Origin of the sequence: Streptomyces sp. 8N616, from assembly GCF_052246385.1 — a bacterium.
GTDB lineage: Bacteria > Actinomycetota > Actinomycetes > Streptomycetales > Streptomycetaceae > Streptomyces.
The window spans coordinates 57,370-99,410 of sequence record NZ_JBQQBY010000032.1 but is presented as its reverse complement, the minus strand read 5'-3'; the positions used below and the strand labels follow the sequence as shown (position 1 = coordinate 99,410).

31 protein-coding genes, 1 tRNA gene and 3 pseudogenes (1 of these 35 running past the window's edge) are annotated in these 42,041 nt (G+C 67.8%); 14 read left to right on the top strand and 21 right to left on the bottom strand.

Translation table 11 applies throughout. The features are described 5' to 3' along the window. Positions 1–82: 82 nt before the first annotated feature. From ACTWQC_RS26505 to ACTWQC_RS26490, 4 genes are all read right to left on the bottom strand, one after another. Positions 83–214, bottom strand: coding sequence for a SapB/AmfS family lanthipeptide (locus ACTWQC_RS26505; RefSeq protein ID WP_443318312.1), 132 nt, complete (start codon positions 212–214; stop codon positions 83–85). A 63-nt stretch (positions 215–277) separates the two neighbouring features. Then, positions 278–2,875 (bottom strand): class III lanthionine synthetase LanKC, encoded by a 2,598-nt coding sequence (gene lanKC / locus ACTWQC_RS26500; RefSeq protein WP_443318311.1) that lies wholly within the window; start codon positions 2,873–2,875, stop codon positions 278–280. Between the two features lie 261 nt (positions 2,876–3,136). Then, positions 3,137–3,313 carry a hypothetical protein gene (locus ACTWQC_RS26495; protein ID WP_443318310.1) on the bottom strand — a complete coding sequence of 59 codons (177 nt, stop codon included), beginning with the start codon at positions 3,311–3,313 and terminating at the stop codon, positions 3,137–3,139. 452 nt (positions 3,314–3,765) lie between these two features. Beyond that, the gene (locus ACTWQC_RS26490; RefSeq protein WP_443318309.1) at positions 3,766–4,155 is read right to left on the bottom strand and encodes a group I truncated hemoglobin; all 390 of its coding nucleotides are present in this window, start codon (positions 4,153–4,155) and stop codon (positions 3,766–3,768) included. A gap of 457 nt (positions 4,156–4,612) precedes the next feature. Here ACTWQC_RS26490 and ACTWQC_RS26485 point away from each other — a divergent pair, with 457 nt between their 5' ends. Further along, a complete protein-coding gene (locus tag ACTWQC_RS26485) occupies positions 4,613–4,987 on the top strand; it encodes a hypothetical protein (RefSeq protein WP_443318308.1) in 375 nt (124 codons plus the stop codon). 630 nt (positions 4,988–5,617) lie between these two features. On the opposite strand, the gene ACTWQC_RS26480 is transcribed toward ACTWQC_RS26485, so the two are convergent. From ACTWQC_RS26480 to ACTWQC_RS26460, 5 genes and pseudogenes are all read right to left on the bottom strand, one after another. Beyond that, positions 5,618–6,169 (bottom strand): tellurite resistance TerB family protein, encoded by a 552-nt coding sequence (locus ACTWQC_RS26480; protein WP_443318307.1) that lies wholly within the window; start codon positions 6,167–6,169, stop codon positions 5,618–5,620. Between the two features lie 213 nt (positions 6,170–6,382). Further along, positions 6,383–6,673 (bottom strand): annotated as a pseudogene (locus ACTWQC_RS26475) (NUDIX hydrolase); the annotation flags it as partial. Between the two features lie 2 nt (positions 6,674–6,675). After that, the gene (locus ACTWQC_RS26470) at positions 6,676–7,905 is read right to left on the bottom strand and encodes a helix-turn-helix domain-containing protein (protein WP_443318317.1); all 1,230 of its coding nucleotides are present in this window, start codon (positions 7,903–7,905) and stop codon (positions 6,676–6,678) included. A gap of 308 nt (positions 7,906–8,213) precedes the next feature. Next, positions 8,214–9,482: an ATP-binding protein gene (locus tag ACTWQC_RS26465; protein WP_443318306.1), complete on the bottom strand. Its 1,269-nt coding sequence runs from the start codon at positions 9,480–9,482 to the stop codon at positions 8,214–8,216. Positions 9,483–9,764: 282 nt separating this feature from the next. After that, positions 9,765–9,910 (bottom strand): annotated as a pseudogene (locus tag ACTWQC_RS26460) (transcriptional regulator); the annotation flags it as partial. A gap of 706 nt (positions 9,911–10,616) precedes the next feature. Between ACTWQC_RS26460 and ACTWQC_RS26455 the strand changes: the two are divergent. The 6 genes from ACTWQC_RS26455 to ACTWQC_RS26430 all read left to right on the top strand — a co-directional run bounded on the left by ACTWQC_RS26455 (position 10,617) and on the right by ACTWQC_RS26430 (position 17,329). Beyond that, complete coding sequence (locus ACTWQC_RS26455) at positions 10,617–11,258, top strand: Crp/Fnr family transcriptional regulator (protein WP_443318305.1); 642 nt, start codon at positions 10,617–10,619, stop codon at positions 11,256–11,258. Positions 11,259–11,339: 81 nt separating this feature from the next. After that, positions 11,340–12,104 (top strand): hypothetical protein, encoded by a 765-nt coding sequence (locus ACTWQC_RS26450; RefSeq protein ID WP_443318304.1) that lies wholly within the window; start codon positions 11,340–11,342, stop codon positions 12,102–12,104. Beyond that, complete coding sequence (locus ACTWQC_RS26445) at positions 12,097–14,361, top strand: hypothetical protein (RefSeq protein ID WP_443318303.1); 2,265 nt, start codon at positions 12,097–12,099, stop codon at positions 14,359–14,361. Before ACTWQC_RS26450 ends, ACTWQC_RS26445 begins: the two co-directional genes overlap by 8 nt. Continuing rightward, entirely contained in the window at positions 14,358–15,431 is a 1,074-nt protein-coding gene (locus tag ACTWQC_RS26440) for a hypothetical protein (RefSeq protein WP_443318302.1), read from the top strand. Before ACTWQC_RS26445 ends, ACTWQC_RS26440 begins: the two co-directional genes overlap by 4 nt. After that, entirely contained in the window at positions 15,424–16,728 is a 1,305-nt protein-coding gene (locus ACTWQC_RS26435; protein WP_443318301.1) for a DUF4407 domain-containing protein, read from the top strand. The genes ACTWQC_RS26440 and ACTWQC_RS26435 overlap by 8 nt, the downstream gene beginning before the upstream one ends. Positions 16,729–16,813: 85 nt before the next feature. Further along, complete coding sequence (locus ACTWQC_RS26430; RefSeq protein WP_443318300.1) at positions 16,814–17,329, top strand: Pycsar system effector family protein; 516 nt, start codon at positions 16,814–16,816, stop codon at positions 17,327–17,329. A 643-nt stretch (positions 17,330–17,972) separates the two neighbouring features. On the opposite strand, the gene ACTWQC_RS26425 is transcribed toward ACTWQC_RS26430, so the two are convergent. The 5 genes from ACTWQC_RS26425 to ACTWQC_RS26405 all read right to left on the bottom strand — a co-directional run bounded on the left by ACTWQC_RS26425 (position 17,973) and on the right by ACTWQC_RS26405 (position 22,783). Then, complete coding sequence (locus ACTWQC_RS26425; protein ID WP_443318299.1) at positions 17,973–18,842, bottom strand: hypothetical protein; 870 nt, start codon at positions 18,840–18,842, stop codon at positions 17,973–17,975. 340 nt (positions 18,843–19,182) lie between these two features. After that, positions 19,183–19,854 (bottom strand): nucleotidyl transferase AbiEii/AbiGii toxin family protein, encoded by a 672-nt coding sequence (locus tag ACTWQC_RS26420; RefSeq protein ID WP_443318298.1) that lies wholly within the window; start codon positions 19,852–19,854, stop codon positions 19,183–19,185. Continuing rightward, positions 19,851–20,198 (bottom strand): transcriptional regulator, encoded by a 348-nt coding sequence (locus ACTWQC_RS26415; RefSeq protein ID WP_443318297.1) that lies wholly within the window; start codon positions 20,196–20,198, stop codon positions 19,851–19,853. Before ACTWQC_RS26415 ends, ACTWQC_RS26420 begins: the two co-directional genes overlap by 4 nt. Positions 20,199–21,587: 1,389 nt before the next feature. Then, the gene (locus tag ACTWQC_RS26410) at positions 21,588–21,734 is read right to left on the bottom strand and encodes a hypothetical protein (protein ID WP_443318296.1); all 147 of its coding nucleotides are present in this window, start codon (positions 21,732–21,734) and stop codon (positions 21,588–21,590) included. 368 nt (positions 21,735–22,102) lie between these two features. Beyond that, positions 22,103–22,783, bottom strand: coding sequence for a DUF4234 domain-containing protein (locus tag ACTWQC_RS26405; protein WP_443318295.1), 681 nt, complete (start codon positions 22,781–22,783; stop codon positions 22,103–22,105). A gap of 392 nt (positions 22,784–23,175) precedes the next feature. On the opposite strand from ACTWQC_RS26405, the gene ACTWQC_RS26400 reads away from it, so the two are divergent. Both ACTWQC_RS26400 and ACTWQC_RS26395 read left to right on the top strand, forming a co-directional pair. Next, a complete protein-coding gene (locus ACTWQC_RS26400) occupies positions 23,176–23,523 on the top strand; it encodes a trypco2 family protein (protein ID WP_443318294.1) in 348 nt (115 codons plus the stop codon). Then, the gene (locus ACTWQC_RS26395; protein WP_443318293.1) at positions 23,520–26,678 is read left to right on the top strand and encodes a tetratricopeptide repeat protein; all 3,159 of its coding nucleotides are present in this window, start codon (positions 23,520–23,522) and stop codon (positions 26,676–26,678) included. Before ACTWQC_RS26400 ends, ACTWQC_RS26395 begins: the two co-directional genes overlap by 4 nt. A 335-nt stretch (positions 26,679–27,013) precedes the next feature. On the opposite strand, the gene ACTWQC_RS26390 is transcribed toward ACTWQC_RS26395, so the two are convergent. Next, positions 27,014–28,057 (bottom strand): DUF1152 domain-containing protein, encoded by a 1,044-nt coding sequence (locus ACTWQC_RS26390; protein WP_443318316.1) that lies wholly within the window; start codon positions 28,055–28,057, stop codon positions 27,014–27,016. A gap of 123 nt (positions 28,058–28,180) precedes the next feature. On the opposite strand from ACTWQC_RS26390, the pseudogene ACTWQC_RS26385 reads away from it, so the two are divergent. Next, positions 28,181–29,295, top strand: a pseudogene (locus tag ACTWQC_RS26385) (tyrosine-type recombinase/integrase); the annotation flags it as partial. 94 nt (positions 29,296–29,389) lie between these two features. Here the strand turns inward: ACTWQC_RS26385 and ACTWQC_RS26380 are convergent. Then, a tRNA-Gly gene (locus ACTWQC_RS26380) sits at positions 29,390–29,463 on the bottom strand. 268 nt (positions 29,464–29,731) lie between these two features. Between ACTWQC_RS26380 and ACTWQC_RS26375 the strand changes: the two genes are divergently transcribed. From ACTWQC_RS26375 to ACTWQC_RS26365, 3 genes are all read left to right on the top strand, one after another. Beyond that, positions 29,732–29,902 carry a hypothetical protein gene (locus tag ACTWQC_RS26375; RefSeq protein ID WP_443318292.1) on the top strand — a complete coding sequence of 57 codons (171 nt, stop codon included), beginning with the start codon at positions 29,732–29,734 and terminating at the stop codon, positions 29,900–29,902. A 248-nt stretch (positions 29,903–30,150) separates the two neighbouring features. Next, positions 30,151–30,726, top strand: a complete 576-nt coding sequence (gene dcd, locus ACTWQC_RS26370) for a dCTP deaminase (RefSeq protein WP_443318291.1) — start codon at positions 30,151–30,153, stop codon at positions 30,724–30,726. 31 nt (positions 30,727–30,757) lie between these two features. Next, the gene (locus ACTWQC_RS26365) at positions 30,758–31,255 is read left to right on the top strand and encodes a phosphoribosyltransferase (protein WP_443318290.1); all 498 of its coding nucleotides are present in this window, start codon (positions 30,758–30,760) and stop codon (positions 31,253–31,255) included. Between the two features lie 127 nt (positions 31,256–31,382). Here the strand turns inward: ACTWQC_RS26365 and ACTWQC_RS26360 are convergent, their stop codons facing one another. The 5 genes from ACTWQC_RS26360 to ACTWQC_RS26340 form a co-directional block, all read right to left on the bottom strand. Further along, positions 31,383–32,324 (bottom strand): Yip1 family protein, encoded by a 942-nt coding sequence (locus ACTWQC_RS26360; RefSeq protein ID WP_443318289.1) that lies wholly within the window; start codon positions 32,322–32,324, stop codon positions 31,383–31,385. 335 nt (positions 32,325–32,659) lie between these two features. Then, entirely contained in the window at positions 32,660–34,120 is a 1,461-nt protein-coding gene (locus ACTWQC_RS26355; protein WP_443318288.1) for an FG-GAP and VCBS repeat-containing protein, read from the bottom strand. Between the two features lie 179 nt (positions 34,121–34,299). Continuing rightward, positions 34,300–35,790, bottom strand: a complete 1,491-nt coding sequence (locus ACTWQC_RS26350) for an FG-GAP repeat protein (RefSeq protein WP_443318287.1) — start codon at positions 35,788–35,790, stop codon at positions 34,300–34,302. 169 nt (positions 35,791–35,959) lie between these two features. Next, positions 35,960–36,928, bottom strand: a complete 969-nt coding sequence (locus tag ACTWQC_RS26345) for a hypothetical protein (RefSeq protein WP_443318286.1) — start codon at positions 36,926–36,928, stop codon at positions 35,960–35,962. Positions 36,929–37,559: 631 nt separating this feature from the next. Beyond that, on the bottom strand, positions 37,560–39,083 hold the full coding sequence (locus ACTWQC_RS26340) for an FG-GAP repeat protein (RefSeq protein ID WP_443318285.1): 1,524 nt from the start codon (positions 39,081–39,083) through the stop codon (positions 37,560–37,562). A gap of 385 nt (positions 39,084–39,468) precedes the next feature. Between ACTWQC_RS26340 and ACTWQC_RS26335 the strand changes: the two genes are divergently transcribed. Beyond that, positions 39,469–42,041 carry the 5' portion of a SpoIIE family protein phosphatase gene (locus ACTWQC_RS26335; RefSeq protein ID WP_443318284.1) on the top strand. The gene runs 172 nt beyond the window's last position, so the window shows 2,573 of its 2,745 coding nt (coding positions 1–2,573); the start codon lies at positions 39,469–39,471; its stop codon lies beyond the right edge, outside the window.

Genomic DNA, 42,041 nt, shown 5'->3' with positions numbered 1-42,041 from the left:
ACACAGCGGCCCGGGAAAAGGCCGTCCCCCAGGGCCTCCGGCGCCGGTTCACCACAGGCCGAAGTCCTGTGGCACCCATGGGTCAGTTACAGGTGGTGACACTCAGGCTGCTGTCACCGCAGAGCAGCAGGCTCGCGCGGCTGCCGCCTGTCGCGAGCTCGCCGGTGGCCTCGGACTTGGGGGTTTCCATCGTCTGCAGGTCGAGAAGTGTCATGGTGGTGTTCCTCTCCATTGGGGACGGATCTTGCCCAGGTCCCCCCGAGTAAGGGGACCGGCTTCAGGGCCGCCGTGGCGGCGGGAGGAAGGGCAGGTGCACGGGCTGGTCGTGCAGCGCGCTGCCCAGTGCGAGCAGGCAGCCGGCTGTGCCGGTGCTGAGGTCCATGGACAGGCGCATCATCTGCTCGCCGGCGAAGGCGAGATGCCCCTGGTAGGGGATCGCGCCCCACGAGAGTGAGTCGATCTGGCGGCGCAGATCGGCGGCGTGGGTGCCCGGGCCTCCGGTCGTGGTGCGGCTCAAGTGCAGCACCATGCCCGCGGCACCGCGGAACAGGCCGGGCTGGGCATAGAACCTGGCCTGCGCCGCCTGAACGATTTCGCCCCTGGCCTTCTCGAACTCTTCGTCGGTGCGGTGGACGAGGTAGTCGTCGAGCACCATGCCGATGCCGACGCTGCCGGCGCCCAGATAGGGCATGGTCCGCCAGCCCTCGTCGACCTGGAGGGCTCCGCCCACGCCTCGTACACAACGGGCGAGGTCGCCGCGGAGCGCGTCTGCGGCCAGGTCCAGCAGGACGTGGTCGCCGGTCGCCTCGTACAGGCGCAGGTGGAGCAGCGCCGTTCCGGTGGCTCCGTGGAGGAGTCCGGCCCGCGGGGTCCCGGCGCTGACTTGCCCGGATGAGGGAGCGCCGGCCTTGTCGGCGGCGAGTCGGGCGCACTGGAGCGCCTTGTCGCGCAGGGCACTCTCGCCCGTGGAGGTGGCCAGGGAATCGAGCGCCAGGCCGATTCCGGCCAGTCCGCTGTGCAGGTCGGGGGCCATGTCCTCCCAGCTCTGGGAGGTGATCGTGTCGACGAGGTCCAGGGCGCGTTCGCGGTGCCCGAGCCGGTCCAGGACCCAGGCGATGCCGGACAGGCCGTCATAGAAACCAAGTGGGCTGCCGGAAGCGGGGGTCTTCGCGGCCCTCAGTAGCCATTCTTCCGCTTCCCGAGCCGGTTCGGCGCCGGTCTCGGCCAGGGCGTAGAGGACGCCGGCCGCTCCGTAGGCGAAGCATGCGCCGCCGACCGGCATGAACTGGGCTATGTCTCCGGGGAAGATACGATCCTCCCGTTCCGGAGAGGCGGAGGCCAGGATCGCCCGGACCATGGAGTCGCGGCTGCGTGGCCAGTCGGCGAGCTCCACGGGTAAGTAGGGGTCCGCTGCGCCGCGACTCCTGCCCTCTGGCAGGTCCGCGCCACGATGGCCGCGAAGGATCTCGGCGACCGCTTCCTGGAGGAAATCGCGCGGCACCGGAAACTGCTCGGCGGCGATCTCCGCCACATGCGCGGCTTTTGCCCGGTCCACGGCGAACAGACTGGTGAGGGGCAGGAACAAGGCAAGGCGCAGGCACGCCAGGGCGTACCGGTCGACGTCGAAGCCTTTGCGGTCGGCAGGTGCGACGAACCCCGGATTGGCGATCACCTGCCGCCGGTTCACGTCATCGACCGCGGCGGCCTCGAAGTCCAGCAGCACCACCGAGCGTTCGTCCTCGGACAGCATGATGTTGAAAAGGTGCAGGTCGTTGAAGGCCACGCCCCGCGCGTGGATCGCCGATACGGCGTCCTCCACCAGGCGGTGCACCCGCATAGCCCACTGGGTGTACTCGGCGAGCCGCTCCGGGCTGGGATCCGCTTCGATCAGCGGGTGCCGGTGTGCGAAGAAGCTGTTGAGCGGGCGGCCCTCGATGAACTCCATGACGAGGAAGGAGTGGTCGCCCAGGGTGAACCAGTCGCGCACCTCGGGGGTGCAGCCAAGCCCGGACAGCCGCCGCAGTGCATCCCTCTCGCGCTCCAGCCGGGTCACCGCGTCGGCCTCGTCCGCGGCCAGGCCGGCGTGTGGCCGGGCCTCCTTCAGGACCACTTGCTCATCGGTGCGCAGGTCCCGGCCGACGAACACGCCGCCGCCGTTGGAGAAATGCAGCGCGCGCTCGAACCGGTACGGGATGTCGTTGAGCGTGGTGGCGGAGCGGGCGGCCAGATGCGGTTCGAGAAACGCGGGGAGGGTGACCCAGTCCGGGACGTGGAACGTCGGGTCCCTCCGGTCGGGAACAAGCCGTCCATGGTTGTCCTCGACCGCGGGGCACAGCTCACCCCGGTCGTCGTAACAATGCCGCTCTGTAAAACTCCCGTAGCGCACATGGACCGGACCCGCGCCCCAGCGCAAGTCGCTGAGTATGTACGGACCGGGCTCGCCTCCGAGCAGACGGTCCAGGTCTTCCGCAATGGTGCGGCACTGGTCGTCGTCGGCGGGGTAGACGGTGAGGAACTTCCCACTGGCGGCGCGGTCGGCGTATTTGGCGTTGCGGGTGTGCAGCAAGTACCGGCTCGGCATGCACTTGAAGGCGACGGATCGAGGGACGCAGTAGTCCCAGACCTGGGCGAGCACCTTCTCCGCGTTGTCCAGGCAGGCCGAAACGTGGATCTTCCATCCCTGGCTGGGCAGGGCACTGTCGAGCGGTCGGAACGCCAGCCAGTCGCCCGACCGGTGGCGCTGCCAGCCGTCCGGAAGCTCGCGCCGCACGGTCTCGTAGAGAGCGGCAGAACCGCTGCGTTCCTCGTGCGACCGATGCGGAGCGTCGTAGAACTGCCGGTTCGCGTCGCAGAAGACGGCGTACCCCTTGTTCATCGCACTCCTTCGGCCGGTGTCGTTCAGACGTTTTCACGCCACCAGCGTTTGCAACAGTTGCGATTGTCATGAACCACCCGTGAAGAAATCCATGGGTGGCAGAGAGGTGCAGCGCAGCCGGAGCCCCGCCCGGCAACGACGCATTCCTGAGAGCACCGGTACCGAGCCGGCAGTGATCCACTGCCACCGCTGTCGCATCGAGGGCCCTGCGCACCAAGGGCCCCTGCGCACCAAGGGCCTCTGCGCATCGAGGGCCTCTGCTCATCGAGGGCCCTGCGCATCAAGGGCGCGTGCGAACCACGCCAGGTGCAGCGTCAGACTGATGGTGCCGTGGGCCGGGCCGGTGAGCTCCGAGAACTCGGTGGGGAGCCGCCGGGCGAACGCGGTGCGGCGGAGCTCGGAGACGGTGGTGTCCGTGTGCGAGAACACCAGACTCATGGCGTATCCCCAGCGCGGGGCGAGGCCCAGTACACGAGTGCAGGTCACACGCGGGGGAGGGCGGCTCTCTATCTCTCCCCCGTGCTACGGCTGCCCGTCAAGGACCGTGCGCTCTGCGTACCCCATTTGCGGCGCACGTAAAGGGCAAGTCGGCACTTGTGAAGGCGGGCGGCCTGGGCAACAAACAAGCTCCAGGCCGCTGACCTGGAGCTTTCGCCTGGAGCGGGTGACGGGAACGAACCCGCGCTCTGAGCTTGGGAATCACCGCGCGGCAGAGCTAAGAAGCTCTTTGACCTGCCTGATCGGCCAGATCGCGGGAGGGTGGCGCGCCCCGTTCAAGACCCCGGTTGACCGTGGTTCACCACTCGATCGGGCACGGATCGGGCACGGCCTGAAGGTGTCTGTCAAAGCGGAGCAAGCTCGGGGTTCCTGCACCTCCGATGGCACGGACGTCAGCGGACGACGATGTCGTCCCTCGTGCTCTCGACGATGTCTGTGAGCTCCTGCTCCTCCTGAGGGGGCACCTGGAACTTGACGAGCGTTCGATGCAGGTCGTCCATGAAGGCGTCCCACTCGTCCTGGGTGATACCGAGGTCCCGGTGGGTGTCGACCATGGTTCGCCCCGAGTAGCGCTGAGGTCCGCCCGAGGCCCAGCACACCATCTCCGTGACGAGGTACTTGAACCCCGGCGGGGAGACTTGATGGTGCGCCTCGTTCACCGCAGGGTTCTTGTTCAGCCGGCCGTCGGTCATGATCCGATCGATGAAGTCATCGACCACGGTCGCGATGTTGTAGACGCCGCCGAGGCGCTCGTACAGAGATGGGGACTGATCAGGCTGCATTACGCACTCCCTGTGCTCGTGCGAACTACAGGCTGTGTCTATTAGATCAAGTAGTGACATTTCAGGCAAACGGTCGAAGCCGCATACCTCTGTCGTCCCACACAGGCCCGGCAGGCACCGGTTGCCCGCACGCCATGCCCACACATCCAGGGACGCGCGGCCGGGCACCCGGACAGTGGACGCGAGAGAAGCCTCCGCCTCGGGGCGAACTACAGGCTGACCACGGCTTTACAAGTTCGATCCGGCGTGTGGCCCTGCCGCAGCTCGGCGGACTGTGCCTAGCCTTGCCGACTCCACGGAAGGACGCCCGCGTCCGGCCCTGTTCGCCCTCGTTGATGTCAGACGTGGATGTCAGCGGATTGTGTCCTGACCTCAACGATCATGAACTCCGGTGCACAGCGCACGCCTATCGCATGCATCGACGAGCTGGAACGCTCGCGGGCGTTATCGTGGCCATGTGGATGAAAACCGGGCGCTTCGAGTCGTGGACGCGTTGCGGCAGCGTGGCATAAGGGCTCACCTGGCCCGCGAAGACGTCTACCAGATCGGCGTGCGCGTGGTCCTGCACGACGGCCGCGAGGCAGTCTGGGACACCGACGACACCGCCGGCCTCGAAGCGCAGGTCATGCGGGATGGGATCCTGGTCGGCTTCGTGCCGTCTATCGAGGGCTCCGAGAGCTTCGACCTCAACCAGACCGTCGACGCGATCGCACGAGCCGACTACGACCAGCCGATCGGCCGCGAGCGGCTCACCGCTCCGCCGCCGTCCGCCCCGCTGACCCCGGAGGGCGGCGTGTTCCGTCGCTTCCTTGGTGGCTTCCGCGAACGCTGAGCGCCATATATGCGGAGTAAGCCCTCGCAATGGCGGTCAGAGTCTGTAAATCTGTCGGCTTACGCCTACGCAGGTTCGAACCCTGCACCCGCCACACTGAGGGAAACAGCCCCTGACCAGCATGTCTGGTCGGGGGCCGCTCTCGTTCCCTTCAACCGGGATACCCCGTGGTTCCCCGGGCTTTCCCGTCTCGTCGGGCACGCGGCGGGCACGGGCACCATAAGGACCAGATCTGTAAAGATCGTGTCGAATCCGCTTCGAAGCATGAGACCCATCGCGAGACTTCCCTGCCATGGATGCTGGCTTTGCGGCGTTGCTGGAGCGACTGTGGGCGCGATTGGTACTGGAAGGGCTGGAGTTACGGCGGCCTTACTTGCCCGGTCACAGGTGCGCATGCAGGAGCGCGAACAAGCCCCGCGAAATCACTGATGTTGCCTAGGCCCACCGTCAACCATCACCTGGGACAGAAACGTCGGGCATCAGGTGGGACTAGACATGTGCGAGGTGCTTGTGTCCGTCACCAGACGCTGCCGCGGTGGTGTGGCTGCCCCGCGGTCGGAGCCGGAACGGTGGCAGCACTTCCCGTACTTCGCTTGCCGACGCAACAGGCGGTGCGGTGGGGCAGGTGGTTCAGATGCCGAATTCTTGCGGGGACAGGCCGAGCACCGAACACGCCTCTCGCAGGACCTGCTCCTCGGCCGGTGCGACGAATCCGTCCGCACCGGCGACGACGAAGCCGGTCTGCACGACCGCCCTGGCCTCCGTCGGCTTCTTCGCCGCCTTGGCGATCTCCTGCATGACCTCAGCCTTGCCCTGCTGGAAGTTGAACGCCAGCTGGTCGACGTGCTTGTTGAACCGCTGCCGCAGCTGGTCGGACGGGAAGTTCTGCAGGACGTCGTTGTTCAGAATCAGCGACTCCACATGCTGCCGCTCGGCCGGGTCGACATGCCCGTCGGCGGCCGCGACCAGGGCGCACATAGCCATGCTGGCGTCCCGGTAGGCGCCGCTCTTCAGCTCCGCCTTGAGGGAGGTGAGCTGGGACTTGAGCGTGTTCACCAGCTGAGCCCGCGATCCGCCGGCGGACCCCGCACCCGGCCGCCCGTGTCCGCCAGAGCGCCGCGTCCCCTGCGACTGCTGCTGCAGGTTCTTGGCCTGGTCCTTGATCCGATCCCACATCGCCACTCGTGCCACCTCGGCTTCTGCCACATCGTTTCGGCCGTCCGCGCGCTTTCCGCGCGTCCTCCTGCCAACGCCTGCCGGCCCCCGGAAGTTCCGCGGCCGACCTGTCGGCTCCTGGTGCGCGAAAGACAGACGTCAAGCATCACCCGACGCCGAATCGTCAACCATCACCTGAGACTCGACAGGTGCGAGGGCGGTCGCAACGGCCTGCGCCATCTTGCCGTCGTGGCTCCGGACACAGGGGCCGTCCTCTGCGAGGGCGTCCAGGAGCCGAACTGCGTAGACCTGGGACATGCGCTCGGCGACCTCTTCGGGCGTGAGCCAGTCCACCGCGATGGATTCGGCGGAGGTGCGCTCGGTGCCTCCAGAGGGCTTGCAGCGGAAGACCAGGGCGATGACACCGCGCGCCGTGTTCTTGTAGACGCCGGTGAGCTGGTCGACCTCAACGTGGATGCCGGTCTCCTCCAACACCTCGCGTCGCACCCCTGCTTCGGGGGTTTTGCTCAGTATTACGGCATGGCGTCTGCGCGTTCGGCGAGTGCTCGCAACTCAGGTGATGCGGAGCGGCCGGCCACGAGCATGAGTTCGCGGATTGTGTCGCGTGCCGCGATGTGACTGCGGATCATCTCCGGCGCGATCTCTTCGGCCTGGAGCAGGTAGTCCAGGGCGTCTCCGAAGTGCCTCCGTTGCGCGTGCGCCCGGCCGAGATCCATGAGGAGCCGGGCTTGACGCTCGATCGACAGACCTGTCGTGTCGAGATCCGTGCCGATATCGAGGACTTCGCCGGCGTCGCTTAGCTCCACGGCCGTCGATACTGCCTGGATCTCTACGTTCGTTGGTCCGAACTCCAAGTTGAAGTCGTTGCGGTCCTCGTTGAGTTGCTGCGCGACTGCCCGGGCTTCTGCGATCTGTTGCCGGGCGGCTGCCCGTTCGCCTGCTCGGGCGTGCACCAACGCGAGGGTGAGGTGGGGCGAGCCGAGGACGGAGAGTTCCTGTGGGCGCGGGTCGGTCTGCTCGATGTGTCGCTGGAGTGCGCTGATTGCTGTGGCGGCAGCATGCTCGGCTTGGTCGAGGTGCTTGAGCCGAACGAATGCGTGGGCCAGGCGGTAGATGCCGGCGAACATGCCGAGTGGCTCATCCGACTGCTCGGCTTCTCGGATAGCGCGGTCGGCCGCGACCCATGCGGCGTCGGCCTCGTTCTGCCGGACGAATGCGGAGGCGAGTGCCTGGTAGGTCCGGGCGAGGAGAAGATGCAGCTCGGAGCGGTGTTCGTCGGCGGCTGTTCGTGAGGCTCGTTCAAGGCGTGGCATGAGTGGGCCGAGAGCGGCGCTGAGTTCGGCGAACTGATCGCCGTGAGTCAGGTCCCAGACGCGGTCCACCCCTGCCCGGAGCTCGGACAGCGTCTCGGGACGGAAGTCCTCGCGCGGACTGAGCAGCACATCCAACGCAGGATGGCCGGAGATCACCAACCGAGCCTGATCAAGGTCATTGGGAGTGATGTCCTCGACGGGGCCTGGTTCGGGTGCGATGGGTGCGTCTGGCTGGAGGACTTGCAGCGGCACGCCCAGGCCGTCGGCGAGCAGGCGCATAACGTCGAGCCGATTCACCGGCTGGATCCCGCGCTCGACCTGCGAAAGCCAGCTCGACGTTCGGCCGATCGCCGCAGCCAGTTCGTTCTGTGTCAGCCCGCGCTGCTTGCGTACGCCTCTGCCTTGGTGCCTTCCAAGGTCTGGGCGCAGAGGTCGTCAAACGTGGTCGAGCGCCGCTTCGGGGGGCGCTGCGGCCGGTGTCATCGGAGAGGGTGTGGGCGCGAGCGCCGGGACCATCGCACGGCGATGTAGGCCACGTTGGCCACGACGAGCACGAGGGGCGCCGGAACCAGCCCGCATGCCGCGTCAGTCGCGTTCCTCCTCCTCCGCCTCCATCGACACCCGCAGCGACACGCCACGTCCGCCGACCTGATGCCTCCGTCGCCACACACGCACATCCAGACGTGACGGACACGCCGAGGCTGGAGCGCCCGCCACGCGCGAGCGAGGACCCTAGGCTAGATGCGGGCGAACCTTTCGCTCTGGTCGGCGAACTCCTGGGCCATGGCGCTGCTGACCGTGGGTTGGGTCTCGCGGATCGAGTCCAGGTAGTCGTCCGTGGTGGGGCGGGCCCGGGTTCCGGTGTCGAAGGTGCGCTCGAACTGGGCCTGGGAGACGGTACGCGCGACGTGGGCGATGTCGGCGGGGGTGAACCCCTCGCTGGTGGACGCAAGTGTCGCGCTGTCGGCCCGAGCGCCCGCACGTGCCAGGTAGCTTTCCCACAGCGCGGCCCGGGCGCTGTGATCGGGAGGACCGATGGGCAGTACGTAATCGAAGCGACCGTGCCGAAGGAAGGCCGAGTCCAGCGTGGTCACGTTGTTGGTGGCGCAGACGAGCAGCCGCCCATCCTGGTTTCGGAACCGTACGATCGCCTTGAGCAGCTCGTTGACGACGCCGACCGCGGTCGCGTCCGCGCCGCTGCGTGCGCCTGCGACCTCCTCGACCTCGTCGATGAAGACCAGGACGTGGTCGAGCTGGGCGATCTCGTCGAAGCGTCGGTTCAGACCGGTCGCCAGCCCGTATTCGGCGGCGAGGCGAGCGGGAAACAGTTCGAGAAAGGGCCATGCCAAGCGGCTGGCGATCGCGTGCGCGAAGGTGCTCTTGCCCGTCCCCGGCGGACCGAACAGCATGACCGCGCGCGGCAGCTCCACCCCGTGCTGGGCGGCCATTTCGGGATGGGCCAGCGGCAGGACCAAGCGGCGCTCGATGAGCTGTTTCTCCCGTTGCATGCCCGCGACCTTCTGCCACAGCCCTCCGGGCGGCAGCTCCGCTCCGAGCGAGGACAGCATGCTGATCGCCTGAGGAGTCACCGGCCCGCGCTTCTCGAAGAAGACCAGGCCCGAACGGGCGTCGAAGTCACAGTTGCGCAGTGCGGCGGCACCGGTCTCGCCCTCGGGCAGGACCGCGTGCACCGTGCGGACGCCGGCGGCGAAGAGCCGGTTCTCCAGGACCGTGATCAGGGCACTGCCCAGCCCCATCTGCCGCCAGGCGGGCGCCATGCAGATGCGCAGGATCCACGCCCTGTCGCCTTCCACTCTGCTCACCGCAGCTCCGACCATGACATCGTCCGCCATGGCCACCACGGCCGGATGAAGGGCTTGGAGAGCGGCCACGGCGTCGGAGAGCTGGAAGAGGGGAGGCTCTCCGGTCGTGCCGCTCTCCGTGTCGACGCGGATCACCGCCTCGAGATCGTCCTGGGAGTAGTCCCTGATAAGCCAACCCGTCATGATGAGCTCCGCGTGCTTAGCCGTACTCCCATCATCAGCCGCCACCCGTGGTGCGACGACCGGAGCGCGGGCACCCGGCCACCCACGGGGAAACCTGCTCAATCACGAGGTCGTCAGAGGTCCCCTCCCTCACGATTCCTACCGCATGAAAGGACGCGAAATCGGACGCGTCCCCACCCGCCAACGGCAAAGACTGTCGCGGAGGTTCACGCAGCGGCCTAAGCGTTTGGGAGCCAGTTCGTTGAAGGCGCTCCCCCAGACTCGTCCTCGCCGAAGGACAGCGCGATGTTGGTCGAGATCGAATCGGGACAGGCCGGACCACGCGAGGTGCAGCGGCAGGTCGACTACGCCGTGGCCGGGGCTGTCGAGCTCCGAGAGCTCAACGGAAGCCGCCGTGCGTACTTGGCGCGACGGATCTCATCCCGCACGAGGAAGGCCGGGCTCAGGGCCCCGGCGGGGTAGCGGCGACGGCATTGATGGCGTAGGTGCAGGTCAGAGGGTTTATGCGGACCTCCGGCGGGACGCACCGCAAGGCTCGTGCCGTCCGCGTGCCCCATCCCGGGGGCGAGAAGGGCGCTATTCGGTGCCCATACAGCGAGTCCGCTCTCCAGGCAACAACAATGCCCCGGGCCGCTGGCCTGGGGCTTTCGCGTGGAGCGGGTGACGGGAATCGAACCCGCGCTCTGAGCTTGGGAATCACTGGCGCTCGCGCCCCTTCCCTCCGTCCTGACCTGCGAGAATGCCTCTCGCGGGGTGCGGATCGCCTGGCTCTTTCGGGCTCTGATTGACCGCTGTGTACCGAACTGAAGGGCACGGCTGGGGCACGAGCCGCGGTAGGTGCCAAATTGCCGTGTGGCCCCGCAGCGAGTTCCCGCGCCTGTGGCGACCGGAGCCATGGAACATCAGCCCGAACTTCGGCTCATTTGTTCGATCAATAAAGGGCGGCCAGGTGAAGAAACAAGCCAGATGTCTCCTACTCACTTGCTGTCTCGCACCCCGACGGCACCATGGTCTGGCCACTTGAAAGGGCGCGTCACACGCCGCAGCGCGAGATGGTTGGGGGGACTGGTGAATTACGCGTGGCCGCATGCCACCTTCCTCGGCCGGTTGCGGAGCAGCACCCTGGAAAGCCTCATGAGCCAGGGGACGCCGATGGCGTATCCCGCCCATCGGCCGCTTCTGCAACAAGGCGACGAAAGCCGACATGTCCTGCTGATCACCCATGGTGTCGTCAAGGTCGTCGCTAGTTCGGAGAGCGGCTACGAGATGCTGCTCGCCGTCCGTATAGCAGGTGATCTCGTGGGCGAGATGGCAGCCTTTGAAGAGCGTCCCCGTTCCGGCACTGTGATCGCATGCAGCGATGTGACCGCACGCATCATCCAGATGAAAACGCTGGAGACCTTTCTCACTCGCCACCCTGACGCGATGAAGGCCATGCTGCGCATGCTATGCGCCCGGCTGCGGTGGGCCAACCAGCGCCGTATCGACTTTCGCGCCTATGACTCGCTCACCAGGCTGGCGCGGGTACTCGCGGAACTAGCCCAGGCGTACGGGCACCCGGTGCCGGACAGCGCAGGCAGGCGGAGCGTACTCGGCATGACGCTTACTCAGGCTGAACTGGCCTCGCTCGCTGGGCTGGCGCTGCCGACGGCGGAGAAGGCACTCGCGACGCTTTCACAGCTCGGGCTTGTGGAACGCAGCTACAGACAGATAACGATCTGTGACGTTCCGAAGTTGCTCGAACTTGGCAGAGTAGTTGACGACAACCCGTACTGATACGGGATCGGTTCTCACCAGTCCTTCTAGCCTCTCTGACGGCACTTCGCGGGAAGTGCCGTCAGAGAAAGGAATGGCCGGGTGGCGGAGTGGTCCGGGTTCTACCCCTGTACATGCATAGCCGTCGACGCACAGGCGTACGGAAGCAACAACGACCGTAGGCAGTCCGAGATACAACACGACCTGCCGCGGCTCCTTTCCCGAGCGGCCGGGGGCACCGGACTGGACCGCTCGCGATGGCAGATCCAGCGCAAGGGCGACGAGGAGCTGGCCGTACATCCCATGGACGGCACGGAGCCGCGCCTGGTCGACGACTTCATCCGGCACCTCGTATCCGAGCTGCATGAGTACAACGGACTGCGGGCCCCCGCCGCTCGAATGAGGCTGCGGGCCGCCATTCACCACGGTCCCGTAGAGCTGGCCGACAACGGGTTCGCCGGCGCGACGGTCGTGACCACCGCACGGTTGCTCAGCTCCCGCCACCTCTACGACGCCCTGAAGGCGAACGACGGCGCCGACCTCGCGCTGCTGCTGTCCGACGATGTCTACCGGTCCACGGTGGCCGGCGGCCACACCACCCTGTCCGCCATGGACTTCCGACGCGTCACTGTCCAGGAGAAGGAGTACGAGGCCCCCGCCTGGCTCCGGGTCCCGGGGCGCAATGTGCACGGCCCGGGTCCCGGGGGACCCGGAGCGGACCAGCCGCAGACGCCCGTCGGCGACGGCCTTGACGGCGGCTCCAGGGTCCGTAACGACTACCGGGGCGAGCGGATTAACGTCAACAACTTCGCCGCCCCCGTGGACCTGCGTGGTGGTGTCGTGGGCTTCGGGAGCACCGGTGGCTGACGACGCCGAGGGCCTGCCGGATGGGCTCAGCGAACCACCCGTCCCCGGCCCCGAGGAGGAGTTCCCCCAGCAGCAGCAGGAGGACCCCGTTCCGACGGAACAGCCGGGCGACGGCTCCGACCCATATCCCCGTGCCGGGCGCGAGGGGCGGACGGAACTGGAAGAGCGGGAGGAGGACGGCAGGGGTTATGACGACCTCCGCCGTGTCCTGGGCCAGCGGGTTTACAACAACTTCTACGGATCTGTGGAGGCGTCCGGGGCAGCGTTCGGCTTCGGTACCGCCGCCGCTCCCGGGCTGGCTCCCGGCTCCGTGGAGCCCGAGGAGATCGACAGGGCGCTGCGGTTCTACCTCCCCCCTCAGCCGTGCTTCGACGAGGCGCTCGACAAGCTCGGTTCGGAGCACATCGTCGTCCTGGCCGGCCAGGACAACAGCGGACGCGGAGCAGGTTCGTTCGCGTTGCTTAGGAAGGTGATGTGCGAGGAGGTCGGACTGCGGAGCCTGTCGCCCGCCAACTCGTTGGCCGGTCTTGCCGCGTCGAGCGCAATCAGGCCCGGGCAGGGCTATGTGATCCTCGACTACGTCGGCGAAATGAACGTCGATGCGGTGCAGGCGTTTGAGATGCGGCGGTTGAGCGAGGAGTTGCGTCGCAAGGGTTCTTACCTGGTGATCACGGCGGCCGAGGCCACCCGGCGGCGGCTGGCGTTGAAGGACTACTGCGTGCCTTGGCACGCACCGGATCCGCTGGAGCTGTTCCACCACTGCACGCAACAGCTTCCAGCTGCAGACATCTCTCGAGGCGCCGAGGAGGAGCTGCTGGAGCGGGTGAGTGAACTGCGTCGTCCGACGGACGTCGTCACCGTGGCCACCGGACTCGCCGCTCGCGGAGCGGACGCCGCTCTGAAGACGCTGACGGACAGCGATAAAGATCTGGTCCGGGACTGGTTCCGTCAGGAGCCATCCGCCGGTGATCTGCTTCCGCTGGCGGCTCTCGCGTTCCTGGAGGGAATCCCGGAACGCAGCTTCGAGCAGGCAACCGTCCAGCTCGTCGTCCATGTGCGCGACTGGGAACAGACCGGCGAGGTTCCCGCCGTCGAGCCGGACCCCGCACCGGTGACCGCGCTGCGCGGAGTGACCGTCGAGCAGACCCGCGCCCGGTGGAAGGAGCGCGCGGCCGGGCTCGTGAAGACGGAGCGGCGGCCCCGGCCCGGACAGGATCCCAGCCGCAGCGAGCGGCGGATCGTCTTCGCCTCGCCCCGGATCCGCGAACTGGTCATTGCCGAGCTGCACGACCTGTACGGATACGAACTCTGGTATCCGCTGCGGCAGTGGGTTAGCCAGCTCTCGACGCTGGGCGACCTGGACATCCGCACCGAGGTGGCCCGTGGCGTTGCCCTGCTCGCCCGGCACGCGCTCGCCGAGGTGGACGAGAACCTGCTCCAGGCTTGGGCCGGCGGCATCACCAGTCAGCGCGTGACCACCGCACTCACCCTCCAGTTCATGTGCGACGACGAGCACCTGGCGCCCCAGGCTCTGAACTTGGCGCTGAGCTGGGCGGACAACAGGGGACCGGGCCGGGCCGTCACGACGGCCATGGCGCTTACCGGAAGACTCGGCTCCCTCTACCGCCTCGAGGCACTCAACTGGCTGTGGTTCCTGACGCACCGGGGTGAGCGGATGGCGTTCGCCGCACGCCGCTCGCTGGTCCTGCATCTGCAGACTGCTGAGCAGGAGTCCGACCGTGCCCTGTTCAGCCTGCGGTACGTACGCACCCGGATTGCCGACACCGCACAGAGGTCCAGAGATCGTTCGCGTGCGCTGCGGACGACCATCCAGCTATTGGAGGCGGACCGACTTGAGGGCCCCGGCCCACTCGCGGCGGCACTGCTGCGCGAGATCCCGGCCAGCGCCCGCCACCTCGGTTCGCTGTGGGTGAGCGTGCTGCTCAGCGTCTGCCGCCGCAGGGCCGTCGGCGCCCTGTGCCGGACCCTGGTGACCCTACGCGACGACCCCTCAGTGGCCGATGCCGTACAGGAACTCGGCGAGGCGATGCGCGGCGCGATGAACCCCCGGCAGTGGGACGCGCTGCGAAACGACCTCTCGAGCGCTCTGAACCACCCCGATTATGCGATCCCCGGCACCCGTCAACTCGCCCGTGTGCTCCTCGGATCGCTGAGGAGCCGACTGACGGCAGGCAGCTGTCCGTCCGTCCCCTCTCTCATAGCCGTCCCTTCCGTTCAAGGAGGCCGAAGCAAGTGAACTACCCGGTAGTCGCCGAGCATGTGCTGGGCGCCGTCCAGGGCAACTGGTGGTCGCGGCGGCGCCGCCGCGACGACGTGCCCACGCTGCCGCCCGGCGCGGTCTACGTCTTCAGGGTCGGCGGGAACTACCGCCAGTTCCCCGAAGGCATGGTGTTCGATCCATCCCACGCCGATGTGCTCGACGCCTCCTCGGTCAGCCTGGTGGACGTCAGAGCGCGCATGGTCGAGGCCGAGCGCACGGTTCCGTCGGTGAGCGAAGCCGACAACTTCACGATCAGGGCCTCCTTTGCATGCCAGGTCACCGACCCCACGGTCATTGCCCGGCAGGGCACCATCGACGTGACCGTCCCGTTGCGCGCCTATCTGGCGGGCGACAGCGAGCTGCCCCGGGTGAGCGCTGGGCACTGCGTGGAGGAGGTCAATGCGGTGCGCCGGGCGGTGACCCACCGTATGGCCGCGTACAGCGCGATCGTGGCCCCGCGTGTTCCGGGGATGAGCATCGAGTTCGTCAGCGCCGAGGTACACGCCTCGGACGATCTGCGGGACTGGGAACAGAAGCTGCGCGACGAGCGCCGCTCGCAGGAACTCCGCGAAGATCAGGGCGACTTCGAGACTCGGGAGATCCAGCGGATAGCCGAGTTGCTCTCCCAGGGTTCCGACTATGCGGACGCCTTGGGGATTGCCAGGGACGGAATCGACGTGGCCCAAGCTGCGGCACGGATCCACCGGACCACCGACGAGGAGTCGACCCGCCGCGAACGAGCCGCCGAAGAGGACCGGGCCCACGCTCGCGCGCGGGAGACGGCAGAGGCGCAGATGCGGCGCGACGTGGTGCTCACCCTGCTGCGGCAGATGGGCGCCGCTGACAGCTATGTCGACTATCACCAAGTGCTCGAACAGGTGTTGAGGGAGACGGGCGGACAGCTCGGCTCCGGCAGCGCTGGCGCTGCCGTCGCGGCGGTGGAATCCGGGCGGGCCCGGCTCGGGCCGGACGCCCTCAGGCGCCCGGGCGGCCCCGGCCACCTGCACGACGGCTTCGTCAAGGACGAGGAAGATCTCGTTGACTGACACCCCGACCACCGACCGGCCCGGTTCCGGGCGCTTCGATCCCGCGCGACGGCTGCGGGCCCTGACCGGCGTCGACGAGAACCTGCTCGACAGGGTCCGGTACGAACGGAGCCGGTACACGGCGCTCGGCGGCGTGGTGCTGGGCACCTCCGTCATCGCCGCGTTCTCCATGTGGAATTTCGCGACTGAGGCGCTGGGCCGGGCATCGTTCCTGGCCGTGATCCCGACCGCGATCTGGATGCTCTTCGTCCTCAACCTGGACCGCTGGCTGGTCACCCCCCAGCCGAACGCACGGCGCCGGGCCGGGCCGCTCCTGCTGCGACTGATGATCGCTCTTGTGCTCGGCGCCGTGGTCGCAGAGCCGCTGGTGCTGCGCATCTTCGCGACCGCAGTGGAGGAACGCATCAGGGATGACCGGAACAGAGCTCTGGACCAGCTGCGAGGCAACCTGCTGCGCTGCAACCCCGTACCGTCCCAAACCGAGGCCACGACGCCCCCGGGTTGTGGCCGGTACGTGCTGTCCTTCGGCTCGACGCCCGGTGGGCAGTCCGACGAACTCGCTGCCCTGCGCTCGGACGCTGCCGAACTGCGGAAGCGGGTCGACCGGGACACCGGCAGGCTGGAGGACATCGACACGCAGGTCCGTGACGAGTGCAGGCAGTTCATCCGCAATGCCTCCACCGGGCTGCTCCAACGAACCTCTGAGTGCATTCGGCTTCGCGAAAAGGCGAGGGACTACCGGTCCACCCACCGCACCGAGGAGAACGAGCGGCGGCTGGCCACCATGGACGGTCGCATCTCGAAGATCGAGGGAAAGCTGACGGCTTCGCGCGGCACCTTCCTTCAGGCGCGGGCCGACGGAATCGAGCAGCGCCTCGCCCAAGAGAGGGCGAAGCAGAAAGAGATCGGCGTACTGGAGCGGATGCGGGCGCTGGACGAGCTGGCGAGCGGGAACGCCGTCCTCTTCGTTGGCATATGGCTCGTCCGGGCGCTGTTCGTGCTCCTCGACGCGCTACCGGTGCTGGTGAAGTTCCTGAGCAGTGAGAGCACCTACGACCGGATGCTCACCATCGAGAGCAACAGCGCGGTCAAGATCCACAGCGAGAGCGTGAGGCTCGAGGAGCGCAGGGCTATAGCGGATATCGAGATCGCCGAGAACGCGATCGAACAGGAGGTCCGGCGGAGCCGGGCCGAGTCCGAGGCCGCCCACCGTGAGCACACGGCGGCAATGAACATTCGGGTCCGGCAGGCGGTGAACTCGCTGGAGGACGAACTGCGGCGCACCTCGGCCGTCTGATCAGGACCTGAGCACAGACGGAGCGGCACGGCCGCCCCGGGCCTCGCCCCGGGGCGGCTCCCGGGCGTTCATGGAGGGAGAGGGCATGTCCACACGCAGGGGAGACGCAGAGGTCGGCCACGGCGGAGCGCTCTTACGCATCCTGATAACCGAGACCCGGGAGGAGCTCCTGAAGGCGGACAACAAGGCGGGATTCATGCTCACCGCTCTGGGAGTCGCGCTGACTGCCCTGCTCGGGGCGATCAGCGGCGGCGGCATCGCACCGCAGCACTACGCCCCGGTACCGCGGGCGCTCTTCTGGGCGGGCTGCGCGGCGTGGGTGCCGTCCCTCGTCATGCTCGGTCTGGCCGTGGCACCACGTGCCGGAAAGCCGCAGCGGCTGCGCGCGCACTACTTCGGGGACGCGACCGTGACGGCCTCCGTCCGGCTGCTGGCGGCCGCCGTACAGCGGACCGACCCCCTGGACCGGGACCTGAGCCAGTTCGTGACGCTGTCGCGGACGGTGTGGGTCAAGTACCGGTGCATACGCCACGGGATGGCCTGGAGCACCGTTTTCCTCGTGCTCACGTCGCTGGGGTTGCTGATGGGGGCACCAACGTGACAGCCAGCAGTCGCACTTGGGTGACCCACCGTGGAGGGCAACGCGCCGAGGAAGTGGGCAGAGAGCCATGACACCTCGCTGTCATCAACTGACCTACAAGGTTGGCCGGTTCCCGTAGGCAGAGCAGCGCCGGGGACACCGTCCGTAGACGAATCTTCCTGTCCGACACCCTGGTCGCCTTGCTCGGCAGCGGTCTGTGGATGCCCTTCGGGCTGATGCTCTTCAGCTGGCTCAGGGCGTGCCCACCGCCCAGGTGGGCGAGGCGCTCACCGTCGGCGGAGTGGCCGGGCAGCCGTGCCGGCCCACTCGCCGAGACGGTGGTCGACCAGGCGGGTACGGTGATGCTGATTGGCAGCCTGATGCGGGTGGCACCCAGAACGTCATACGCCTCACCGGACCCGGCATCGCTGGCCGCGCACCGTGGACACGCGGGCAGCGGCCTGGCCAGCTCCCTCGGGGCCCCGGCCGCCCGGCTGGGCCCGGAGGGTTGGGCGACTGCCCCTTCTGCTGCCGTGCGCAGTCCGGGCCGCGCACCGCCTGGCGGCTTCCAGCCTGTTCGTCATCATGGCGCTGGTGTGGGCTCGATTCCCGGCGCGATTGCTTTTCCTCTGGGGGTGAAAGAGGGGCGGGCGGCGCAGGCTGGTTAAGCCGGATCACCCAGCTGGCTGGGGACGAATGACACGTCGCCGTGGAGCTGGGCATGTGAACCGGTCATTTGGACGAACGAGTGGTGATCACCATGCACGGAGAGTGCCGCGGACATCTGGGACGGGGCAAGAAAGTCGCGTAGTGCCCGTGCTGTGGGGGCGAGGTGCGGTGCGAGGCTGGCGAGGAAGGCGATGCTGAGGATGGCTGCGGTCAGTTGACCAATGGAACCCAGGAACGCGAAGAGCGGGGGGATGGTGAAGAGGAGGAACGAAAGGGAGAAGAAGGCGGGCACGTGTTCCCGGTCGTCCTTCCTGCGGGCGGTCGAGCGTTCCTGGAACTCCACGTCTCCGTGTTCGTTGTGGGGAATGACCTCCCAGTTGCCGGCGTCCCTGCCGGAACTGAGAAGCCGAAAGTCCACGGTCTGCCCACGCTCCAGGTGGCCGATGGTGAAGACGGCCTCATGGATGGCTTCCTCGCGTTCCGGACACCTGGCGACAGCCATCTCTCGCTCAGGCTGTGAGGAAACGGAAGCGTCGAGGACTTGGGTACCCTCGGAAAACCGGAACCGGAGCTGCTGCTGTTGGACCACTCGATTGCCCGTGTTCTCCACCCTGAACTCGACGGCGCTGAGGTCCTCGATGGCGATGCCGTTGTAGGACAGTTGCAGCAGGGGCCGAATCGCCTCGTCTGTGGAAACGAGGGCTGTGCGGGTCTTGGCGTCCCAGGAAAGCCGCTTGGTGGCCTCCCGGCGGGACTTCAAATGCTCGACCGCGATGGCGCCGAGAACACCGACAATTCCGCCCGCGAGAGCTACGACGAGGTTCTGCTGGAAGTCCGTGAGCACTGCCTCTGAGGCCCAGATCACCGTTCGTCCCCTCGTCGACGGGCTTCGAGGCGTCACCATAGCGAGCTCGGCCGTCTGATGTGGGGGAATGATCGCACCGGAATGGAGCAGGCTGAGGCACGTCCAATCCGTGACGCCTTGTCCCATGCTGGAGCGGTAGACACGGACATCAAGGGATGGTCTGCCCCACGCTGGGCAGGAGGCCCGTCATGCTGTGGACCACTGCTGCGCTGGGTCTCCCCCTGCTGGTGCGAGGCGCGGAAGTCTCGCCCGATCGCTCCTGGACCGTCGTGCAGTGAGCGTTACGGTCCCGGGATGTGCGGGCACCGGTCACGTGATCGGGAACGTCGCAAGCGAGGCTTCAGTCGTCGCCTTCTGCCTCGTGTTCCTGGAGGCGCGCTGCGATGTCGTCGGCCCAGGACCGAGCCCACTGGCGCAGTTCGTCGACCTGGTGGTCGCTGAGTCCGTAGGCGGCGAACTCGGTGTCGTCGATCCAGTCCACGCCAGCGAGGCGGGACTGGAGATCGGAGAGATCGAAGGCGTCCCGGGCGTGGCGGCGGCCGAGTTCTTCGAGCTCTGTGTGACTCCAGCGGTCAGCCGCGGCTCGGACGTCGACCAGGTCACGGGCCAGGCCGCGGTCGGCCAGTGCGCGGACCTTCGTACCGACAACGTCTTCCAGAGAAAGCACCAGGCCGTGCTCGGTCTTCACCGGCGGACGCCAGAGCGCTTCCTTGAGGACATCGACCTCGCACTCCTCGCCGGTGGTGGGGTCAGTGACGACAAGCCGTGAAGACAGCGGATCGGTCTCCAACGCCCGGACACGCCAGCCACGTTCTTCCAGTCCGGCCCGCAGCGTGGCGGCGATCTTCTCCATCGGCTCCGGGTTCTCGGTGGCGACATCGAGGTCTTGGCTGAGCCGGTTGACGAGGCCGTGTGCCTGGACGGCGTAGCCGCCAGTGAGCACCAGCGGGTAGATGCCGCCAACAGCGAGGATGTCGGCCAGCAGGCGGCGGTGCAGGTCTGTGAGGTTCACGCAGCGGACCGAGTGTCGGGGGCCAGCTCGGTGAAAGCGTCCTCCCAGACATCGCGGATGTCCCGGCTGATCAGCGTGCGCAGGACGGGCCACATGCTGATGAGCAGTTCCCGGTTCAGGCAGTGCACCAGATCGTCGTGCTGCCCCTCGGCGAGGACGATCCGGTAGCAGCTCATCCGCAGTCGGGGCTGGTCGAGATCGAATTGAGTCAGGCCGGACCAGGCGAGGTGCAGCGGCAGACTGACCGTGCCATGGGCTGGACCGTCGAGCTCCGAGAGCTCGGTGGGAAGCCGCCGGGCGAACCTCGCGCGGCGGAGCTCGGGAACGCTGAGCGTAGCTGCCATGCCTCGATTATTCCGCAGGAGGGGAGGCCTGGGCGATCCTGCACAGGAACTCCAGGCTCAGGGCTCTACGGCGGGCAGCAGCTAAGCGTCACTGGCATAGGCGCAGGTCAGAGCGCTCATCGCGAACACGCCGACAGATCGTCGCAGAGCTCGTGCCCTCCGTGTGCTCTATCCAAGGGGAACAAATGGCGCCATCTTCCACTCAGACAGAGAGATGGATTCAGGCAACAGCAAAGCCCCGGGCCGCTGGCCTGGGGCTTTCGCGTGGAGCGGGTGACGGGAATCGAACCCGCGCTCTGAGCTTGGGAATCACCGGGCCCGGCGGACGTAAAACCGGCGCTGACCTGGCGGAACCGGCGGCTTGTGTTTCCTTGATCGGGCCAGCAGAAGACCCGGACTGACCGTGGTTCACTGCCCGATCGGGCACGCATCGGGCACGGGCAAGACTCTGCCACACCCAGGCAAGCCGCAGCGCCGCCAGCCGATGCGAGAAGTCCGAAGCTGTTCATCAGGCCGGGCTCCACCTGGTGTGATTGAGGCTGATAGTCGGCCCTACCCTTGCGGCAGGACCCCAGGTGAGCCTGATTCGAGGAGTCGGGTTGGCCTCTGCGAGGATCGCTAGTTGGCCCTGCTGGGTTCCCTGACCTGCACGAGCCGATGGAGGCTGTACCGACGGAGGGGAGGGCTCGCGCGGCAGCTACTGAATACCGGCGTCCGTGGCCGTGGTGGTGGAGGCTCCAGATGTGGCCTCCTCGAAGTCCGGGGCCTGGAAGAGGTTCCTGGTCGGAGGCGGTGCTCCTGTCGTGACGCGGAGAGGTGCCGGTTCGGGTTCGGAGAACAGCGAGGTCGTGTCGACGGGACGTCTCCCTTTCGGTGCGGGGATGTTGAGCAGACTGACGTGGGGGAGGTGCGGTATGGGTGCCGAGGAAGAGGACGATCACCTGCTGCCGCCTCGGCCGGGCGCAGCGGTCTTAGAGATTGGTCATCTTGGTGTACGGACTCGGGATTCGTTTCTGCAGTGAGCCGAAATCGACGAGCACTGCGACCCCATCCTCGATGCCGGTGCCCCGGCCGAGGCCGTACACATCTTGTGTGACCTGGTTTCCGACGGCGGATCGTTCGCAAGGTGGCGTGGTCGGGCCTTGAAGGGGCTGGTAGGCAGATGACTTGGTTACGGTCGGCTTTCTCATATCACCAGTATGCGCCTGCCGGTCCGACGAGGGTCCCGGTCGGCTGCTCCCAGGCGCCTTCTCACGGGTGAGGCGCTGTTCGGCCGGCCGGGACAGCCGACGTGGACAGCCTCGGAGCCGAGTATCGGGCAGAGAGGCCACCTAACGATCCTCGTCACACTTGGCAGGCATCTGCCCGGGGCTGCCCGATGATGCCCTGTCAGGAACTCTCGAGGAAGCGGACGGACCAGGCGTAGCCGCTCAAGCTGTCGTGGGGGACTCGCCGGACTTCTCTGACCTGGCAACCGTCGTGGGCGTACTTGCGGGCGAACCGGTCGAGGCGCTGCGCCTCGGTGAGATCATCCATGGACAACGGTGCTCCGACGACGAGGTCTTCGTGAAGGACCTCTTCCAGCGCGGAACCGTCCGAGCAGGCCGAGCAATGATGCGTTCTGGGTAGGGCCATAGGATCAGTGTCCTCCTAACGTGGATGCCCCGACGTTCACAGCGCAATTGGCCGCCCGTGCCGTGTGCAACCGGACCGCACGACCCCCTCGACGCGAACTACCGGCAGGACGGTTGCTGACGTCTGCTCGCCTGGTCAGCCGGCCGACTGAGGTCAGTGCCAATCGCATGCGGGTGCCGCGGTTGCTGTACTTCGCTGCTGTATAGCAACCCGCCTCGTCGCTGAGAAATCCTGCGAAGAAGCGCGGTCCCGCGAACCTTTGACAGAGGCTACGGACGGGAGGGAGCGGTACGGAGTGCACCGAGAACGCCATCCTCGGCCGAATGGAACTCTGGATAGACCCTGTCAGGGTCGGTGTGTAGACGGTAGTCCCACACGATGCCAAAGATCCCGGCCGTGACAATGGTGAGGAAGAGGTAAATTCCGAAGCTACGATGCAGCTCTTGGTCGGTCTCGAAAGTCAGGGGGTACTTGATGATCCCCAACTTCGTCCAGATCAAGCTCATTTTCTCGTCGAAGTCTTGCTCCGTGAGCTGAATCTCCCACCAGAATTGCATCGTTCTGTAGATGGCGTAGAACCCGTAGATGCCGAGCGTGATGAACGACAGGATGAGTGACAGACCAGCTTGGATCGGTTTGTGCTCGTCGGTGAAGCGCTCCTTCACGAAGCGTTGGAGATCGTCGAGGTCTTCATGAGCCGCTCCGTACTGACCGTTCAGCTCTGCGTACTGGCGTGTCGCTGCAATGACCGCATTGTAGTAATGCATACGCCGGTTCCTGAAGCGGTCAGCGCGGTCCAATCGACGGTAGAAGAGATAGATCGGGTAGATCCCGAGCGTGACCCATGAGAGGAGGAAGAAGTACAGGGCCCAGCTGATCAGCCTCTGGTCAGTGAAGCGTCGCTCATGCACGTAACGATCGACCTGCTGAACTGCCTGGATCTGTTCCATGGCGATCCCCGTCCTCAAGCTAACTGGAACAGCTACGGAGGCTGACAGTCGGCCCGACTGCGCGAAGGCTCCGCCCCCTCTTTCCATCGTGCCCCCAGCAGCCGCTGGACGCAGGGCGAGCTTGGTTCCCTCATGAGCACACGGCTCCGGAGGGGGTGGGCGGACGGCGTAAAGTTGCTGCTCGAGCGCCCTGAGCTCCGCCTTGACCCTGTTCGCTGTCCACAGATAGTCCAAGCTCCGCCACCCACTGGCGTTTGGCGTACCCCGGCCCCGCACAAGGTTCACGTGACCTGACCTCAGGGGCTGACACACTGGACGGACGGTCGGATGATCCGGTCTAATCAACCCTGCCCATCGAAAGGTGTCGAGGACAGGCGGCCGAAGGGGGAATCATGGGGGAGCCAGACATCGGCATTGAACTCGTCCATGCGATCACAGGGTTGCGTCAAGAGTTGCTGCGCGCCGCGGACGAAGCCTCAGGTGAGCGAGTCCGGTTTCAAGTCGACGAGATCTCGCTCGAATTCGCGGTCGAGCTACGCAGGGACGCAGGCGCGAGAGCAGGATTCAGAGCATGGATTGTCTCTGGCGACACCGAAACGCGCTCCGGAAATTCTCACACGCAGCGAGTATCAGTCAAGCTCACACCGGTGGACAGGATCCAGGGGCGCTCCATCGAGATAGGAAACGAGGAGTCGGCCAACTTGGATAAATTTGACCGCAACTCTCAGATGGCGCCATGACAGATCCATTAATACGGGAACGCATTGCAATTGTTCAAGCAGGGCGCCGAGGCTCCGGATATCTCCTAACCCCAAAATTGGTACTCACGGCTGCGCATGTTCTTAGCGGAGATACTCAACCAAAAGTTGCCGTGCCAGGGGGAACTGGAGTCCAGAGGTGCCGCATTGCCTGGAAACGTTACGATGAACAGTGCGATGCGGCAATTCTGCTCGCGGACGAGAGTTTGGTTACACAGCCTTCAAATGGGCACTTGCCGGAGGTCCAGTGGGCCAGCATCTCCGGGCTCGCCGCCTGGGAGAATTGCCAGTCAGTCGGCTACCCGCGAGCGGCTGAGATCGACGGCCACCCGGACACCGAACAACTAGTCGGCACACTCAAGCCGGGTTCAGCGATCCTGCGCGACCGGTACATATTGGACAACATCCATTCCTCGCCGCTTAGCGCTAACGACTCTCCATGGAGCGGCATGTCCGGCGCTGCGGTATTCGTGGATGATTTTCTAGTTGGCATTGTATGCGGCGACCCAGAAGCCTGGGGGCACGGACGCGTTGAAGCTGTTCCAGTCTCTACCCTGATCGCCGACAGCGGGTTCATTGAAACGCATGAAAGGCTGACTGGATCCCAACCGAAAACTGCACATCTACGCCGCCGCCGCGCGTCTGAGGGTGGCGCGTCACAGCAGCATGCAAACTTCACCTGGCGGGATGTCGACTCGGTTGACGAGGTGGCGTTTGGAGTCCATAGGGCGACAGAATCCCAGGGACATCCGGCCGTTCCCCCATATGTACCTCGGGATGTTGACAATGAGCTCGACCGCAGACTCGAGAACGCGCTCGGGAACGGTGGCCTCCTTTTAGTAACAGGTGACTCCGCAGCAGGAAAGACGAGGGCGCTATTCGAGTCGATGAAGCGCCGAGCCGTCTCGTGGCGAGTTTGTAAGCCGGATCCAGAAGCTGCTCTATCTGGCATATCTACAAGTATTCTTGAAAGTGGCGAGCGTTGCCTTATCTGGCTTGACGACCTTGAGGCCTACATTCGCCAAGACGGCCTAACCGCGAACCTGTTGGATGAAATAACAAGCTCGCGGGTGGCGATATTGGCCACCATGCGCTCAGAAATATTCGAGAAGTTGTCGGAACCAGAGGACCCCACAAATACTACACATTACCAGAAATACTCAAGTGCAACGGCGAGACTGTTGCGCGCTGCAATTAGGATCACCGTGGACCGGGTGTGGACGTCTGCAGAGCGAGAGCGCGCATCCAAAATTCCGGACTCAAGATTGGCTGACGCGCTGGCAGCCGACTCGGCACACGGGGTAGCCGAGTATCTTGCGGCCGGCCCTCAGATGTTGGCCCAGTGGCAGCATGCGAATCGGGCTGGAGGTAACCCACGAGGTGCTGCACTTGTCGCTGCTGCTGTGGATCTAGCGCGAACCGGCGTCAGTTCAGGCTTGCCAGTGGATGCATTGGAAGCTTTGCATGAAAGCTACCTGGACCGCGCTGGCGGCTCGGCGCTTCGTCCCGAATCTCCAGAGGCCGCATGGAAATGGGCATCCAAAGTTTGCCTTGGGATAACAAGCCCACTAATTCCGCAACGCCGAAATCGATGGCGTGCGTTTGACTATCTCGTGTCGCACGTCGCACGTGAAGAGGATCCAGCCACGATTCCGGACGCCTCATGGCGTACTGCTGTTGGCCTGGTTGAGGACGCGAGGCGGCCTCAGATGGCAGTGATTGCCAGGGTATCCGGACGTGCAGATGTCGCGGATGCCGTACTGCGGCCTCTAGCTGAGGCCGGAGATATCGACGGCATGAACAACCTAGGTGCACTACTGGTCAGTCAATACAACTACGCCGATGCGAGTCGTTGGTTCAGGCAGGCGGCGCTGGCAGGCGATGCACTGGGCGCCCACAACCTAGGTGTTATCGAGTTTGAGAACGGGCAGCTAGCAGAAGCGCGCAAGTGGTTCGTTCAGGCAATTGAATCTGGCGAGACCCAGTCAATGGGCCCCTTGGGACTTGTCGTTGAATCCTTGGGGGACGAGGAGGAGGCTCTACGAATATGGAAACGTGGGACGGACGCTGGTGACGCAGGCAGCGCGTTCTACTACGCTGAGCGTCTTCGAGCGCAATGGGATGTCGAAGGCGCCAAGCAGGCCTTGCAGCTGGCTGCGGATGGAGGCCTTCCGATTGCTGCGCTGAAGTATGCCGGACTTCTTCTGCAGCGGCGACGCACGGATGAGGCCAACCGATACATCGCGCGTGCATACGAGCGAGCTTCTAACGAAGCCCGGCTCGGAGACGCCAGACTGGCATTTCTAGCTGGCGTCATATCTTACGCCCTTGGACGTATTAACGAGGGGAATTCTTGGTGGGAGCGGGCACGTGAAGGCGGTGTTGATGTTGACTGGCAAGTAGTAGAGAATCCATCGCCCGACATTGGCCTCCCGTATGCAATGGTGTCATCCGAAACAATCAACAAGCTCGGAGAATCAGAACTGTTGGTGCTCATGCAAGGCTTGTGGGCAGTCGATTGTCTCGATTGCGGCCATGCATTGGGTAACGGCGTGCCAGCCATTCAGGTCGAGGACCAGATAGTCAAGGCGGACGTCCGGATCTTCCACCTGGGGATGTGTCGGTTTCCCAAGTGGAATGACTCTGGAGCTATCATGATCGCCTCAGGCAGTGAAATTTCATGGATATCATTGTGTGTCGGCATCCCGTTCGGTGTACACGGTCAGATTTCTACGCAGCCTGAAGACTTCCTCCCGGCGATCATAGTAAATCCATCCCTGGAGAGCGGGAATCTTGTTCTTGACGATGAAGAGAACTGGCGCTGGTGTGGTCTTTACGGGCCGCGATCTGTGATGGCGGAGAGCGCGGGACTGCAACCCTTCTGGAAAGGCATCCCCGCTCCCTCGGTTGAGGGAAAGTTCGCCGCTAGGGTCATCGGCGATGATATTGCAATTTCTGACGGATTCAACCACTGGTCTGGCCCGGCAGACCTGCGGGTTAGAGAAATTGCTAAGGAACGGGGAGGTATCCTAGTGGTCTTCACTAGCGGCTTTGGTCCTGGGCCAGATACGCCCGAGCGAGTAGGGAAAGCCCTGCAGTCGTGCGATGCCATGTGCGGTTGGGTCCCACTGAGGTAAGAATTTGAACCAGGTCGGCGGAGTGGCTTTGGGCGGGAGCTGCCTTGGGGCGAGAGATCATGAGGGCCTAAGCTGACTGGCGACCGGGCAGCACCTTGCCTGCCCGCAATGGACCGGTCGGCCCTCATGATCGTAGAGGCTCGCCCCAAGGTGGCTGCCTAAAGCCGCGGAGCCGGCCGGACGCAACCACGGACATCCACCCCATCGATCGCCGCTGAGGGGCGACCGACCGGCGGCCGGCCGCGCGGGGCGAAGACATGAGCGCGGGCCGAGTCGCCGGGCGGGTGCGCGCCGCGCCGTGCGCGGCAAGCGCCTTGAACCCGTAGAGAAAGTTGTTACTCAGGCTTCGGCTGGATTTGCCAGAGCGGGGCTGCGTACTGCTCCGGGCGGCTGTTGATCAGCAAGGCTCTGAGGTCTTGGCGTTGGGTGCCGTTGAGTCCCAGGGCCTCGGTGATGCGGCGGAAAGTCGTATGGGTGACGCCACGGCCGCGGGCTTCGGCTTCAAACTGGTCCAGTTGGTGCAGCACAGCGTCAGGGTCGAGCTTCTGTTCTGGCTGGCTGTCGAGCCAGGCGGCCTTGTTGCGCTCGTAGTCGATCTCGGAGTATCCGCAGATCTCGCGGCTGTGTTGCTCCGCTTCCTCGAGGCTCTCTGTTGCGAGAACGGCTCGGGCTAGTTCGTTGCGGTTGAGGGCTTCGTCCAGGTCGACTTCATGGACGGTGGGGCCCTCGTCTGTGAGTGGGACCGGCAGGCCGGCGTCCATCATTTCGCACAGGCCGCGGACTCCTCGGGTCGTAGCGGCGAGCATGGCGGTGGCCTCGGATGGATGCCACTCCAGTACGGAAGCGATCGGTTCGACGTGCCTAGCGGTCAGGGTCAGAGCGAGCGGGCCGAATCGGTCGTGTAGGTCTTCTGCGGGTAGCTCGCCATCGAGACCCGGGCCGGCGACCAGGAGCCTTACGGGCGCGTTGACTTGGCAGCATGCCGCGAGCGTGAGTGCGTCGCCGAGTGGGCTGCGGAGTGTGGGCTCATCGCCCTGGGCGAGGATGTCGCCCCCGACGTCGAGAAGGTCGATCGACGTGGGGGCCAGGTGCTCGACGAGTTCTTCGAGCTGGCGGGTCATGCCCTCGGCGCCGTGGTGTGGGTCGATGAGGGCAAAGGTGTGGGGTAGCTCGGCGGCGAGTCGGGGGAGTGTCGAGCCTGCGGGCGCGATGGGCTTCGCGTCGGCGGGGACGGCCTGGACGCTATGGGTGAGTGGTCTGAGGCCGGTGAAGTTGGCCGGTCCTCGCGGGCCCGGTACTGGGTCGATCAAGAGGCGGTCCCACGCGTACGTGAGGATCACCGCCGGGCTCTCTCCGCCGTACAGGGCGGCATCGATCATCGCGGCGACGGCGTCGCCCCCTCCTCCTGCTGCCATCCCCGAAGGCGCGCTGGCAGCCTTCACCGACGCCAACACAGTTCAGCCGGTCCGCCGCCGTCGGCATCGCTATGGGAGGGCTGCTTGATGGCCAAAAAGAAGCGGAGCTTCGGCCGCATTCGCAAGCTGCCCTCCGGACGCTTCCAAGCGCGCTATCCGGGGCCTGATGGGATCGACCGGCCTGCGCCTATCACCTTCGCCACGGCGCGGGATGCTGATGACTGGCTTGCCGAGAAGCAGACGGAGGTCCGCCGTGGTGATTGGCAGGACCCGGAAATCGGGGCCGTCAACTTCGAGGATTACGCGCTCCAATGGGTGAAAGAGCGTGGACTGTCGGCGACTACGGATGAGCTGTACCGCCGACTGTTGCGGTTGCACATCCTTCCGACCTTTCGTGCCTCGGACTTGGATGAAATCACCCCGCCACGCGTCCGCACCTGGCGGGCTGAGCGGCTCGAGGCGACAGGGGCAACGACGGTCGCCAAGTCGTACCGGCTGCTGAAAGCCATCCTGGGGACAGCCGTTGAGGATGAACTGATCCGCAAGAACCCGTGCCGGATTCGCGGGGCGGGCAAGGAGTCTGCGGAAGAACGGCCGATCGCCACCGTGAGACAGGTGGATGGGCTGGCTGATGCCATTGGCCGCGGTGGAGGCTGATGGTGTACATCGCGGCCTACGGCCCGGCACGGCCCGAGGAGCAGGCCGAGTTGCGGCGACCGGATGTGGACCTGGATGCCGTGGGCGTCTGGGTGCGCCGCGCTGCGCCAGAGCTGACGACTGGCCGGCGAGTTGTCGGCGGTACCAAGTCCGAGGCGGGAAAGCGGTTCATTGCCCTCCCCGGCTTCCTGGCCAAGGACCTGGAGCGCCACCTGAAGTGGTTCGCCCAGAAGGAGCCCAACGGGCTGTTGTTCGTCGGTGAGAAGGGAGCACCCTTCCGCCGGTCGTCCTTCGGGCAGAAGTGGCGCAAGGCGCGGACGAAGGTCGGGCTACCCGACAACTTCCGCTTCTACGATCTTCGTCACACCGGGCACACGCTGGCCACCCAGACGGGGGCCACCTTGAAGGACACGATGGTGCGGGCCGGTCAGTCCTCGGAGCGCGCGGCGCTGATTTATCAGCACTCGAACATGGAGCGGCAGAGGGAGATTGCTGCTGCCCTGGACGCCCGGGTGCGGGCCGACCGCGAGAAGGCGACGCGGAGCGGGCACGGCGGCTCATCGGACGCAACGGGCACGAGACGCTTAGCGTGGTCCAGACAACAGCAAAGGCCCGGGTCCGTGACCAGGGCCTTCGGCGTGGAGCGGGTGACGGGAATCGAACCCGCGCTCTGAGCTTGGGAAGCTCATGTTCTACCATTAAACTACACCCGCGTAAGACGCCTATCCAGGCGCCTCAACGTCGCTCACTGTACCTCATCGCTGGCCCCCGGTGTATTCGCCGCGGGGCCTTCGCGCTGTTCCCGGCCGGGCCAGTGCGGCTGTCTGCCGGGTCCGGTGGGCGGGACCGGGGCGGGCCGGGGATGTGCGTGTGTGGTGGGGGAGTTGGGCGTACGGTGGGGCGCGGAGTGCCGCCTGGAGTGGGGCCCGGGTCATCCCCTAATGTGGCTTTTGTCTTTCATGCTCGTGGGGAAGGGTCTCGATGGAGCGCACCGTCGTCCGTTGTGCCGAAGGGCACGTGTTCAGCACCACCTCGTTCCCGATGCAGAACCTCGGAAACGACCGGCTCGGCCCCGGTCGGCTCCTGCGCTGTCCCAAGTGCGCCCGGCTGCGGCATGCCGTACCCGTGCCGGTCGTCGTGGAGAAGCGCTGAGGCCGTCACCGCGTTGAGGCGGTCACCACGCCGAGGCGGTCACCGCGGCACTGCCATAAGGCGCCACCGCTGAGGCGCAGGAGACGTCGCCGCCCGCCGCCGAAACGCTGCCAGTAATCGCTGAAAGTCAGTGTTCGCGCACTCAGCGTCAGCGCAGACGCGCTGGTGGGAGCACCGGAGCACCGTCGGCGGCGCGCGGGCCCGGCCCGATTCGGCCGGGCCCGCCCCGTCCGCGTAACCTTCGACACGTGCTTCTCTCAGACAAAGACATCCGGATCGAGATCGACGCAGGGCGGGTGCGGATCGATCCGTACGACCCCGTCATGGTGCAGCCGTCGAGCATCGACGTACGGCTCGACCGTTTCTTCCGGGTGTTCGAGAACCACCGGTACCCGCACATCGACCCCGCCGTCGAGCAGGCCGATCTCACGCGGCTCGTCGAACCGGCCGGGGACGAGGCGTTCATCCTGCACCCCGGTGAGTTCGTACTCGCCTCGACCTACGAGGTCGTGTCGCTGCCGGACGACATCGCCTCCCGGCTGGAGGGCAAGAGCTCCCTGGGGCGGCTGGGGCTGCTGACGCACTCCACGGCCGGGTTCATCGACCCCGGCTTCTCCGGGCACGTGACCCTCGAGCTGTCGAACGTCGCGACGCTGCCGATCAAGCTCTGGCCGGGGATGAAGATCGGGCAGCTGTGCATGTTCCGGCTGACGTCGCCCGCCGAGCACCCGTACGGCTCCGAGCGGTACGGCTCCCGCTACCAGGGGCAGCGCGGACCCACGCCCTCCCGCTCCTACCAGAACTTCCATCGCACGCAGGTGTGAGACCGCACAAGCCGGAGGGGGCCACAGCACGGTGAGTGACGAGCGCGAGATCCTGACCTATCCCCTCTTCGGGCAGGCCGCCCGCGAGCTGGCGCGGACCATCGCCGACGACGGCTACGAGCCCGACATCATCCTCTCCATCGCACGCGGCGGGCTCTTCGTCGCCGGCGCGCTGGGATACGCGCTGGATGTGAAGAATCTCCACGTCATGAACGTGGAGTTCTATACCGGCGTGGGGACTACCCTCGCGATGCCCGTCATGCTGCCGCCCGTCCCCAACGTCGTGGACCTCAGCCGGAAGAAGGTCCTCGTCGCCGACGACGTCGCCGACACGGGCAAGACCCTCAAGCTCGTGTACGACTTCTGCGCGGGACACGTCGCGGACGTGCGGTGCGCGGTGATCTACGAGAAGCCGAGTTCGCTCGTGAAGTGCGAGTACGTCTGGAGGAGGACGGATCGCTGGATCGACTTCCCGTGGTCGGTCGAGCCGCCCGTCGTTCGGCGTGAGGGGCGGATTCTCGACGCCTGAACTCCGGGAGCCGGCCGGAGGCAATGCGACCAAGCAGCAGCGGCGTACCGCACACGCGGGAAGGCCTCCGCCGTATCGGCAGGGGCCTTCCGCGTACGCGCCCGTACGCGCCCGTACGCGCTCCCCGTTACAGGTTGCCGAGCTTGATCAGGATCAGGAGGGCGATCAGCTGGATGGACGACGCGCCCAGCGCCTTCGGCCACGGCAGGTCGTGCGACTTGCTCACCATCGAGGTGAAGAGCGCGGCCGCCGCCAGCCAGGTCGCCCAGCCCAGCATCTGCACGAAGGAGCTGCTTCCGCCCAGGAACAGGGCGAAGAGCAGCCGTGGCGCATCGGTGATCGACATGATCAGCATGGAGAGGCCGACTGTCGGCTGCCAGGTGCCGTCGCCGCCCAGCTGCCGGGCCATGGTGTGGGTCACCGTGCCCATCAGCAGACCGCTGATCACCATGGCGACACCGGTTCCGACGACCGCCGGGATGCTGCTGGAGAGCGTGGTGTTGAGGGCGTTCTCGCGGAATTCGTCGAAGCCGAAGAGAGCGACCATGCCGTAGAGGAAGGTGACGATGAGCGCCGGGCCCCACACCGCGTAGTCCCGCATCTGCATGAAGGTGGGGCCGGGGCGCAGCACGATGCCGCTCAGCAGCTGCTTCCAGTGCAGGCGGGGGCCGGCGGGCGGGGCCGTGACGTGGCCGGCGCGGTACGTGCCGACGTGGTCGCCGCCGTCGCCGTAACCGTCGCCGTACGGGTCGTAGCCGCCGCCCTGGCCGTACGCGTCCGGGGCCTCGCCGATGCCGAACGCCTGGGTGTGGCCCGGGTTGTTGGCGTACGGGTCGTGGCCGGGGCCCGGGTGTCCGGCGTACGGGTCGTAGCCCTGGTCCGGGGCGCCGAAGTACTCCGGCTCGTCCCGGCCGCCACCGCGCCCCCTTTGTCCGCCTCGTCCGCTCTGTCCGCCTGGCCCGGCGCCGTACGACCACTGCTGAGCGTGCGGGGGTGCGGGCTGCCCTCCGTACTGCTGACCGTACGGCTGCTGCCCCTGCTGCTGCGCGGAGTTCCGGCCGCGTCCCATCCTGAATCGAGCCACCATTCGAACGTACCTGGTCGCGCGGATCGCCGCGGCCGGGCCGAAGGATCGGGCCCGGGTTTGCTGCCGAGCTGTGACATCCCCTAGGGGGACCCTGAGGGGATAACCGCAGCTCGGCAGGGGGGGCACAAGTGAGGCCCGCGCCGACCCAAGGCCGTCAGCCGTCAGCCGTCAGCCGTCAGCCGTCATCCCTCAGCCCTCAGCCGTCGGCTCAGTGGCTCGGCGGCTCGCCCGCCGCCCCGGCCCCGACCCCGCCCCGCCCTGACCCCGCCCGGTCCCCGCCCCGCCGTAACGGAGCCGGAACCGGCCGCCGAGTGGCGTCAGTTGGCGAAGTTCCAGCCGTACCCCGGCGAGCCCGTCGTCGAGACGCCGACGGCCGACGGGGAGAGGGAGACCGCGCCCGTCGTGCCGATGCCGGTGCCGTCGGACAGCAGTCCCGTGACGGCGCCGTTGCCGCCGTTCTCGCCCCCGGCGCCGACGGTCAGGTCCGCCTTTCCGTCGCCGTTGACGTCGGCGAGCTGGACGTCGCTGCCGAAGAGGTCCTCGGCCTCGTTGGAGCCGGGCACGCCCGCGGTGTTCTGGCTGAAGAACTGGCTGCCCGCGCTCGGGTCGAGGCCGGCCGCGGACCCGTAGACGACGGTGACGGCACCGGTGTACGCGATCCCGTCGAGGCTCTCGCCGTACGCGCCGATGGCCAGGTCCAGGTGACCGTCCCCGTTGATGTCGCCGAGGCTCAGTTCGTTCCCGAAGCCGTCCTCCGTCTCGGAGGAGCCTGGAACACCTTCGGTGTTCTGGGTGATCGTGGTCTGCTCGCCGCTCGGGCCGGAGGCCGAGCCGTGGACGACGTTGACCTTGCCGCCCGTGGACGAGCCGGGGACCTCGGAGTCCCAGCTCATGCCGATGACGATGTCGCCGTAGCCGTCGCTGTCGGTGTCGCCGATGGCGGTGATGATGCCCGCGGGGAGCTTGACCGCACCGGAGGCGTCGAGGCCGGAGGCGGAGCCGGGGACGTAGTAGTTGGCGTTCCAGTGGTTCTCGCCGCTGGGCTCCGCCTCGTAGCCGTCCACGACGAGGTCCGCGGTCAGGTCGCCGTTGACGTCGCCAGAGGTGAGGTTGAGCGGGCCGGTGTCGCCGCCGCCGAGGATCGCGGGGGTGACGGTGTAACGGCCGCCGGTGGTACCGGACTTGGCGAAGCCGCCCCGGTAGATCTGGAGGGTGGCGGAGGACGAGCCGATGGCCAGGTCGGCCTTGCCGTCGCCGTTGAAGTCGGCGGCCTCCAGGCCGCGGCCGAACCGGTCGTGCTGAGTGGGCGTCGGGTCGGGGACCGTCGTGCCGCCTGACAGGCCGGCGGCCGAGCCCCAGAGGATGACGACCGTGCCGCCGTCGGTGTCGCCGTCGACGTCCTCGCCGGCCGCGCCGGTGGCGATGTCGGCGTAGCCGTCGGCGTTGAAGTCGCCGTACGCGGTGTCGGCGCCGAAGTAGTCACCCGCCTCCGCGGTGCCGGGCACCCCGGTGCTGTTCTGGCTGATGACGGTGCGCTTGGCAGCGCTGAGGCCGGTGGCGGAGCCGTATTGGACGATGAGCTGGCCCGCCTGGGACCTGCCGCCGACGGAGGCCCCGGCCGCCGAGACGGCGACGTCCCGGTAGCCGTCGCCGTTGAAGTCGCCGTGCAGGCCGGACGGCGCGGCGGCCGCCACGCCCGCGGTGACCGCCAGCAGGCCGCCGGTGAGGGCCGTCGCGGTGGCCGTGGCCAGGCCGGCGGTGCGGAAACGCTTGTGCATGCGGAGTTCTCCTGGGCATGCGGGGATGCACACAGGCATCCCGGAGACAATGGGGCGCCAATCCGCTGCGTTCGCCCGGAGTTAACCCGAGGTTGGGTCGCGGTTGGCGATCAGGAGACCGCGACCGAGGGCCAAGGGTTGTACGGAACGGACGACTTTTTGCGTGGCCCTGCCCGCGGTCAGTCGCTCAGCACCGAGCCGAACGTGCAGTCCGCGAACGTGAAGCCGAAGGACGGTGCGCTGAAGGACGTCGCGTTGCTCGCCGTCAGCCCGGCCGCCGAGCCGCGCAGCACCCACACCGCCCCGTCCTCGTACCCGCCCGGCGTCACGTCCTCGCCGGACCCGCTGATCGCCACGTCCGCCTTGCCGTTCCCGTTGACGTCCGCGGTGTGCAGCGCGCTGCCGAAGTGGTCGCCCGCCTCGGCCGCGCCCGGCACCCCGGCCGTGGCCTGGTGGAAGGACTGCGCCCCGGCGCTCGTGAGCCCGTCCGCACCGCCCTTCAGCAGCACCACGTTCCCGGCGTTCCGCACGCCGCTCACGTCCTCGTACGGTGCGCCGGCCGCCACGTCCGCGTAGCCGTCCCCCGTCACGTCGCCGACCGCCACCGCCGCGCCGAAGTTGTCGGCGAGCTCGTTGTCGCCGGGAACGCCCGGGGTGCCCTGGTGGTACGTGATGGGGGTGCGGCCGGCGGCCGGGCCGCCGGGGCCGCCGTACCGTACGGTGACCGAACCCGCGCCGCCCGACGGGTCCGGGACGTCGTCCGCGAGCCGGCCGCCCTGGCCGGTGACCAGGTCCTCGTAGCCGTCCCGGTCGATGTCGCCCGCGGCCGCCGTGCCGCCGATGGCGGTCCTGCCGGGCGCCAGGTCCTTGTTGTACGCCACGCCGCCGGGCCCGCCCGTGTAGTAGCCGAGCCAGCTGCCGGACCCCGACGGGGAGGAGTCCGTGCCGTGCACCACCAGATCCGCGCCGTCCGTGTCGCTGAAGTCCCCCGCGATCACGTCGTCCGGGGCCACGGTCGCCCCGCCGAATCCGCCCTCGGCCTCCAGGGCGCGGGAGGGCGCGGTACGCGTGAAGCCGTCGGCGAACCACCACAGCCGGGTGCCGCTGACGACGGCGAGATTCGCTCCCCCGTCCCCGTCGAGGTCCGCCACCGCCACGCCCTGGCCGAAGGCGAAGTCCTCGGCGGAGGCGTTCTCCGCGGCTGGGCTCTCCACGGCCGTACCGCCGTGGGCGAGCCCGCCGGGGCCGCCCCAGACGACCGTCACAAGACCCTTGTTGTTGTCGCCCCCGACCCCCTCGAGCCAGGAGCCGACGACGAGGTCGGCGTACCCGTCGCCGTCCACGTCCCCGCTGGTCACCGACTCCCCGAACTGATCGGAGACTTCGGCCGCACCGGGCACGCCCGGGGAGTTCTGGGTGATGGTGACGGAACGGGAGGGCGAGACGCCGGAGGTCGAGCCGTACGTCACGACGACGTGCCCGGCGCGGGCCTTGCCTTCCACCGGCGCCTTGGGGGTTGCGGTGACGAGGTCGCGTATGCCGTCACCGTTGAAGTCGTCGCGGAGGGCGGCGGGGGCACTGGGAGCGGCGGTTGCCGTGGGGCTGACGAGCAGGGCGAGGCCGGTGGCGGCGATCACCGCCGTGGCGATGGCCAAGGTGCGTACGCGCACGGGGACTCCTGGGGACGGGGGACGGAACGCGGCGTTCCGTGGGTGTGACCCGTGAGGCGTACGAAGGGTTGTGGGGGATGGCGCGGAGGTGAACTCGATTCGGCGCGGTCGGCGTCGAAGTCGCCTGCTGCGGAAGGGGTTCGGGGTGGCGGACCCGCGAACCGACCGCTCAGCGGACCGACGAACCCGCCATGTAGTTGGGCCAGGTGTGCTGCGGCGGCAGGTAGGAGGCGACCATCTCGTCCGGGATGGTGGACGGCGCCTCCCACCCGGAGGGCGTGACGCCGTTCCCGTACGTGTCGTACGAGCCGCCGGACGTTCCGTTCCCGTCGCGGCGGTGGCGGCCCGCCCGGTCCTCGGCGCCGGCGGCCGGCTGCGCGGAGGTCAGGCGCCCCTCCGCGGACAGCTGCTGGACCCGGGTGACCAGGCGGGCGAGGTCGAGGCCGAACTCGTCCGCCAGCACCCGCAGATCGATGCCGGACTGCCAGCTGTCGATGAGGACGAGGTCCATGGCCGAGGTCCACGCCGTCTCGCGCACCACCGGGATCTCGGCGGTCGACGCCATGGGCGACTCGGGGGCGGCGGACGCCTGGACGTCGAAGTGACCGGAGGTCTGGTGGGCGTACTGCTGGTACGCGGTCTGGTGCTGCGGCTGTTGGTGCTGGGTTTGGTGGTGTTGCTGGTGGTGGTGTGACTGCTGGTGTGATTGGTGCTGCGGGGCGTGGGCGGGGGGCGGTGGCGTGGCCGACGCCTGGGGCGATGCCTGTGCGGAGTGGGCGCCGTGGGAGATGTGGGAGGTGTGAGCGGCGTGCGTTCCGTGCGCGGTCTCGTGCGCCGGGGCGGGCCCGCTCTCCGCCGGCCCGGCCGCCGCGGCGGCGGCCAGGACGTCCTCGGCCATGCGCCGTGCGTCCTCCTTGCCGACGGTGCGGCGCGCAACGCGGACCTCGCGCTCGCTCAGCCCGAGCAGATCCGCGACTGCGCTGTCACTGCCGACGGTCACGGCGAAGGCGGCGAGCAGGCGCGATCGGTGCGCCTGCGTCTCGTCCAGCGCACTCTGCGCCGAGCGCACGTGCTCATCGCTGAGGCAGAACGCCTCTGCAAGGACGGTGTTCCGGTTCCACAACTGCCGCGGCTCCATGCCGGAACCAACGCCCGGGAGGAACTCAGGAAATCACCAGGACGGCGGCAACTACCCAAAGGGACGATTCTTCGCACTGGCGGCACTAAGGACATAAGGATGGTCGGACATTTCCCCCGCATGGCGTGCGGGTCGCACATGCGAGCCCGAAGGCGCGCCGCACGTGCGCGGTGCGAGTGGTGGCCGGGCGCGCCGCCTGCTGCCTGGGCCAGCGCATTGTTCTGCCCTGCGTCGCAGCCGGTCGACGGCAGGTCATGTCCGACGGATCGCGTCCGACCCGGTTCGCCGGGCATGGCGCCCGGGCCACCCGCACGCCCGTTCAGGGGCGAAGGTTCGGCGCGATCCCTCGCACGGTGTGCGGGTCGTACATGCGAGCCCCGAGGCCCGTCGCACCTGTGCGGTACGTGTGGTGGCCGGGCGGCGCCTGCTGCCTCGGTCACGGCGTGTCCTGCCTCGCGTCGCAGCCGGTCCGCACCAGGTCATGTCCGGTGGATCGCGTTGACGCCGCTCGCCGGTCTGGCGAGCCGGGGTGCCCGCACGCCGCGGAAGGTCTGGCGCGAAGCGCCGAGTCGGGGGGCGGGCGTAGCTGGGAGAAGCCCGGCCGCAGGCGTCTAGATCCGCCGGAAGGGCCTCAGTCGTCGATTGCCGCGCCGAAGCGCGCGTCCGAGGACGGGGCGCCCAGTGAGCCGCCGCCGTATGTCCACGAGCCGGAGGCCGTCACGCCGCCCGAGCCCGCCGGGAAGACCCACACCACACCGTCCTCGGTGTTCTCGCCGGGGGCCGAGGCGAGCAGGCCGAACCTGCCGTCCCCGTTCGGGTCCACGAGGCGGACCTGGCCGCCGAAGCGGTCCGCCTTCTCGGCCGTTCCCGGCACCGCCGCCGTGTTCTGGTTGAAGTCCTCGACCTCCGCCGTCGTCAGGCCGCCGCCCGAGCCGCGCAGCACCCAGACCGCGCCCGCGTCGGCGATCGTGCCGATGTCCTCGCCCGCGGCCCCGATGGCCAGGTCGGCGTACCCGTCGCCGTCCGTGTCGCCCAGCGACAGGTCGGTGCCCCAGCCGTCACCGCGCTCGGCCGCGCCCGGCACGCCCGCGGAGTCCTGGGTCCACCACTGCGGCGGGCTGCCGGGCCCCTCGGTGCCCGCGCCGCCGTAATAGACGCCGATGAGGCCGCCGGTCAGCGCTTCTCCGCCCTCGTCGGGGCTGTTCGGCTCTCCGGTGACCAGGTCGTCGTAGCCGTCGGCGTTGATGTCGCCGGAGGCGGCGACGGGCCCGCCGCGCAGGTCGCGGCCGTAGACCAGGCCGTCCTGCTGCCCCGCGAAGAAGACGGACCAGCCGTGGCCCGGCTCCTCGCCCGCGCTCACGCCGGACACGACGAGGTCGGCGTAGCCGTTGTCGTCGTAGTCGCCGGTGGTGAGCGACTTCGGCACGATCTCCTGGCCTTCCTCAGCCTGCCGGCCCTCCTCGGCCATCGTCGACCGGCCGGTGTCGCTGAGGGGCGCCCGCTCCCCGGCCCCGGTCGCCTTGCGGGCCGCACCCGGCTGCGGGGCGGGCTCGAAGCCGTACAGCTCCAGGTCGTCGCGGTCGAGTACGGCCAGCAGGTCGCCCGGTGTCTCGCCGGTGAAGTGAGCCGCGGCCATGCCCGTGCCGAAGTTCTGCCCGGCCGCGGGCGCGGCGGACTCCAGCCACTGGGCGGCTGCCCCGCTCAGCCCCTGCGGCGAGCCCCACAGGATGACGATGCCGCCCGCGTCGGCCACGGCGCCGATGTCCTCGCCCGGGATTCCGACGATCGCGTCGTCGTAGCCGTCCCCGTCGAGGTCGCCGGAGGCCAGGGCCCTTGCGAAGGCGTCGCCCGCCTCGGCCGCGCCCGGGACGCCCGCGGTGTCCTGATGGATGACAGCGCGGCTGCTGGTGGTGATGCCGCGGGGCGAGCCGTACTGGACCGTCACGTAACCGGCGCCCCGGTCGCCGCCCACCGTGGCGCCGGGCGCGCCGGTGAGGACGTCCTCGTATCCGTCGCCGTTGAAGTCGGTGTTGCGGTCGTTGGCATGGGTACCGCCGGGGGTGCCCGCTTGGGCGGCGGGGGCGGCGGTGATCGCGGCGCCGGCCAGCAGGAGGAAGGAGGCCGCGGCGACGGCGGCCGGACGATTTCTGCGCACGGAACGGCTCCTTGTGATGAGGAACGCCGGGCTGGCGCGGGGGGTGGCCGGAAAGGGCCCGTCCTCACCGGTGCCTGTTGGACGGCGGATGAGGCGGAAGGGTTGTAAAGGGCGTAAGCGGGTGTAAGTGCTGTGAGGGTCGTGATGGATGAGTCCTGCGGGAGTGCTGTGGCGCAGCGAGCGGCGGTACGGGTGCGGCTGCCGGGCCCGTTCGTCCAGCTGCCGCGCTCCGTACGTGAGGCCGCCGGGGACCGTACGGCCCGATGCGCGGAGACCGTACGGCCCGATGCCCGGGGCGAACGGCGCGATGCCAGGGGGCGCACGGCCGGACGCCTTGCAGCACACCAGTCGCCCACTGGCGGCGGGCAGTGCTAGAAAGGGGGACATGGCCGGTCCTTTCGGCCGATCCTGGGTCTCGTCGGTCCGCTCGTCGCTCGCCGCCCGGCGGCGCCCAAGTCGTCGGCGCGAGCGCGCGCGCTCCGTGCTGAGCGGACGCACCGTCGCCGGCCAGGTCTTCATCCTGCAGGTCGTGCTGGTGGTGCTCCTGGTCGCCGGTGCCGTCGTGGCGCTCGTGCTGCAGTCCAGGAGCGACAGTGACCGGGAGGCCCGCCACCGCTCGGTGGCCGTCGCGGAGGCCTTCGCGCGCTCCCCGGAACTCGAGGAAGTCCTGAGCGGCCCCGACCCGAGCGCGGTGCTGCAGCCGATCACCGAGCAGACCCGGAGGGCGGCCGGTGTCGACTTCATCGTCGTCATGGACACGAAGGGAATCCGGTACACCCACCCCCTCCCCGACCGGATCGGGAAGAGGTTCGTCGGCACCATCGAGCCGTCGCTGGCCGGACGCGTCCTCGTCGAGAGCGTCGACGGTCCGCTCGGCGAGGAGGTGCAGGCCGTCGTCCCCGTGAGGGGCGAGAACGGCAAGGTCGTGGGCCTGGTCTCGGCCGGACTCAAGGTCGCGAACGTGACCGGCCAGCTCAACCGGCACCTGCCGGTGATCCTCGGCAGCGGCGCGGCGGCACTCGCCCTCGGCGCGGTCAGCACGGCGCTCATCACGCGGCGGCTGCGCCGTCAGACGCACGGCCTGGACCCGGCCGAGATGTTCCGGATGTACGAGCACCACGACGCGGTCCTGCACGCCGTACGCGAGGGTGTGCTGATCGTGGGCGGCGACGGTCGGCTGGTGCTCGCCAACGACGAGGCGCGGCGGCTGCTCGACCTGCCTCCGGACGCGGAGGGGCGGCATGCCAACGACCTCGGCCTCGATCCCCGTACGGCCCAGCTGCTGGCGTCGGGGCGGGTCGCCTCGGACGAGGTGCACCTGTCGGGCGACCGGCTGCTGGCCGTGAACCTCCGGCCGACAGACGTGGCAGGCGGGCCGCCGGGCAGCGTGGCGACGCTGCGCGACACCACCGAGCTGCGGGCGCTCTCCGGCCGCGCCGACGTCGCGCGCAAGCGCCTGAAGCTGCTGTACGACGCGGGGGTGCGGATCGGCACGACGCTGGATGTGGCGCGGACGGCCGAGGAGCTGGCCGAGTTCGCCGTTCCCCGCTTCGCTGATTACGTGACCATCGACCTGACCGAGCCCGTGCTGCGTGGCGAGGAGTCCATGGCCCCGCGCTCGGGGCCCCACCCCATGCGCCGCACGGCGCTCAGCGGTATCCGCGACGACCCTCCGTTCTACCCGCTCGGGCAGCTGATCACCTTCGTTCCCAGCACACCGCAGGGCGCGGGCTTCGCCACTGGCCAGACAGTGGTCGAGGCGGACATGACCGCATTCAGCGGGTGGCAGACGCAGGACCCCAGCCGGGCACGGAAGATCGTCGAGTTCGGGATCCACTCGATGATGGCGGTCCCGCTGCGCGCCCGGGGAGACATTCTGGGCATGGCCACGTTCTGGCGCTCGGTGAAGCCCGATCCCTTCGACGAGGAGGACCTGTCCCTCGCCGAGGAGCTGACTGCCCGCGCCGCGCTGTGCATCGACAACGCCCGGCGGTACACGCGCGAGCACACCATGGCGGTGACGCTGCAGCGCAGCCTGCTGCCGCGGATCCTGCCCGAGCAGAGCGCGCTGGACGTCGCGTACCGCTATCTGCCGGCGCAGGCGGGCGTGGGCGGCGACTGGTTCGACGTCATCCCGCTGCCGGGCGCGCGGGTGGCGCTGGTGGTGGGCGACGTGGTCGGCCACGGGCTGCACGCCGCGGCGACGATGGGCCGCCTGCGGACCGCGGTGCACAACTTCTCCACCCTCGACCTGCCACCCGACGAGCTGCTCTGGCACCTCGACGAGCTGGTCGCCCGTATCGACCAGGGCGAGGCGTCCCACGACGGCGGCACCGTGCCGATCACCGGGGCCACCTGCCTGTACGCGATCTACGACCCGGGCTCCCAGCGCTGCACGATGGCCAGGGCCGGTCACCCGGAACCGGCGGTCGTCCACCCCGACGGCAGCGTGGAGTTCACCGAGCTGCCCACCAGCCCACCGCTCGGGCTCGGCGGCCTGCCCTTCGAGACGGCGGAGCTGCAGCTGCCCGAGGGCAGCCGTCTCGTCCTCTACACGGACGGGCTCGTCGAGAACCGCGACCGGGACTTCGACGAGGGCCTGACGCTGCTGCACCGCGCCCTGGAGACCCACCCGGACCGTACGCCGGAGGAGACCTGCGAGGCGGTGCTCGACGTGCTGATGCCGGAGCGGCCGAGCGACGACATCGCGCTGCTCGTTGCCCGTACGCGGGTGCTGAAGGGCGCGCGGGTCGCCCAGTGGGACGTGCCGTCCGATCCGTCGGCCGTTGCGCGGGTGCGCGCCGCGGTGGCGGAGAAGCTGGACGAGTGGGATCTGGGCGACGTGGCCTTCACGACCGAGCTCATCATCAGCGAGCTGATCACCAACGCCATCCGCTACGCGAGCGCGCCGATCCGGCTGCGGCTGGTCCGCGACCGGACGCTGATCTGCGAGGTCTC

What these genes read in the sequence shown, in the direction of transcription:
- ACTWQC_RS26410 (WP_443318296.1), bottom strand. Translation starts at nt 21,734, where the DNA reads ATGGATGATCTCACCGAGGCGCAGCGCCTCGACCGGTTCGCCCGCAAG.
- ACTWQC_RS26405 (WP_443318295.1), bottom strand. Translation starts at nt 22,783, where the DNA reads ATGGAACAGATCCAGGCAGTTCAGCAGGTCGATCGTTACGTGCATGAG.
- ACTWQC_RS26360 (WP_443318289.1), bottom strand. Translation starts at nt 32,324, where the DNA reads ATGGGACGCGGCCGGAACTCCGCGCAGCAGCAGGGGCAGCAGCCGTAC.
- ACTWQC_RS26390 (WP_443318316.1), bottom strand. Translation starts at nt 28,057, where the DNA reads ATGATCGATGCCGCCCTGTACGGCGGAGAGAGCCCGGCGGTGATCCTC.
- ACTWQC_RS26345 (WP_443318286.1), bottom strand. Translation starts at nt 36,928, where the DNA reads ATGGAGCCGCGGCAGTTGTGGAACCGGAACACCGTCCTTGCAGAGGCG.
- lanKC (WP_443318311.1), bottom strand. Translation starts at nt 2,875, where the DNA reads ATGAACAAGGGGTACGCCGTCTTCTGCGACGCGAACCGGCAGTTCTAC.
- ACTWQC_RS26415 (WP_443318297.1), bottom strand. Translation starts at nt 20,198, where the DNA reads ATGGCAGCTACGCTCAGCGTTCCCGAGCTCCGCCGCGCGAGGTTCGCC.
- ACTWQC_RS26455 (WP_443318305.1), top strand. Translation starts at nt 10,617, where the DNA reads ATGAGCCAGGGGACGCCGATGGCGTATCCCGCCCATCGGCCGCTTCTG.
- ACTWQC_RS26505 (WP_443318312.1), bottom strand. Translation starts at nt 214, where the DNA reads ATGACACTTCTCGACCTGCAGACGATGGAAACCCCCAAGTCCGAGGCC.
- ACTWQC_RS26395 (WP_443318293.1), top strand. Translation starts at nt 23,520, where the DNA reads ATGACAGATCCATTAATACGGGAACGCATTGCAATTGTTCAAGCAGGG.
- ACTWQC_RS26430 (WP_443318300.1), top strand. Translation starts at nt 16,814, where the DNA reads ATGTCCACACGCAGGGGAGACGCAGAGGTCGGCCACGGCGGAGCGCTC.
- ACTWQC_RS26355 (WP_443318288.1), bottom strand. Translation starts at nt 34,120, where the DNA reads ATGCACAAGCGTTTCCGCACCGCCGGCCTGGCCACGGCCACCGCGACG.
- ACTWQC_RS26375 (WP_443318292.1), top strand. Translation starts at nt 29,732, where the DNA reads ATGGAGCGCACCGTCGTCCGTTGTGCCGAAGGGCACGTGTTCAGCACC.
- ACTWQC_RS26400 (WP_443318294.1), top strand. Translation starts at nt 23,176, where the DNA reads ATGGGGGAGCCAGACATCGGCATTGAACTCGTCCATGCGATCACAGGG.
- ACTWQC_RS26465 (WP_443318306.1), bottom strand. Translation starts at nt 9,482, where the DNA reads ATGACGGGTTGGCTTATCAGGGACTACTCCCAGGACGATCTCGAGGCG.
- ACTWQC_RS26495 (WP_443318310.1), bottom strand. Translation starts at nt 3,313, where the DNA reads ATGAGTCTGGTGTTCTCGCACACGGACACCACCGTCTCCGAGCTCCGC.
- ACTWQC_RS26490 (WP_443318309.1), bottom strand. Translation starts at nt 4,155, where the DNA reads ATGCAGCCTGATCAGTCCCCATCTCTGTACGAGCGCCTCGGCGGCGTC.